The 56621-nt window shown below is 64.6% G+C and carries 59 protein-coding genes and 1 other RNA gene (1 of these 60 cut by a window edge); 24 read left to right on the top strand and 36 right to left on the bottom strand.

Annotation, left to right across the window (positions count from 1 at the left end; all coding sequences use genetic code 11):
• The 5 genes from cobC to J1M87_RS09150 form a co-directional block, all read left to right on the top strand.
• Positions 1–298 carry the 3' portion of an Rv2231c family pyridoxal phosphate-dependent protein CobC gene (gene cobC, locus J1M87_RS09170; protein WP_206489248.1) on the top strand. Its footprint begins 788 nt before the window's first position, so the window shows 298 of its 1086 coding nt (coding positions 789–1086); its start codon lies off the left edge, out of view; it ends in the stop codon at positions 296–298.
• 14 nt (positions 299–312) lie between these two features.
• Positions 313–1434: a Nif3-like dinuclear metal center hexameric protein gene (locus J1M87_RS09165; protein WP_206489247.1), complete on the top strand. Its 1122-nt coding sequence runs from the start codon at positions 313–315 to the stop codon at positions 1432–1434.
• 106 nt (positions 1435–1540) lie between these two features.
• The gene (locus J1M87_RS09160) at positions 1541–2278 is read left to right on the top strand and encodes a zinc ribbon domain-containing protein (protein WP_206489246.1); all 738 of its coding nucleotides are present in this window, start codon (positions 1541–1543) and stop codon (positions 2276–2278) included.
• 5 nt (positions 2279–2283) lie between these two features.
• Complete coding sequence (locus tag J1M87_RS09155; protein WP_206489245.1) at positions 2284–3405, top strand: bifunctional RNase H/acid phosphatase; 1122 nt, start codon at positions 2284–2286, stop codon at positions 3403–3405.
• A 164-nt stretch (positions 3406–3569) separates the two neighbouring features.
• Entirely contained in the window at positions 3570–4856 is a 1287-nt protein-coding gene (locus tag J1M87_RS09150) for a lipase family protein (RefSeq protein WP_206489244.1), read from the top strand.
• Between the two features lie 65 nt (positions 4857–4921).
• Here the strand turns inward: J1M87_RS09150 and J1M87_RS09145 are convergent, their stop codons facing one another.
• Together J1M87_RS09145 and J1M87_RS09140 are read right to left on the bottom strand one after the other, a co-directional pair.
• Positions 4922–6172, bottom strand: coding sequence for an SLC13 family permease (locus J1M87_RS09145; protein WP_206489243.1), 1251 nt, complete (start codon positions 6170–6172; stop codon positions 4922–4924).
• Complete coding sequence (locus J1M87_RS09140; protein ID WP_206489242.1) at positions 6169–6693, bottom strand: DUF1697 domain-containing protein; 525 nt, start codon at positions 6691–6693, stop codon at positions 6169–6171. The genes J1M87_RS09145 and J1M87_RS09140 overlap by 4 nt, the downstream gene beginning before the upstream one ends.
• An 89-nt stretch (positions 6694–6782) precedes the next feature.
• Between J1M87_RS09140 and J1M87_RS09135 the strand changes: the two genes are divergently transcribed.
• The 5 genes from J1M87_RS09135 (at position 6783) to J1M87_RS09115 (ending at position 10887) form a co-directional block, all read left to right on the top strand.
• Positions 6783–7343 carry a TetR/AcrR family transcriptional regulator gene (locus tag J1M87_RS09135; protein ID WP_206489241.1) on the top strand — a complete coding sequence of 187 codons (561 nt, stop codon included), beginning with the start codon at positions 6783–6785 and terminating at the stop codon, positions 7341–7343.
• Positions 7340–8752, top strand: a complete 1413-nt coding sequence (locus tag J1M87_RS09130; protein WP_206489240.1) for an MFS transporter — start codon at positions 7340–7342, stop codon at positions 8750–8752. Before J1M87_RS09135 ends, J1M87_RS09130 begins: the two co-directional genes overlap by 4 nt.
• A gap of 16 nt (positions 8753–8768) precedes the next feature.
• An RNA gene (rnpB, locus tag J1M87_RS09125) (RNase P RNA component class A) lies at positions 8769–9212 on the top strand.
• A gap of 59 nt (positions 9213–9271) precedes the next feature.
• Positions 9272–9454, top strand: a complete 183-nt coding sequence (locus J1M87_RS09120) for a hypothetical protein (RefSeq protein ID WP_206489239.1) — start codon at positions 9272–9274, stop codon at positions 9452–9454.
• A gap of 2 nt (positions 9455–9456) precedes the next feature.
• A complete protein-coding gene (locus tag J1M87_RS09115; RefSeq protein WP_206489238.1) occupies positions 9457–10887 on the top strand; it encodes an RNB domain-containing ribonuclease in 1431 nt (476 codons plus the stop codon).
• Here the strand turns inward: J1M87_RS09115 and pip are convergent.
• The 4 genes from pip to J1M87_RS09095 form a co-directional block, all read right to left on the bottom strand.
• The gene (gene pip, locus J1M87_RS09110; protein ID WP_206489237.1) at positions 10877–11833 is read right to left on the bottom strand and encodes a prolyl aminopeptidase; all 957 of its coding nucleotides are present in this window, start codon (positions 11831–11833) and stop codon (positions 10877–10879) included. The two genes, J1M87_RS09115 and pip, sit on opposite strands and share 11 nt — an antisense overlap.
• Entirely contained in the window at positions 11834–12280 is a 447-nt protein-coding gene (locus tag J1M87_RS09105) for a hypothetical protein (protein WP_206489236.1), read from the bottom strand.
• Between the two features lie 41 nt (positions 12281–12321).
• On the bottom strand, positions 12322–13173 hold the full coding sequence (panB, locus tag J1M87_RS09100) for a 3-methyl-2-oxobutanoate hydroxymethyltransferase (protein ID WP_206489235.1): 852 nt from the start codon (positions 13171–13173) through the stop codon (positions 12322–12324).
• 119 nt (positions 13174–13292) lie between these two features.
• Positions 13293–15020, bottom strand: coding sequence for an NAD+ synthase (locus tag J1M87_RS09095; RefSeq protein WP_206489234.1), 1728 nt, complete (start codon positions 15018–15020; stop codon positions 13293–13295).
• A gap of 75 nt (positions 15021–15095) precedes the next feature.
• Here J1M87_RS09095 and J1M87_RS09090 point away from each other — a divergent pair, with 75 nt between their 5' ends.
• From J1M87_RS09090 to J1M87_RS09080, 3 genes are all read left to right on the top strand, one after another.
• On the top strand, positions 15096–16652 hold the full coding sequence (locus tag J1M87_RS09090) for an alpha/beta hydrolase (protein ID WP_206489233.1): 1557 nt from the start codon (positions 15096–15098) through the stop codon (positions 16650–16652).
• A 101-nt stretch (positions 16653–16753) separates the two neighbouring features.
• Positions 16754–18094 (top strand): type I glutamate--ammonia ligase, encoded by a 1341-nt coding sequence (gene glnA / locus J1M87_RS09085; protein ID WP_206489232.1) that lies wholly within the window; start codon positions 16754–16756, stop codon positions 18092–18094.
• 126 nt (positions 18095–18220) lie between these two features.
• A complete protein-coding gene (locus J1M87_RS09080; protein WP_206489231.1) occupies positions 18221–21268 on the top strand; it encodes a bifunctional [glutamine synthetase] adenylyltransferase/[glutamine synthetase]-adenylyl-L-tyrosine phosphorylase in 3048 nt (1015 codons plus the stop codon).
• On the opposite strand, the gene J1M87_RS09075 is transcribed toward J1M87_RS09080, so the two are convergent.
• The 18 genes from J1M87_RS09075 to J1M87_RS08990 form a co-directional block, all read right to left on the bottom strand.
• Positions 21265–22248, bottom strand: coding sequence for a glycine betaine ABC transporter substrate-binding protein (locus J1M87_RS09075; protein ID WP_206489230.1), 984 nt, complete (start codon positions 22246–22248; stop codon positions 21265–21267). The genes J1M87_RS09080 and J1M87_RS09075 overlap by 4 nt on opposite strands.
• The gene (locus J1M87_RS09070; protein ID WP_341243403.1) at positions 22248–22964 is read right to left on the bottom strand and encodes an ABC transporter permease; all 717 of its coding nucleotides are present in this window, start codon (positions 22962–22964) and stop codon (positions 22248–22250) included. The genes J1M87_RS09075 and J1M87_RS09070 overlap by 1 nt, the downstream gene beginning before the upstream one ends.
• A 104-nt stretch (positions 22965–23068) precedes the next feature.
• Complete coding sequence (locus J1M87_RS09065; protein WP_206489228.1) at positions 23069–24301, bottom strand: ABC transporter ATP-binding protein; 1233 nt, start codon at positions 24299–24301, stop codon at positions 23069–23071.
• Positions 24294–24944, bottom strand: coding sequence for an ABC transporter permease (locus tag J1M87_RS09060; RefSeq protein WP_206489227.1), 651 nt, complete (start codon positions 24942–24944; stop codon positions 24294–24296). Before J1M87_RS09060 ends, J1M87_RS09065 begins: the two co-directional genes overlap by 8 nt.
• Before the next feature lie 558 nt (positions 24945–25502).
• Positions 25503–25811 (bottom strand): hypothetical protein, encoded by a 309-nt coding sequence (locus tag J1M87_RS09055; RefSeq protein ID WP_206489226.1) that lies wholly within the window; start codon positions 25809–25811, stop codon positions 25503–25505.
• 674 nt (positions 25812–26485) lie between these two features.
• Positions 26486–26932: a hypothetical protein gene (locus tag J1M87_RS09050; RefSeq protein ID WP_206489225.1), complete on the bottom strand. Its 447-nt coding sequence runs from the start codon at positions 26930–26932 to the stop codon at positions 26486–26488.
• On the bottom strand, positions 26925–27320 hold the full coding sequence (locus tag J1M87_RS09045; RefSeq protein WP_206489224.1) for a hypothetical protein: 396 nt from the start codon (positions 27318–27320) through the stop codon (positions 26925–26927). The genes J1M87_RS09050 and J1M87_RS09045 overlap by 8 nt, the downstream gene beginning before the upstream one ends.
• A 3-nt stretch (positions 27321–27323) precedes the next feature.
• Entirely contained in the window at positions 27324–28214 is an 891-nt protein-coding gene (locus J1M87_RS09040; RefSeq protein ID WP_206489223.1) for a major capsid protein, read from the bottom strand.
• A 13-nt stretch (positions 28215–28227) separates the two neighbouring features.
• Positions 28228–28593 carry a capsid cement protein gene (locus J1M87_RS09035; RefSeq protein WP_307830768.1) on the bottom strand — a complete coding sequence of 122 codons (366 nt, stop codon included), beginning with the start codon at positions 28591–28593 and terminating at the stop codon, positions 28228–28230.
• Positions 28590–29249, bottom strand: a complete 660-nt coding sequence (locus J1M87_RS09030) for a hypothetical protein (protein ID WP_206489222.1) — start codon at positions 29247–29249, stop codon at positions 28590–28592. Before J1M87_RS09030 ends, J1M87_RS09035 begins: the two co-directional genes overlap by 4 nt.
• Positions 29246–29650 carry a helix-turn-helix domain-containing protein gene (locus J1M87_RS09025; RefSeq protein ID WP_206489221.1) on the bottom strand — a complete coding sequence of 135 codons (405 nt, stop codon included), beginning with the start codon at positions 29648–29650 and terminating at the stop codon, positions 29246–29248. Before J1M87_RS09025 ends, J1M87_RS09030 begins: the two co-directional genes overlap by 4 nt.
• A complete protein-coding gene (locus J1M87_RS09020; RefSeq protein WP_206489220.1) occupies positions 29647–29991 on the bottom strand; it encodes a hypothetical protein in 345 nt (114 codons plus the stop codon). The genes J1M87_RS09025 and J1M87_RS09020 overlap by 4 nt, the downstream gene beginning before the upstream one ends.
• Positions 29988–30257, bottom strand: coding sequence for a hypothetical protein (locus J1M87_RS09015; RefSeq protein WP_206489219.1), 270 nt, complete (start codon positions 30255–30257; stop codon positions 29988–29990). The genes J1M87_RS09020 and J1M87_RS09015 overlap by 4 nt, the downstream gene beginning before the upstream one ends.
• 7 nt (positions 30258–30264) lie before the next feature.
• Positions 30265–30576 carry a hypothetical protein gene (locus J1M87_RS09010; RefSeq protein WP_206489218.1) on the bottom strand — a complete coding sequence of 104 codons (312 nt, stop codon included), beginning with the start codon at positions 30574–30576 and terminating at the stop codon, positions 30265–30267.
• 141 nt (positions 30577–30717) lie between these two features.
• Positions 30718–31635 (bottom strand): hypothetical protein, encoded by a 918-nt coding sequence (locus J1M87_RS09005; RefSeq protein WP_206489217.1) that lies wholly within the window; start codon positions 31633–31635, stop codon positions 30718–30720.
• A complete protein-coding gene (locus J1M87_RS09000; RefSeq protein ID WP_206489216.1) occupies positions 31635–32531 on the bottom strand; it encodes a tyrosine-type recombinase/integrase in 897 nt (298 codons plus the stop codon). The genes J1M87_RS09005 and J1M87_RS09000 overlap by 1 nt, the downstream gene beginning before the upstream one ends.
• Positions 32531–32788: a hypothetical protein gene (locus J1M87_RS08995; protein ID WP_206489215.1), complete on the bottom strand. Its 258-nt coding sequence runs from the start codon at positions 32786–32788 to the stop codon at positions 32531–32533. The genes J1M87_RS09000 and J1M87_RS08995 overlap by 1 nt, the downstream gene beginning before the upstream one ends.
• A 92-nt stretch (positions 32789–32880) precedes the next feature.
• Positions 32881–33084: an AlpA family transcriptional regulator gene (locus J1M87_RS08990; RefSeq protein WP_206489214.1), complete on the bottom strand. Its 204-nt coding sequence runs from the start codon at positions 33082–33084 to the stop codon at positions 32881–32883.
• Positions 33085–33201: 117 nt separating this feature from the next.
• On the opposite strand from J1M87_RS08990, the gene J1M87_RS08985 reads away from it, so the two are divergent.
• Both J1M87_RS08985 and J1M87_RS08980 read left to right on the top strand, forming a co-directional pair.
• Positions 33202–33732 (top strand): helix-turn-helix domain-containing protein, encoded by a 531-nt coding sequence (locus J1M87_RS08985; RefSeq protein ID WP_206489213.1) that lies wholly within the window; start codon positions 33202–33204, stop codon positions 33730–33732.
• On the top strand, positions 33716–34846 hold the full coding sequence (locus J1M87_RS08980) for a site-specific integrase (RefSeq protein ID WP_206489212.1): 1131 nt from the start codon (positions 33716–33718) through the stop codon (positions 34844–34846). Before J1M87_RS08985 ends, J1M87_RS08980 begins: the two co-directional genes overlap by 17 nt.
• Positions 34847–34903: 57 nt before the next feature.
• Here the strand turns inward: J1M87_RS08980 and glnA (J1M87_RS08975) are convergent, their stop codons facing one another.
• Positions 34904–36340: a type I glutamate--ammonia ligase gene (gene glnA / locus J1M87_RS08975; RefSeq protein WP_206489211.1), complete on the bottom strand. Its 1437-nt coding sequence runs from the start codon at positions 36338–36340 to the stop codon at positions 34904–34906.
• 167 nt (positions 36341–36507) lie between these two features.
• Here glnA (J1M87_RS08975) and J1M87_RS08970 point away from each other — a divergent pair, with 167 nt between their 5' ends.
• Positions 36508–36972, top strand: a complete 465-nt coding sequence (locus tag J1M87_RS08970) for an RDD family protein (RefSeq protein ID WP_206489210.1) — start codon at positions 36508–36510, stop codon at positions 36970–36972.
• A gap of 38 nt (positions 36973–37010) precedes the next feature.
• Here the strand turns inward: J1M87_RS08970 and J1M87_RS08965 are convergent, their stop codons facing one another.
• The 5 genes from J1M87_RS08965 to sucB all read right to left on the bottom strand — a co-directional run bounded on the left by J1M87_RS08965 (position 37011) and on the right by sucB (position 42450).
• Entirely contained in the window at positions 37011–37766 is a 756-nt protein-coding gene (locus J1M87_RS08965) for a DUF4191 domain-containing protein (RefSeq protein WP_206489209.1), read from the bottom strand.
• Between the two features lie 61 nt (positions 37767–37827).
• On the bottom strand, positions 37828–38841 hold the full coding sequence (lipA, locus tag J1M87_RS08960) for a lipoyl synthase (RefSeq protein WP_206489208.1): 1014 nt from the start codon (positions 38839–38841) through the stop codon (positions 37828–37830).
• 10 nt (positions 38842–38851) lie between these two features.
• Entirely contained in the window at positions 38852–39631 is a 780-nt protein-coding gene (gene lipB / locus J1M87_RS08955; RefSeq protein WP_206489207.1) for a lipoyl(octanoyl) transferase LipB, read from the bottom strand.
• A 21-nt stretch (positions 39632–39652) separates the two neighbouring features.
• The gene (locus tag J1M87_RS08950) at positions 39653–40543 is read right to left on the bottom strand and encodes a TIGR01777 family oxidoreductase (protein ID WP_206489206.1); all 891 of its coding nucleotides are present in this window, start codon (positions 40541–40543) and stop codon (positions 39653–39655) included.
• Positions 40544–40695: 152 nt separating this feature from the next.
• Positions 40696–42450: a 2-oxoglutarate dehydrogenase, E2 component, dihydrolipoamide succinyltransferase gene (sucB, locus tag J1M87_RS08945; RefSeq protein ID WP_206489205.1), complete on the bottom strand. Its 1755-nt coding sequence runs from the start codon at positions 42448–42450 to the stop codon at positions 40696–40698.
• 378 nt (positions 42451–42828) lie between these two features.
• Here sucB and J1M87_RS08940 point away from each other — a divergent pair, with 378 nt between their 5' ends.
• Complete coding sequence (locus J1M87_RS08940) at positions 42829–43170, top strand: oxidoreductase (RefSeq protein WP_206489204.1); 342 nt, start codon at positions 42829–42831, stop codon at positions 43168–43170.
• Between the two features lie 48 nt (positions 43171–43218).
• Here J1M87_RS08940 and J1M87_RS08935 read toward each other — a convergent pair whose 3' ends face one another.
• On the bottom strand, positions 43219–44742 hold the full coding sequence (locus tag J1M87_RS08935; RefSeq protein ID WP_206489203.1) for a leucyl aminopeptidase: 1524 nt from the start codon (positions 44740–44742) through the stop codon (positions 43219–43221).
• Between the two features lie 117 nt (positions 44743–44859).
• Here J1M87_RS08935 and gcvT point away from each other — a divergent pair, with 117 nt between their 5' ends.
• On the top strand, positions 44860–45960 hold the full coding sequence (gene gcvT, locus J1M87_RS08930) for a glycine cleavage system aminomethyltransferase GcvT (RefSeq protein WP_206489202.1): 1101 nt from the start codon (positions 44860–44862) through the stop codon (positions 45958–45960).
• 40 nt (positions 45961–46000) lie between these two features.
• Positions 46001–47104: a branched-chain amino acid aminotransferase gene (locus tag J1M87_RS08925; protein ID WP_206489201.1), complete on the top strand. Its 1104-nt coding sequence runs from the start codon at positions 46001–46003 to the stop codon at positions 47102–47104.
• On the opposite strand, the gene J1M87_RS08920 is transcribed toward J1M87_RS08925, so the two are convergent.
• From J1M87_RS08920 to J1M87_RS08905, 4 genes are read right to left on the bottom strand one after another with little or no spacing between them, the layout of a single operon-like run.
• Positions 47101–47862, bottom strand: a complete 762-nt coding sequence (locus J1M87_RS08920) for an adenosylcobinamide-GDP ribazoletransferase (RefSeq protein ID WP_206489200.1) — start codon at positions 47860–47862, stop codon at positions 47101–47103. The genes J1M87_RS08925 and J1M87_RS08920 overlap by 4 nt on opposite strands.
• A 2-nt stretch (positions 47863–47864) precedes the next feature.
• Positions 47865–48947: a nicotinate-nucleotide--dimethylbenzimidazole phosphoribosyltransferase gene (gene cobT / locus J1M87_RS08915; protein ID WP_206489199.1), complete on the bottom strand. Its 1083-nt coding sequence runs from the start codon at positions 48945–48947 to the stop codon at positions 47865–47867.
• Positions 48944–49513 carry a bifunctional adenosylcobinamide kinase/adenosylcobinamide-phosphate guanylyltransferase gene (cobU, locus tag J1M87_RS08910; protein ID WP_206489198.1) on the bottom strand — a complete coding sequence of 190 codons (570 nt, stop codon included), beginning with the start codon at positions 49511–49513 and terminating at the stop codon, positions 48944–48946. Before cobU ends, cobT begins: the two co-directional genes overlap by 4 nt.
• A gap of 5 nt (positions 49514–49518) precedes the next feature.
• Complete coding sequence (locus J1M87_RS08905; RefSeq protein ID WP_206489197.1) at positions 49519–50178, bottom strand: DUF3043 domain-containing protein; 660 nt, start codon at positions 50176–50178, stop codon at positions 49519–49521.
• 101 nt (positions 50179–50279) lie between these two features.
• Here J1M87_RS08905 and J1M87_RS08900 point away from each other — a divergent pair, with 101 nt between their 5' ends.
• The 3 genes from J1M87_RS08900 to J1M87_RS08890 all read left to right on the top strand — a co-directional run bounded on the left by J1M87_RS08900 (position 50280) and on the right by J1M87_RS08890 (position 52872).
• Positions 50280–51353, top strand: coding sequence for a glycerate kinase (locus J1M87_RS08900; RefSeq protein WP_206489196.1), 1074 nt, complete (start codon positions 50280–50282; stop codon positions 51351–51353).
• Positions 51354–51419: 66 nt separating this feature from the next.
• On the top strand, positions 51420–51785 hold the full coding sequence (locus tag J1M87_RS08895) for an iron-sulfur cluster assembly accessory protein (RefSeq protein ID WP_094679093.1): 366 nt from the start codon (positions 51420–51422) through the stop codon (positions 51783–51785).
• A 112-nt stretch (positions 51786–51897) separates the two neighbouring features.
• Positions 51898–52872, top strand: coding sequence for a carbohydrate kinase family protein (locus J1M87_RS08890; protein ID WP_206489195.1), 975 nt, complete (start codon positions 51898–51900; stop codon positions 52870–52872).
• 40 nt (positions 52873–52912) lie between these two features.
• Here J1M87_RS08890 and asnB read toward each other — a convergent pair whose 3' ends face one another.
• Positions 52913–54841 carry an asparagine synthase (glutamine-hydrolyzing) gene (gene asnB / locus J1M87_RS08885; protein WP_206489194.1) on the bottom strand — a complete coding sequence of 643 codons (1929 nt, stop codon included), beginning with the start codon at positions 54839–54841 and terminating at the stop codon, positions 52913–52915.
• A 236-nt stretch (positions 54842–55077) separates the two neighbouring features.
• Here asnB and J1M87_RS08880 point away from each other — a divergent pair, with 236 nt between their 5' ends.
• Both J1M87_RS08880 and J1M87_RS08875 read left to right on the top strand, forming a co-directional pair.
• Entirely contained in the window at positions 55078–56157 is a 1080-nt protein-coding gene (locus J1M87_RS08880; protein WP_206489621.1) for a cytochrome c oxidase subunit II, read from the top strand.
• 18 nt (positions 56158–56175) lie between these two features.
• The gene (locus tag J1M87_RS08875; RefSeq protein WP_206489193.1) at positions 56176–56592 is read left to right on the top strand and encodes a cytochrome c oxidase subunit 4; all 417 of its coding nucleotides are present in this window, start codon (positions 56176–56178) and stop codon (positions 56590–56592) included.
• Positions 56593–56621 lie beyond the last annotated feature (29 nt).

Below are 56621 nucleotides of genomic sequence, written 5' to 3'. Positions count from 1 at the left end.
CGAACCGTTCGCGGTGCACCAGGCGCGAGCCGAATCCGAGCGCATCGATCGCGAACGAACCTCGATGATCTCCCGACTGACCGCCATGGGTCTCGACGTCACCGGCCCAGCCAGGGCACCGTTTCTGCTGCTTCGAATCGAGGACGCCGATCTGATACGTGAACGACTGCGCACGAGGGGAATTGCGGTTCGGCGGGGCGACACGTTCCCAGGGCTGGACCGCCACTACCTGCGCGTCGCGGTACGGAACTCGGAGCAGGTCGACATACTGGTGGATGCGTTGAACACCGTTCTGTGAGGAGAGCAGCGAACATGGCAGTGACACTGGCGGAGGTCATCGAGGTTCTCGACGGCGCGTACCCACCGCGGCTCGCCGAGAGCTGGGACTCGGTGGGGCTGGTGTGCGGTGATCCGAAAGCTGTTGTGCAGCAGGTTCTCTACACCGTCGACGTCACAGCTGCGGTGGTCGACGAGGCCATCGCATGGGGTGCCGATCTGATTGTGGCGCACCATCCATTGCTGCTCAAAGGAGTCGATACGGTCGCGGCGGACACCGCCAAGGGCTCGATCGTTCACCGCCTGATCAAAGCCGACTGCGCACTGTTCACCGCCCACACCAACGCCGACTCCGCCGACCCGGGTGTCTCCGACGCACTCGCGTCCGCCCTTGGAGTGATCGACACCAGGCCCCTGGACCCCATCGACGTTCCTGCACACGACAAGTGGGTGGTCTTCGTGCCGACTACCGACACCGCAACGGTGCGGCAGGCCATGTTCGACGCCGGAGCCGGACAGATCGGCGACTACAGCGAAGCGAGCTGGCAGGGGTCGGGTCTCGGCCAGTTCCGCCCCGGAGCGGGTGCCGACCCGACGCTCGGAGTCGTCGGTGAGGTGCACACCGTGCCGGAGGACCGTGTCGAGGTTGTCGCTCCGAAAGCCCAACGTGCTCGGATACTTTCGGCGCTGCGTCACGCGCACCCCTACGAGGAGCCGGCGTTCGACATCTTCGAGACCGCGGCGGTACCGTCGTGCACCGGCTTGGGGCGGATCGGACGGCTACCGACCCCGATGTCACTCGCCGAGTTCACCGACATCGTGCGCGAGGCGTTGCCGACAACCAGTTGGGGTGTGCGAGCGGCGGGAGATCCCGCCGCCACGGTCTCGGTGGTCGCGATGTGTGGGGGAGCGGGAGACTCCTTCCTCTCCGCAGTAGCGCGCACGGATGCCGACGTCTACGTCACCTCGGATCTACGGCACCACCCCGTCGACGAGCACCTACGCGCGGGCGGACCAGCGGTGATCGACACCGCGCACTGGGCCTCGGAGTTTCCGTGGTGCGCACAGGCGCGCGGCATCCTCGACGCAGAGTTCGGAGACACCGACGGGTGGGGCGGCAAGATCACCGAGGTCCGAACCGACCCGTGGACTCTGTGACCGGTGAACCCCTCGACGCGCCTTCGAGTGGATCGGGCTCGGTCACCTCGATGCAGCCGGTAGGGTGATCGTCAATCAACTTCCATAGTCGCAGGAGTCATCAAGCGTGAATGTCGATCCCGAAGTCCAGGCCTCGCTGCTCGAATTGGCCGGTGTGGATACCGAACTCTCGCAGATCGCCCACCGCCGCAAGACCCTTCCCGAGCAGCAGGAAGTGGACAAGCTCGAGACCGAGCGGACCACCCGCAGGGACGCCGCGGTGACGGTGCAGATCTCGATGGACGACCTCGATCGTGATATCCGCAAGCTCGAGGGTGAGGTGGACGCGGTTCGCCAGCGCGAGGCCCGCGACAGGAAGATGCTCGAAAGCGGCACTATCGCACCGAAGCAGATGACCGAGCTGCAGCACGAGCTCGGCAGCCTCGAGCGACGCCAGGGGATCCTCGAGGAGGAACTGCTCGAAGTCATGGAGCAGCGCGAAGCCAGCGAACGAGACTACGAGCACGCCGGTGCGCAGCTGACCCAGATCGAGGACGAGCTCGTCGACGCCGGTCGCCGTCGCGACGACGCGGTCGCGGACCTCGACACCGCCGAGAAGCGCAGCGCCGAACGCCGCGACGCTTTGGCCGCCGGACTGCCCGCGGACCTGCTTGCGCTGTACGAGAAGCAGCGGGGGCTCACCGGCCGCGGTGCAGCATTGCTGCAGGCCCGTCGCTGTGGGGCGTGCCGAATCGAGCTCGATCGAAACGAGATCGCCGGCATTGCCAACAAGCCGGCCGATGCTCTGATTCGGTGCCCCGAGTGCAACGCAATTCTGGTGCGCACCAAGGAATCCGGAATTTGAGTCCGGTGACGAGGGTTGTCGCCGAGGCCGACGGCGGATCGCGTGGGAACCCGGGGCCCGCCGGCTACGGCGCGGTGGTGTTCTCGGCCGATCGCAGTGAGGTCCTGGCCGAGCGGCGATCGGCGCTCGGTATCGCGACCAACAACGTCGCCGAATACAAGGGCCTGATCGCGGCACTGACGGCCGCCGCCGACATCGGTGCCCGCGAGGTCGACGTTCGGATGGATTCCAAGCTCGTCGTCGAGCAGATGTCGGGACGCTGGAAAGTCAAGCACCTGGACATGATTCCGCTGCAGCGAGAGGCAGCCGAACTGGCTCGCCGATTCGATTCCGTCACCTACGAATGGATTCCGCGGGCGAAGAACTCACACGCCGATGCGCTGGCGAACGAAGCGATGGACGCCGCGGCCGAGGGTATCGACCTGGAACCGAAGCCGGATCCGGTCGCGAGTGCGTCTGCTTCCACGACGCAGACGGCGTCTCCGGGGTGGACCGGCGCGATGGGCGAGCCCACCCGCCTGCTGTTGCTGCGTCACGGCCAGACCCCCATGTCGGTCGACCGGCGCTACTCCGGGCGTGGAAATCCGGATCTGACCGAACTGGGCCGACGCCAAGCCGACTCCGCCGCAACGGCTCTCGGTTCGCGAACCGATATCGATGCCATCGTGGCCTCGCCGCTCGCGCGGGCTCAGCAGACCGCCGCAGCGACTGCACGCGCGCTCGGATTGCCCGTCACCACCGTCGATGGCCTCATCGAAACCGACTTCGGTGACTGGGAGGGTCTGACGTTCGCCGAGGCCACAGCGCGCTACCCCGAGCAGCATCAGGCCTGGATGGGTGACACGTCGGTAGTACCGCCGAACGGAGAGAGCTTCGACACCGTGCGCACGCGCATCGAAGCAACCCGCGATCAGCTGATCACCGAGTACGCCGGAAAGACCGTTCTGGTGGTCACCCACGTGACCCCGATCAAACTGCTGCTGCAACTCGCGCTCGACGTCGGCCCGTCGCTGCTGTATCGACTGCACCTCGACCTGGCGTCGCTGAGCATCGCCGAGTTCTACCCCGACGGCGGGGCATCGGTGCGACTGGTGAACGACACCGCGCACCTGGCTCGGCTGGCCTGACACTTCGGATGTGTGGAGTCGCGGCAGAGAAAACGTTCTCGGGTTCGTACGTCCTCGGTGAGATTTCGTCCCCATTCGATGATCGAGACCAGTAGTCTTCCCTTCACTGCAGATCCGTCCGACGTCGCCGAATCCGCGCGGACATCACACGAGTAGGCACATCGATGCACACAAGATCGATCAACCGCCGCATCGCCGCATTGGCTGTCCTGACAGTCCTCGGCATTGCCGCCACGTCCACCGGAACGGTGTCCGCACAGCCGGCCGGTTCTGTCCCAGCACAACCCGTTCCTTCGGCCGATCCGTTCTACGACTGGAACGAACCGCTCGACGGCACTGCACCAGGGGATGTTCTGCGGACCCGGCCCATGGCCTACGGCGCAGCGAACGTGAGCACACCCATCACCTCGACACAGGTGCTGTATCGCACGACAAACCAACAGGGTGCCGCGGTCACGACGGTGGCCACAGTGCTCCGGCCGCTCATTCCCGGCCCGACGAAACTGATCTCCTTCCACACCGCCTACGACGGTCTCGGGTCCGAGTGCGATCCGTCGTACACCCTCAGCGGCCACGGAAACAGTCAATCAGCCACCGTCGAACAAGCAGTGATCACCGGCTACATGGCTGCCGGTTACACCGTCGTCGTCCCCGACTACGAGGGCGAGGAACTGGAGTGGACCATCGGTCGCCAGTCCGCCTATGCAGCACTGGACGGGATCCGCGCCGCAGAAAGAGTGCTGGGCCTGCCATCGACGACACCGGTCGGTCTCATCGGGTACTCGGGCGGATCCGTACCCACGCAGTGGGGTGCCGAGGTGGCACCGCGATACGCGCCCGAATTGAACATCGTCGGTGCCGCCGCGGGCGGATTACCAGTCGACCTCGCACACAATCTTCCCTATGTCAGCGGGTCCACGGATTGGGCCGGGGTCATCCCCGCGTTGATCGTGGCGTATCAACGTACCTACGGTCTCGACACCGACGCATTCTTGTCGGACAAGGGCAAGCAGATCGTGAACGCCGTGCAATACGACTGCATCGCCGGCTTCGCGTCCGACTATCCGGGCTTGACCGACACCGAGATGCTGCAGCCTCCTTACACCTCCTTACTCGACATTCCCGAGGTCGTCGAAGCGATCGACGACAACATCATGGGCAGCGCAGGAACACCACGCGTGCCCGTCCTCCTCGCGGTCGGAGATCTGGACGGGATCGGGGATTCGGTCATGATCACCGCTGACGTCGAGGGGTTGGCCAGAGAGTACTGCGACCGCGGCGTCGCGGTCACCTACGCTCGATACGACGGCCTGAGTCATTCGCAGGCGTTCGTCCCGTTCCAGGCGCAAGCAGCGCAGTTTCTCGCCGAACGCTTCGCCGGGGCCGCACCCACGAACAACTGCTCAGTCGTGGGACCCGGCAACGACCTTTCCCCGACGCCGATCCCGTGATCGGTTGATCCGCCCGCGTCGACTCGATCAGCGCCGTCGTTCATCGGGGGACGGCACGACGCGGCCTAGACCTGCAACGCGAGCCACAGTCCCGCCACGGCACCGACGATGGTCAATGGAGTCGTGATCACGCCGAGAACGGTGAATGTCTTCAGGTCGGCCGGTTCGTCGTGTGCTGATGCGACGCGTCGCCACAGCATGATGGCCAGCGACCCGACGTAGGTGAGGTTGGGGCCGAGATTCACTCCGATCACCATGGCCAACAGCAGTGCCGGGGGAGCGTCGGTACCGAACGCGGCCAGTAGCAGCAGCGTTGCGGGCAGGTTGTTGACGATGTTCGACGCCACCGCCGCGATGACCGCTACTGCCAGGAGCGATGCGAAGGTGGTGTCGGACGGCAGGATTCGCGTCAGCCAGGCGCCGATCGGTCCTGTCGTTACGCCGAGGACGACGATGCCGAGCAGGAACACGAAGCCGCAGAACGGCAGATCGGCACCGCACGCGATGGCGCGAGGTGTGGTGCGCCGCGCTCGCAGTGCCGGGATCGCCAGTGCCACCGACCCCACGGCCGCGACCCAGAAGGGTTCGACGTCGAACAGTCCGGCCACTGCGAAGCCGATGAGAGTCGCGCCGAGTACTGCGAGTGTGACTGTCGGTGCCGGTACATCCTCGAAGCCCTGCTCGGCCGGTCTGTCCGATGGTGGCGCGGTGCGGCTGAGGTCCTTGCGGAAGAAGAGCAGGAACACTGCCAACTCGATCGCGACCGCGAACATCCACGGCAGTGCCATCAGGGCCGTGAAGTGCAGGAAGGTCAGGCCGGTCGCGGCGAAGGCCAGCAGATTGGTCAGGTTCGAGACCGGGAGCAGGGTCGAGGCCGAATTGGACAGGTGTGCGGTGGCGTAACTGTATGGACGCGGCGACATCCCGAGGATGCGGGCGGCACCGATGATCGCGGGTGTCAATAGAACCACGGTGGCATCGAGACTGAGCACTGCTGTGGTCGACGCTGCGGCGGCGAACACGAGGGTGAGCAGTCTGCGGGGGCTGCCCTGGGACCCACGGCGGAGCTTCGCCGCGATCCAGGTGAAGACGCCGAGAGCATCGGACAGGTGCGCCAGGATCAGGATGAACGCCAGAAACACGACCGTGGGGGCGAGTTCGAGCACCTGCGCTCGGGCATCGTCGACGCTGACGAGGCCGACGAGCAACACGACCGCCGCGGCCGGCAACGCGGCGACGATCTCGGGCAGGCCGCGCGGGCGAACTATGGCGAAGACGAGAACGGCAGCGACCAGTGTCGCGGCGAGAACGGTCACGCGAGAACCTTGGCGAGCGTGCGCAGATTGCGAGTGGTGGTGGTCGCCTTGTACTTGGCCTTCGCCGTGGCTTTGCCGAACCTGCTGTCGGTCGTGCTGCCTTTGCGCACTTCCCAGTAGATGACATTGTCTCCTTCGGCGACTCGTTCGAGCTCAGGATCGAGTTCGGCCGCGAGAGCGGACAATTCGGTCAGGTGTTCATCGTTGCTGCCGAACACCACATAGGGGTGCCAGCCTTCGCGTTCGGCATCGAAGGGATAGGCATCGACCACCTGGCGCAGCGACGGTACGTCCGACACGATCACCCAGGCCTGGTAACCGAAGGCCTCGGCCAGCACGGTTTCGACCGCCGGTATCAGTGCGTCGGAGGTCAGTGGTGATTCCAAGACGACATTGCCAGTAGCCAATATCGTCCGAACGTGTCCGAATCCGGCGTCCTGCAGGGCCGCCCGAAGATCGGCCATCTTGATGTTGATGCCGCCGACGTTGATGCCGCGCAGAAGCACGACCCATTCACTCATGACGAGAACTGTAGTTCGAGGTTTCGGCGCGAGGTCTAGAGTTAGTAGTTAGTAACTAGTAACTTCAGGGCATGGGGCAACGCGTGCGCATGACAGGACCCGATCGTCGAGAGCAGCTCTTGCGAATAGCAGCAGACGAATTCGCCTCGGCCGGACTCCACGGCGGATCGACCGAGGCGATCGCCCGCGAGGCAGGAATCACCCAGGCCTACATCTTTCGGATCTTCGGAACCAAGAAGGCTCTGTTCTGCGAGGTGGTCGTCGCGTCCTACGACCGGTTGACCGACGGGATGCGAGAAGCGGCGGGCAATGCCACCGGACAGCAGGCGCTGGCAGCAATGGGCGAGCGGTACCACGCGATGCTCGGCGACCGCACCTCGTTGCTGTTGCAACTGCAGGGGATCGCTGCCTGCGGCGATGCCGAGGTGCGTGACGCAGTGAGAGCGGCGTTCGACCGCATGTGGACCGCGATAACAGAGATCACCGGTCTGGATGCGGTGACGATCAAGGCATTTCTGGCGTTCGGGATGCTGCTCAACAGCGGCGCGGCCCTGCAGATCGACGACGTCGACGAACCCTGGGCGAGGGGAGTGGGCACACGCATCCAGGCTGGACTGTTCGATCACATCACCGGCGACACGAACCGATGACCGAGGAGACCGAGCATAGTCGGGAGCGTTCGCTGGCACCTGCGCTGGTGTTCGTCGGAGTGGTCGTGGCCGCCGTCGGCAGCCTCGGTGCGCCGTTGATCACCAGTGTCGCAACCACATTCGATGTCTCACTGTCGAGTGCGCAGTGGACGTTGACGCTGGCGTTGGCGACCGGTGCCGTGACGACACCGATTCTCGGCCGCCTCGGCTCGGGCCCGCATCGGCGGGCGGCGATACTCGGGACCCTCGGCGTCGTATCAGTGGGTGGAGTTCTGACCGCGCTCCCGTTGTCTTTCGCGTGGCTGCTCATCGGCCGGGCCGCGCAGGGAGTAGGGCTGGCACTGACCTCGATGCTGATGGGAGTTGCCCGCGAACACCTGTCGACGCCGCGGTCTGCGTCGACCATCTCGTTGTTGGCGGTCGCGTCGACGGCGGGGGTCGGCGTGGGATACCCACTGTCGGGGTTGCTGACCGAGCACGGTGGGATTCGCGCCGCATACGGTTTCGGGGCCGCGATCGCCGTTCTGGCACTGGTGGTTGCGCTGAAGGTCGTTCCCGCTGCCACACGGAATCGTGCGACCCGCATGGACATTCCCGGTGCTCTTGCACTCTCACTCGCTCTCGCGCCGGTGTTGATTCTGGTGAGTGAGACCGCGCTGTGGACGAGCCGCCCCTGGACGGCGGTCTCCCTGGCCGTTGCGGCGGGCGCTGCTGCCGTGCTCTGGGTGCGGGTCGAACTCGCCAGCTCGGCGCCACTGGTAGACCTCCGGTTGCTGCGGCACCGGACCGTGATCGGTGCGAACTGTGCGCTGTTCCTCAGCGGCATCGGAATGTACTTGCTGCTGACCATCGTCACGCGATACGCGCAGACGCCTGCCAGTGCCGGGTACGGCTTCGGACTGGACGTCTTCGCAGCCGGCCTGGTCCTCGTTCCGTTCTCCGTGTTCGGATTTCTCGCAGGCAAGCTGGTTCCTCGGGTGCTCGATCGGGTCGGACCCGGTAGCGCACTGACAGTCAGCGCTCTGATCGTGCTGGTGGCGCTTGCCGTGTTCGCCGATGCCCGCGCCGGCATCGGGGAACTCTATGCAGTGATGGCCGTTCTGGGGTTCGGAGTCGGCAGCTTCTCGGCAGCGGTGCCTGCCGTCGTGCTCGCGGTGGTGCCATCCGAGGAGACCTCGAGCGCGATGAGTATCAACCAGGTGGTGCGCAGTATCGGCTTCGCATTCGGAAGTGCGATCGGCGGTCTCGTGCTGGCTGCCGGAACGAATGCCAGCTCCACCTTTCCCGCAGAACAGAGCTACACGTCCGCGGCATGGGTCGGTATCGCCGTCAGCGCTGCTGCGGCGGTCACGAGCGCTACCGCTCTTCGTCGCCGGGCAGCGTCCGGACCCTCGACGTCAGCGGGGTAGAGTGCGCAATCGCGAACGAGTTGGCCGGACGGCTGCGGCTCGGAGGACCGGCGGACTTACGTTCCGTCGCGCTTCGGGCCGAGGAAAGTCCGGACTCCACAGAGCAGGGCGGTTGTTAACGGCAACCCGAGGTGACTCGCGGGAAAGTGCCACAGAAAACAGACCGCCTGCGGATCGGTTTCTCGAAAATCGAGTCGCAGGTCAGGGTGAAACGGTGCGGTAAGAGCGCACCAGCATCCCAGGTGACTGGGGTGGCTAGGTAAACCCCGCCCGGAGCAAGGTCGAAGGCTGCACCGCGCAAGGGGTGCAGCTGCGCAGGTGCTCGAGGGCTGCTCGCCCGAGCCTGCGGGTGGACTGCTCGAGGTACCCGGCGACGGTGTACCCAGATGGATGGCCGTCTATTCGAACCTGCGAAAGCGGTTGAGAGGGACAGGATCCGGCTTACAGGCCGACTCGTTCGCACACACATTTCTCGCGCAGTTCTCCTGCGACGGTGCCGCATGGGGCACACTGGAAGTCATGACCGAAGACGACAACTCCTGGTACTACGACATCGCCGCCAAGCAGGTCGTGCAGGGCAAGCAGACCAACGCCCTCGACCGGATGGGTCCCTACCCGGACAAGGCCACCGCCGAACAGGCCCTGAAGATCGCCGCCGCTCGCAACAAGGCCGCCGACGCCGAAGACGACTGGAACGCCTGACGGTGCCGCTCACCCGGCTGAAGGCCCCCAGTTTCGATTTCGACGCCATTCGATCCGAGTTCGGACTCTCCGACGGTTTCGACCCAGCGGTGATGCAGGAGGCGCGAGAGGTTCGAGACCGACACGCCGACAGCAGGATCGACCGCACGGATATCCCGTTAGCCACCATCGATCCGCCCGGCTCGAAGGATCTCGACCAAGCCGTTCACATCGAGAAGACCTCGAACGGATTGCTGGTGCACTACGCCATTGCCGACGTGGGTGCATTGGTGGTGCCCGGAGGGGCACTCGACACCGAAACTCGTCGGCGGGGCCAGACGTACTACCTGCCCGACGGGTCGGTGCCGCTGCATCCGAGAGTCATGTCGGAGGGCTCCGCGAGCCTGCTCGAGGGGCAGACCCGGTGCGCTGCACTGTGGACCATCGAACTCGACGATGCCGGTGAAGCGGTTGCCTGGACGGTCACCCGTGCCACCGTGCGATCGGTTGCGCGGCTCGACTACGCCGAGGTGCAAGCAGGCGTCGATGCAGGTACGCCACATCCGTCCATCGCTGCCCTCGCGGAATTCGGATCGCAGCGGGCTGCAGCTGCCATTCGACGGGGAGCGATAGACATCACCTTGCCCGAGCAGGAGGTGGTGCCCGAAGGCCGGGGCTGGCGTATCGCGCTGCAGCCGCGTACGGCCGCGGACGGTTGGAATGCCGAAGTGTCGCTTCTGACGGGCATGTGCGCCGCGAGAATCATGCTCGACGCCGGAATCGGCATCGTCCGCACGCTCCCGCCCGCATCGTCCGAGGCCCTTGAGGCGCTGAAGAGAACGGCGTCTGCGCTCGGAATCGATTGGCCGACAGGCGCATCCGCTGGGGCAGTGCTGGCCGGGCTGCCGGCGGACGCGCCGTCGACATTGGCGATGATGACCCGGGCAACCGGCTTGTTGCGCGGGGCGGATTACCTCGCCTTCGACAGCGCAGGGAATGCAGCCGCCAGCGGCGAATCGGTCGAGCATTCCGGCATCGGCGCGCCCTACGCCCACGTGACGGCACCGCTGCGCCGCCTGTCGGATCGGTTCGCCACCGAGGTGTGCCTGGCCGTCGTCGCCGGCACATCGGTACCGGAGTGGGCGGCGCAAGCCCTACCCGAGTTGCCTGCCGTGATGCGCGGATCCGATTCCGTCGCATCGAAAGTGGACCGCGCATGCGTGGATCTCACCGAAGCCCACGTATTGAGCAACCGGGTGGGGGAGAGCTTCGAAGCGGTAGTTCTCCGCGGTGCCGAAGGAAAGCGAGAGGCCGAGGTGTTGGTGTCGGAGCCGATCGTCATCGGAAAGTGCCAGGGCGAACCACCGGCGGGGGAGTCGGTGACGGTCCGGTTGACCCAGGCCGACACCGACTCGCGAAAGGTCTCGTTCGACTATTCGCCCGTCACGGCCTGAAGCGGTCGGTCGCCTCGACGAGGTGCTGCACGATGCCCGGCTCGGCCGCCGAATGCCCTGCATCGTCGACGATGACCAGATCCGCGGCGGGCCAGGCCTTGTGTAGCGCCCACGCGCTGGTCGCCGGACACACGACGTCGTAGCGGCCCTGCACGATGACACCCGCGATACCGTCGAGCAGGTGGGCGTCACGCAGCAGTTGATTTTCTTCGAGGAAGCAATTGTTCCGGAAGTAGTGATTCTCGATTCCCGCGAAAGCCCGGGCGAAACGCGGGTCGGAATTTCCTTGCACTGCATCCGGTTTCGGTAGCAGGTAGCTCGTCGCCGCCTCCCATGACGACCATGCCACCGCGGCTCGGGTTGCGACGCTCTCGTCCTCGGACATCAACTGGCGGTGATAGGCCTCGACGAGGTCACCTGCACGCTCGTCCTCCGGGATCGGCTCGAGAAACTTCTCCCACAGGTCGGGGAAGATGTGCCCGGCACCGCCGCGGTAGTACCAGTCGATCTCGGAAGGGCGGACCAGGAAAATTCCGCGTAGTACGAGCCCTCGCACGCGATCTCGGTGCGACTGCGCGTAGGCCAAGGACAACGTCGATCCCCACGAACCGCCGAAGACCAGCCACGTATCGATTTCCAGGTGCTCTCGAAGCTTCTCCATGTCCGCGATCAACCGGTCGGTGGTGTTGACCGACAAGTCGGCTCCATCGGCGATGTGTGGCGTCGACAACCCGCAGCCTCGCTGATCGAACAACACGATCCGGTAGGCCTGCGGATCGAAGTATCGCCGCTGCAACGGATTGGTGGCACCACCGGGACCGCCATGCACGAACACCACCGGTGCACCGGCCGGATTACCGGATACCTCCCAGTAGATCCGTTGCCCGTCACCGACATCCAGATGTCCGGACTCCACGGGCTCGATCTCGGGATACAGAGTTCGCATCTAGAAGCCCACCAATCCCGACGCGAGGTCCGGAATGTCGAGGGCGCGGATGGCTTCGTCACGCACGTCCGAGCAGGTGTCCTTCGTGATGTCGTCGATGATCGTCCGGTTCTGCACCACCTGCAGGTTGATGACGCCGCTCTGCGCCGCCCAGGTCTGCACCAGAATGTTCAGACCGCCGCGGCCCAGAGTGGGCCCCTGCACGCGCCAATTGGACAGCTGCGCTTCCAGATCGGTGCAGAGCTTCTGCTTCTGTGCATCGGTGATCGCTGCTTCGGCAGGCGTCGTGGTCACCGTGGTGCTCGGCGCAACTGTCGTCGTCGACGACGAACCTGTGTTGGTCGTGTCGGTACTGCAGGCGCCCACCAGTGTCACAAGCGCAGCCGCGCCGATCAGTGCGACTGCGCTTGTGCCTTTACCGAAGGTAGAACCCCGTCTGAGTGTCATGCTCCGAGTGTGCCATCTGGGATCGGCACACACGAGAACGATCAGTAGCTGTGTTCGGGCCCAGGAAAGACGCCGGAGCGGACCTCGGAGAGATACGTGGTCGCGGCCGTGCGCAGTGAATCTCCGACGTCGGCGAACTTCTTGACGAACTTCGCGGTCTTGCCGTTGGTGTAACCGGCCATGTCCTGCCATACGAGGACCTGCGCATCGCACTCGTTGCCGGCACCGATGCCGACGGTGGGAATGGTCAGCTTGCGCGTCACCTGACCGGCGATATCGGCAGGGACCATCTCCATCACCACGGCGAAGGCACCCGCCTCCTGGACGGCGATGGCGTCGGCCACCAACTGCTCGGACGCGTCGCCGCGGCCCTGCACCCGGAAGCCGCCGAGAGTGTTGACGCTCTGCGGGGTGAAGCCGACGTGGGCCATCACCGGGATACCGGCAGCAGTGATCGCGGCGATCTGGGCGGCAACGCGCTCACCGCCTTCGAGCTTGACCGCGCCTGCGAGACCTTCCTTCATGAATCGGACTGCGGTCTCGAGGGCCTGCTGAGGCGAGGCCTCGTAGGTGCCGAACGGAAGATCGGCAACGACGAGGGCGTTCGGCGCGCCCCTGACCACGCCGCGGACCAGCGGAAGAAGCTCGTCGACCGTGATCGGCACGGTGGTGTCGTATCCGTAGACCACGTTGGCAGCCGAGTCTCCGACGAGCAGGACCGGAACACCGGCCTCCTCGAAGATGCGAGCGCTCGAGTAGTCGTATGCGGTGAGCATTCCCCAGCGGTCACCGTCCGCCTTCATCTGCAGCAGGTGATGGGTGCGGGTCTTGCGGGTCAAGGCGGTGGAGGGTGCCTCGTCGGCAGCCCCGCCGTACACGGCAGTTTCGGACATCTGTGTCCCTTTCTGGTCCTCGAGGCCCGCTCGGCGGGTCCCCGGGATGGGGTGTGATGACAATGGCGAGTCTGCCACCGCAGGCGAGGTACCGGGAGGAGTCCTGGCAGTGCAATTGGTCACACCGGATAGTCCCGCCATCCGTTGGTGATCGGCATGCGGCGATCTCGCCCGAAGGCCCGGGAGGTGACCTTGCTGCCGATCGGGTACTGGCGACGCTTGTACTCCGACGCATCGACCTTGCGCAGAGTGTCCGCCACCACGGCCGCGTCGAACCCGGCAGCGACGATGTCCTCGAATCCCTGATCGTGGTCCACGTACCTGAACAGGATGGCGTCGAGTTCGTCGTAGTCGGGCAACGAGTCGGTATCGAGCTGACCGGGTCTGAGCTCGGCGGACGGCGGCTTGTCGATGCTCGATTCCGGAATCGGAGGAATGTCACCGCGGGCGGCAGCGGACGAGTTTCGCCAGCGTGCCAGCTCCCACACGAGGGACTTCGGCACGTCCTTGATCGGCGCGAAGCCTCCGACAGCATCGCCGTAGATCGTCGAATAGCCAACGGCCAGTTCGGACTTGTTCCCAGTCGCCAGAACCAGATGGCCGAAGGTGTTCGACAGTGCCATCAACACCATGCCTCGGCACCGAGCCTGGATGTTCTCCTCGGCCAAGCCGGTCAGATCCAGTTGATCGACGTAGCAGGCGACCATCGCGGCAATCGGCTCGACGCGGAAGTGAATACCGGTCCGCGAGGCGAGATCCTCGGCATCGGTGCGTGAGTGCTCCGAGGAGAACGTCGACGGCATCGATACCCCGTGGACGGCATCGCTACCGAGGGCGTCGACGGCAATGGCGGCGACCACGGCCGAATCGATACCCCCGGACAATCCGAGTGCCACCGACCGAAAGCCGTTCTTGTGCACGTAGTCCCGCAATCCGGTGACCAGCGCTCCCCACACCTGCTCTTCGTCGCAGGCGAGCTCGGCCAGAAGCGGTACCGCCCGCTGCCAGCCGCCGACGGCGAGGTCGGGCAGCGAGATCCGATCGATGCTCCAGCCGGGCACCGCGAGAGCGTCCGGTCGGGGATCGGCGGGTGCATCGACGTCGACGATGAGCAGATGTTCGACGAACTGCGGGGAACGGCCAACGGTGGAGCCGTCGCCGCCGATGAAGAAGCTCGCCCCGTCGAACACCAACTCGTCCTGGCCTCCGACGACGTTGACATAAGCGATCGGAACGCCGATCTCGGTGGCTCGGCGCTCGACGATGGAGCGCCGCACCGCGTCCTTGCCCTGTTCGAACGGACTGGCGTTGAGGCAGACCAGCATGTCCACCCCGGCACCGGCATAGCCGGCCACGGATCCGCCCGATTGCCAGATGTCCTCACAGACAACGACACCGACCCTCAACCCGTTCACGGCCATGATGGTCAAGGTCGATCCGGGAGCGAAGTATCGCGCCTCGTCGAACACCCGGTATGTGGGAAGCGAATGCTTGTCGTAGCGAGCGACCACTCGTCCATCGACGATCACCGCAGCGCTGTTGCGTGACCCCTCGGCATCGCGATCGAGATAGCCCACCACCACGATCCGGTCCCCGCACCCGGCCTTGTCCAGCGCCGAGGCCAACTCCGCCAGGGCACGGGCCGACGAGGCAGCGAACGAAGGTCGCAGCGCCAGATCCTCGACGGGATATCCCGTCAGGGCCATCTCGGGAAAGACCACCATGTTGGCGCCGTCATGGGCGGCGCGGACGGTCCACTCGACGATCGCAGCGGAATTGCCCGCGAGATCGCCGACGACGGAATTGATCTGGGCCAGGGCGAGTCGAAGGGCCTGCACTGCGTACACGCTAGTGCTCCTACGTCGTCCCCGCCGGGCAGCGAGAACAGAGGCCGCCTCGAAAGACCTGGCACGATCGTGTCCATGAAAACGCGCACCAGGAACTCGGCGATGGCACTGTCCGCAGTAGCCGTGTTGCTCGCGGGCTGCTCGAGCCCCGAGCCCACCGCCGAACCGGAGAGCACCGGGGCATCCGATACCCCGGTTGCAGGTCCCGTTCCCGCGGGACTCGAGGCGTTCTACACCCAGAGTCTGCAGTGGGAGTCCTGTGACCGGTACAACACCGACGGCAGCGAACTGGGCAGCAACGTCGAATGCGCGATGGTGACCGTGCCGCTCGACTACGCCGATCCCGCCGGCACGACCATCGAGGTCGCCATCTCGCGGACTCAGGCGACGGGCGACAAGATCGGCTCGATCCTGATGAACCCCGGCGGCCCGGGCTCCTCGGGGCTGTACCTGGCCACCCAGGCCGATGGCACCCCCATCGCCGACCGCTTCGATCGCATCGGGTTCGATCCGCGCGGGATCGGGGCATCCGAACCGCAGGTGCGCTGCCTGACACCCGAGGAGGTCGACGAGGAACGCCGAGAACCGGACGTCGACGTGAGCCCGGAGGGCATTGCCGCTACCGAGGCCGAGCATCGGGACTATGCCGCACAGTGCGTCGACCGCACCGGGGCGGACGTGCTCGAGCACGTCGGCACGAGGGAAGTGGTCCGCGACATGGACGTCATTCGGGCAGTTCTGGGTGACGAGAAACTGACGTACGTCGGTTACTCCTACGGCACGAGGATCGGCACCGCGTATGCCGAGGAGTTCCCGTCGAACGTTCGGGCGATGGTGCTCGACGGTGCGCTGGACCCGGACCAGTCACCCGTCGACGAGGCAGTTGCCCAGGGGGCGGCGTTTCAGGCTGCGTTCGACCAGTTCGCCGCTGACTGCGCACAGACCGAGACGTGCCCGCTCGGAACCGATCCCTCACGCGCCGTCGAGGAATTTCGATCCCTGGTCGATCCCCTGATCGACCAGCCCGCCGAAACGACGGATCCGCGCGGCCTCAGTTACGACGACGCCATCACCGGGACCCAGCAGGCCCTGTACTCCACACAGCTGTGGCGTCTGCTGCGGGCAGGGCTCGGTGAACTGCGCGACGGGCGAGGTGACACGTTGCTCCGCCTGGCCGATACCTACTCCGGACGGCTCGAGGACGGCAGCTACACGAATATCGACGACGCCTTCAATGCCGTTCGATGCGTCGACGGCCCGCCCACGACCGACCGAGCAGCGGCCGACGAGGCCGATGCCAGGTTCCGTGCGGCTGCGCCGTATCTGGACGACGGGCGGGCCACCGGCAACGCGCCGCTGGACCTGTGTGCATTCTGGCCGGTACCCAACACGAGCGAACCGCACATCGTCGACGTCGAGGGGCTGCCCACACTGGTGGTGGTCTCGACGACCGACGATCCGGCCACGCCGTATCAAGCAGGGGTGGAGCTGGCTGCCCAGCTGCGCGGAGACCTGGTGACCTACGAGGGCACCCAGCACACGGTGGCGTTCTCGGGCGTCGCGTGCATCGACGATGCGCTGGTCGGCTACCTCGTCGATCTGGTGCCGCCGGGCGACGGACTGCGGTGCTGACGCGTACCTCACCGGGCGAAATGTGCGCAGAGAGTTCCACGAAGTGAGACCGAATTCACGATGTAACACAGATTTAACTCCGTTTGCTTACTCTCGCGTTCATGGATCGTCAAAAGGAATTCGTGCTCCGGACTCTCGAGGAGCGCGATATTCGTTTCGTCCGCCTCTGGTTCACCGACGTCCTCGGGTATCTGAAATCGGTCGCCATCGCCCCGGCCGAACTCGAGGGAGCCTTCGACGAGGGAATCGGCTTCGACGGTAGCGCCATCGAAGGGTTCGCCCGCGTCTCCGAGGCGGACACCGTCGCCAAGCCGGATCCCTCGACATTCCAGATCCTGCCGTGGTCCACCAGCAAGGGCCACCAGCACTCGGCGCGGATGTTCTGCGATATCGCCATGCCCGACGGTTCGCCGTCCTGGGCCGATTCCCGCCACGTGCTGCGCCGTCAGTTGAGCAAGGCCGCAGACCTCGGCTTCAGCTGCTACGTGCACCCGGAGATCGAGTTCTTCCTGCTCAAGGATGCGCCGCAAGACGGCTCACCTCCCACTCCCGCAGACAACGGCGGATACTTCGATCAGGCTGTGCACGATTCGGCCCCGAACTTCCGCAGGCACGCCATCGACGCACTCGAGTCGATGGGTATCTCGGTCGAGTTCAGTCATCACGAGGCCGCACCCGGTCAGCAGGAGATCGACCTGCGGTACGCCGACGCCTTGTCGATGGCCGACAACATCATGACCTTCCGCTACGTGGTCAAGGAGGTCGCCATCGAAGAGGGCGTGCGCGCGACGTTCATGCCCAAGCCGTTCAGCGACCAGGCCGGTTCGGCGATGCACACGCACATGAGCTTGTTCGAGGGCGACGCGAACGCCTTCCACAACCCCGACGATCCGATGCAGCTCTCCGAGACCGGGAAGTCCTTCATCGCCGGAATCCTCGAGCATGCCAACGAGATCAGCGCGGTGACCAACCAGTGGGTGAACTCCTACAAGCGACTGGTCCGCGGCGGCGAAGCGCCGACCGCAGCATCGTGGGGTCCGGCGAACCGCTCGGCACTGATCCGCGTGCCGATGTACACCCCCAACAAGGCCTCCTCGCGGCGCGTCGAGATCCGCAGCCCGGACTCCGCCTGCAACCCCTACTTGTCGTTCGCGGTGCTGCTCGCAGCAGGCCTGCGCGGAATCGAGAAGGGCTACACACTGCCGCCCGAGGCCGAAGAGGACGTGTGGGCACTGACCTCCGCGGAGCGTCGTGCCATGGGATACAAGGAACTGCCGGGCAACCTCGATCAGGCGCTGAACGCGATGGAAGGCTCCGAACTCGTCGCCGAAGCACTCGGCGAACACGTCTTCGACTTCTTCCTGCGCAACAAGCGTCGCGAGTGGGAGGAATACCGCAGCCACGTCACACCGTACGAGCTGAAGGCCTACCTGGGTCTTTAACGGCATCCCGCCCTCATGGACTACGTTCTAGTCGATCGTGAAAAGTAGTTCCGATGCCGGCGTGGGCACCCTCGCGTCGCATTACCGACGACGAGGTAGAACTGTGGCACCCCGAGGTGGATTCTGATGGTGCGTCCCCCCACGTCCAGATCTGTCGTTCCCGGACCAGGCCGTCTCGGTCTGGTCGAAGAAACCGCGCCGTCCGACCTGCGGACCCTCGGTTGGACGGATGAAGAAAGCCTCGAGCTGCTCTGGTCGCTGTCCCGCGCCCCCAATGCCGATCTCGCACTGCGCACCCTCGTGCGCTTGTACGAGCTGCTCGGTGCCGGCTGGTCGGAATTCGATGCGGCGTTGCGAACGGACAAGGGATTCCGCGGTCGCCTTCTGGGACTGGTCGGCGCATCGAGCGCTCTCGCCGATCATCTCGTCGCGGACGAGAGCACCTGGCGTCTGCTGCTGACCGAGAAGGGCAAGGGCAGCGGAGTCTCCGCGAAGGTCGAGCTGCCCACGAAGGCGACGTTGGTGGCCGAACTTCTCGAGGTCGTCGGTGCCGAGCCCGAGACCGGACCCAATGCCGCGCCGGACCTGTACCGCGCCTCGCTCACCGGACCGCCGGCAGTGATCGCTCTGCGAAAGAAGTACCGCGACCAGATCATGGTGCTGGCGGCGTACGACCTGGCAGCAACCGTCGAGAACGAACCCGTACTGCCGTACACGGTGGTCGGATCTCAACTATCGGACATGGCCGACGCAGCGCTGACCGCGGCATTGGCGGTCGCTGTGGCCACCGTGTGCCCGGACGCCCCGTGTCCGACGCGCCTTGCCGTCATCGCGATGGGCAAATGCGGTGCTCGCGAACTCAACTACGTCTCGGACGTCGACGTCGTCTTCGTCGCCGAGCCCGCCGACGCGCAGGCCAGCCGCATCGCAGGTGAAATGATGCGCATCGGATCCTCGGCGTTCTTCGAGGTGGACGCGGCGCTGCGCCCCGAGGGCAAGCGCGGCGAGCTAGTTCGCACCCTGGATTCGCATGTGGCGTACTACAAGCGGTGGGCCAAGACCTGGGAGTTCCAGGCGCTGCTCAAAGCCCGTCCGATGACGGGCGACATCGCTCTCGGCACCGATTACGTCGACGCCGTCAACCCCATGGTGTGGTTGGCCAGTCAGCGCGAGGACTTCGTACCCGAGGTTCGTGCGATGCGGCGCCGCGTCGAGGAGATGGTGCCTGCCGACCTCCGCGAGCGCGAGATCAAGCTCGGACGCGGCAGTCTGCGTGACGTCGAATTCGCCGTCCAGCTGCTCCAATTGGTGCACGGTCGGACCGACGAGTCGCTGCGTGTGCTCGGCACGACAGACGCTCTGACGGCACTGACGGACGGCGGCTACGTCGGCCGCGACGACGCCGCGAACTTGACGGCATCCTACGAATTTCTTCGGTTGATCGAACACCGCCTGCAGATGCAGAGAATGCAGCGAACTCACACACTGCCGCCCCAGGACGACGAGGAAGCGCTGCGGTGGCTCGCTCGCTCGGCGCATATGCGACCGGACGGAAACAACGACGCCCTCGGTGTGCTCAACGCCGAGATCAAACGCAACGCGAAGCGTATTCGACGGCTGCACGCGAAGCTGTTCTATCGTCCGCTGTTGGATTCGGTGGTCAAGTTCGACTCCGAGACAGTGCGATTGACTCCGGATGCGGCGACGCGTCAGCTCGCCGCTCTCGGCTATGCCGCTCCCGAGAACGCGCTCGGCCACTTGCGTGCGCTCGTCGGTGCAGGCACTCGGCGCGGCCAGATTCAGGCGGTGCTGCTGCCGACCCTGCTCGAATGGCTCGCCGACACCCCCGACCCGGATGCGGGACTGCTCAACTATCGGCGACTGTCGGAGTCGGCAGGGGAGCAGACGTGGTTTCTGCGGGTACTGCGCGACGAGGGCGCGGTGGCGCAGCGACTGATGATCGTGCTCGGCTCCTCGGCGTACGTACCCGATCTGCTGATCAAGGCCCCCGAGGTCATCCGGTTGTTCGTCGACGGACCGACAGGCCCACGCCTACTCGATGTCGAACCCGAGGAGACGTACCGCGCCATCCTGTCGTCCTCGGCTCGGTACGAGGACCCGGTGCGCGCGATCAATGCGGCGAGGGCGCTGCGGCGGCACGAGCTTGCCCGCGTGGCCTCTGCGGACATTCTCGGCATGCTCGACGTGCCCCAGGTGTGCCGAGCGCTGTCGTCGGTATGGGCGGCGGTGATCAACGCGGCACTCGCGGCGGCGGTGCGCGCCAGCGAGAAAGAACGCGGCGAACCGGCACCGGCCACCCTGGCCGTCATCGGAATGGGACGGCTCGGCGGAGGTGAGCTCGGCTACGGCAGCGATGCCGACGTGTTGTTCGTCTGCGAGCCGGTGGACGGCGTCGACGAGACCGTTGCGGTCAAGTGGGCCAACACCATTGCCGATCGCATCCGCAAACTGCTCGGTGCGCCCAGCACCGATCCTCCGCTCGAGGTCGACACCGGTCTACGACCGGAAGGCCGCAACGGGCCGGTGGTGCGCACCCTGTCGTCCTACGCTGCGTACTACTCGCAGTGGGCCCAGGCATGGGAAGTTCAAGCCCTTCTTCGGGCACATCAGGTCGCCGGCGACCAGGACCTCGGCATCCGATTCCTCCTGATGGTGGACAAGGTCCGCTACCCCGAGGGCGGAGTATCCGCCGATGCGGTCCGCGAGATCAGACGGATCAAGGCGCGAATCGATTCCGAACGCCTACCCAAGGGTGCCGACCCCGCCACGCACACCAAGCTGGGCCGCGGGGGACTGGCCGACATCGAGTGGACCGTCCAACTCATCCAGCTCAGGTACGCACACAAGGTTCTCTCGCTGCACAACACCTCGACCCTGCAGTCGTTGGATGCGATAGGTGCGGCGGAACTGATGAGCGAAACCGATGTGGAGTTGCTGCGCGAGGCATGGATCCTTGCGACGAAGGCACGCAATGCGCTGGTGCTCGTGCGCGGCAAGCCGACCGACCAGCTACCTGCGCCGGGTGCCGTGCTCTCGGCAGTGGCGCAGGTAGCAGGCTGGGAAGACGGCGATGCAGGAGCGTTCCTCGACAACTACCTACGTGTCACGCGTCGCGCGAAGGCAGTGGTGGAGAGAACGTTCGGCGGCAGCTAGTCACTTCCCACGGTGACGAAGCCTTCCTTGACCATCCAGTCGCGTGCGACATCGGCCGGTTCACGGCCGTCGACGTCGACCTGCTTGTTCAGCTCGGTGATCTCGTCGTTGGTCAGCGCAGCGGAGATCGGTGCGGTGATCTCGGCGATCTGCGGGTACTTCTCGGCGATCGACGACCGGATCACGACGGTGGCGTTGTACCGGGGGAAGAAGTTCTTGTCGTCCTCGAGCACAACAAGATCGAGTCCCTTGATGCGGCCGTCGGTGGTGAACACTTCACCGAACTTGCACTGCGAACCGTCTGCGGTTGCCTGGTAGATGATTCCGGTCTGCAGAATCTGGCGGGGTACGGCATTGGGGTCGAAACCGTACGTCGCTGCCAGGCCGGGAAATCCGTCTTGTCTGGAGTTGAATTCGGTCTCCACACACAACGACGCTGCGGCCGGATCGCGCGCCACGAGAGCCGCGTAGTCCGACAGTGTCTTCACACCGGTCTGTGCGGCGGTCGCCTGGTTCATCGCGAGCGCGTACGTGTTGTCCATCGGCGCTGGATTGACCCACACGATTCCGTTCTTCTTGTCGCCGTCACGAACGGCATCGAACTGCTCGGTGGCGTCGGTGATGGGAGTCTCGTTGCCCTGGTAGTTGATCCACCCCGTACCGGTGTATTCGTAGGACACATCGACCTGCCCGGCGATCATCGCCTGGCGGGTGCTGTTGGATCCCGAAATGTTCGTCAGGTCGCGGACGTCGGCACCGGCAGCGGAGAGAGCGAATTCGAGAATGTAGCCCAACACGATCTGCTCGGTGAAGTCTTTCGATCCGACGGTCAGTTCGGCACCCTCGAGACCCGGCATGGGTTTGATGCTCCCGGGTTCGACCGACAGCGGCACCGCACTGCCGGATTGCAGTCCGCAGCCCGCCAGTGCCATCGTGCCCACTGCGCACAGAACGATGAGTTTTCTTGTCGAGCGCCACATCAGCGCAGTCCTTTCGGTCCGAGAAAGGCCTCGGCCAGCGCGCCGAGCCAATCGACGAACAACGCCAGGGCGACGGCGAGGACGGCTCCCACCACGAGGATCAACGGCTGGTACAGCTTGTACCCGGTATCGATCAGAACTCCGAGGCCGCCGGCCCCCACGAGGAAGCTCAGTGTGGCCGTACCGACCGCGAGCACCAGCGAGGTGCGCAGTCCAGCCAGCATGTACGGCACCGCCAGCGGAAACTCGATTCGCCACAGGATGCCGCTGGACGACATGCCTTGTCCGCGTGCAGCATCGATGTAGCTCGGATCGACCTGCTGGAAGCCCAGCATCGTGTTTCGGAGAACGGGGAGCAGTGAGTAGAACGCGATGGGCAGTACGCCGATCCAGAAGCCGGTCTTGCCCGTCGCGAGGAACAGCAATACCAGCAGACCCACCGCCGGGGCCGCTTGCCCGATATTGGCGATACCGATGAAGACCGGTGCCAACTTTCGGTAGCCGCTGCGTGTCAACAGGATTCCCAGTGGCACAGCGATCGCCAGCACCAGCGCGGTGACAACGAACGTGATGGCGACGTGCTCGGACAGGCGCTGGAACAGGGTGCTCGCGTTCAGCGTCTCCTTCTGAGTGGCACTGAGATCGCGGGTGAAGGTGTAGGCAAGCAGAACGACGACGACCAACAAGATGATTGCGGGTTGCACCAGAAGGCGAATACGTTCCGCACGCTTGGCCGCCTGCTGTGCCGATCGCGCGAAACCCTCGTCCGCCGAGCCGTCGTCCGCGGACGAGTCGACTGCAGAGGTCTCCGCGGAGGTCGTCACGACGCGTTCCCTGTGGTCACGTCGTTGCGAGCAACGTCCGGATCGGGATCTTCAGCAGTGTTGTCGTGGTCGTCGTCGTGGTCGTGGGCGTGCTGCGATCGAATGGTCTTGATCGTGTCGATCAGCGCCTCGATGGTGATCGTTCCGGCGTACTCGCCACGCTTGCCGGTGACCGTGGCGGTCGCGTTGCCCTCGGCGAGTAGCGCCTCGAGCGCGTCTTGCAGCGTGGACTGAGTCGACACCATTTCGCCCATCGGCACGCCGACATCGCGCAAGCTCTTCGCGTTGGTGAGGTGGCGTCGATCGGTCCACCGAATCGGTCGCCTCCGCGCGTCGAGAATGATTCCCCACGCTTCTGGGTCCCGTCCGAGTGCCGTGCTCATCGACTCGACCGACTCGTCCTCGCCCATGACCGGAACATCGGACAATTCGATGTCTCGTACACGCATCAACGTCAACTGTTTCAGCGCTGCACCGGATCCGACGAACCCTGCGACGGTGTCGTCGGCTGGATTCGCCAATACTGCTTCGGGTGTATCGAATTGAAGGATCCGGGACTGGTTGCCCAGTACTGCAATTCGATCTCCGAGCTTGACGGCCTCGTCGAAGTCGCGGGTGACGAAAACGATCGTCTTGCCCAATTCGGCTTGCAGGCGCATCAATTCGTCCTGCAGCAAACCGCGTGTGATGGGGTCGACGGCACCGAAGGGCTCGTCCATTAGCAGTACCGGGGGATCGGCAGCGAGCGCGCGTGCAACACCGACGCGTTGCTGCTGGCCACCGGACAGCTGGCGCGGATAGCGCTCGCGGTACAACGACGGATCGAGACCGACCAGGTCCAGCATTTCGTCCGTGCGATCCGATATTCTCGACTTCTTCCAGCCGATCAGACCAGGAACCATGCCGACGTTCTCGGCAATCGTCATGTGCGGGAACAACCCTGCCTGCTGAATCGAATATCCGATGGTGCGGCGCAGCTCGTTCGGGTTGATCGACAGTGCATCTTCACCACCGATGGTGATGCGTCCCGATGTCGGTTCTATCAGCCGGTTGATCATGCGCATGGTCGTGGTCTTGCCGCAGCCCGACGGCCCGACCAGCACGACGACCTCACCGGCAGGGATCGTCATGGACACGTTGTCCACGGCGGCGTCCTTTTGGCCCGGGTAGCTCTTGGTCACGTTCTCCAAGACGATTTCTACGCCGGATACGGTTGTGTTCTCACTCACGGATACCCCTCGAGGTGGTCAGTTTGCCGATCACGACGTAGATCCCATCGAGGATCAACGCCAGCAGGACGATCAGGACAGTGCCGGTGAGGGCCTGTGGGACGGCCGTGGGGCTGCCCACGCGCGCGAGCCCGGAGAACAGCAGATTGCCCAGACCAGGTCCTTTTGCATACGCGGCGATGGCCAGGATGCCCATGGCCAGCTGCGTGCTGATTCGCATCCCGGTCAGAATCGACGGCCAGGCAAGTGGAATCTCGATGCGACGCAACACGAGAATGCGGCTCATCCCGATTCCGCGCGCGGCATCGGTGACCGCCGGATTGACCGAATCCAAGCCGACCACCGTGTTTCGGATGATCGGGAGCAATGAGTACAGGACCAGAGCGGTCACCGTCGGTCGAACTCCCAGTCCCAATATCGGAATCAGCAGACCCAACAGAGCGAACGACGGAATCGTCAGCACGGTGCTGGCCAGGGCTGTCGCGATGGCGGATCCGGCCGGACTGCGGTACACGAGGATGCCGATCGCGACGCCGATGACGGTAGCGATGATCACGCATTGCACGACGGCCGAGACGTGCAGATAGGAGTCTATTGCCAACTGCCTTCGTCGTCCGACGATGAATTCCCACAGTGCGTCCATGAAGTTCGTCATCCTCTGTTCGCCCTCTAGCAGATACGAGTCTTTACCCCGCGTATCAACTATCAAACGCCGATCGGGTCGAATCTTGTTGCAATTTGCGAGAATCGGCATGAAATGGAAACAACCTGGAACGCGAAACGCCCGGCCGAAAGGTGCTTCGGCCGGGCGTTTTCGTACGTGCAGTTATCGACTCACACGTCGTAGTACAGCGAGAACTCCCTGCTGGGGGTTTGTATCGAACGGACCCGAACGGTGAGTCGGCCTGACCTGCGGCGTCAAGGTTTGCTGGGTTGGATCAACTGTGACTGAAACGGATCTCCTGCGGACGCTCTGCGGACGGAGGGCTTCAGGCAGGCGGAGAAACCTCGGTCCAGGCCCCGACGGAAGGCGCGGCGGCGGCAACGATCGATAGCTGTCCGCTCGGGCTCGTTTTGATGGCATCGCCGATCCCCACACTCACAAGCAACCGCGGGCCTCCCGCGAGCCATACGACCGGACCGTTGGAGGTGCTTTGGTGTGACCAACCCTGGTCGAGCTGCCACCACTTGCGGCTGGCCACTACGCCTGTTCCTTCTCGGCGTTGATCTTGGCGTACCGCGCTGCGGCCTTCTTGTCGTGGTAGGCGAGCAACTCCTGGCCCTCCTGGCTGAACTTGCCAGCTTGCGCTTCAGTGACCAACTGTGTGAGTCGATCGGCCAATTCCGTGGCCTCCTCGAGCGAGAAGCTCAGACGGACTGACGGTTCGTTGGCCTCGGGATCGCCGGTGAGGTTGACGACGACACTCGACGGCGTTGGTTCACCTCGGTCGTTGTCGTGCGGTGGGAGAGTCATGGCAGTCAGCTTCAGCGGGCGGTAGAGACTCATCATGGTGTGCATGGTCAGGAGTAAAGCAGACTTACCGGTTCGTCGCCTTATGCCCTACGAAGGTTCTGGGTCCAGGTGATGGTTCGGGCAACTGATCCGCGTCTCGCGGATCGTGGGTGGACGGTTGCGGGGCATCGCCACGGTGAACTTGGTGACTTCGACTTCAAGCTGGCTGCCGCACTCTTGGCAGCGGCGTCCTCGCGGATATGTCAGCTCAACGGTTTTTCCCATCCGCCGATCGTAGGGCAGATAGGACCTCTTGGGCCGTTACCGTCCTGTTACTTTGAAAGATCGAGCGGGGGAAGGCGATGGCCAGCCTGATTGCTGCCTGCGCTGCTCAGGCCTGCTTGCTGGGAGCATTTGGGGCTCCGTAAAAAAAGACGCATGACTACCCGGAGTCAGGAGCGCACCCCGGGGGGTCTAACAATTTCGAGGGGGATAGCGGAAGGCCCCACGGTCCCTGTGTCGGGTCGTGAGGCCTTCGGTGTGGCGCTGGCCGGGTCATTGCCAGGAAGAAGGAGTAGCGCGGCCCTGGGGCTGCAGCACTCTGTGGCCTGGCTATCCGACCATGCATTCCTCTGCACCGCCGATGAGCTGATCGGTCGAGGTGAGTTTGACGCCACGGGATCCATCCCGGGGGCTACCCCTGGGGGGAGGGGTGCTAGGTCGTGAGGCTTCTACCTGAACCACTCCGCTTCTTCAGCCACTGCACGTTCGCCGCCGACGCCGTGGCCGATCGCGTTGATCGGGACCGCAAACTCGTCGGGTATCGATGCGAGAGTGTCGGCCATCGTCGGGTCGGCTTCGATCATTGTCACCCAGTGCGACACCCGAGCAGGCGTGATCTTGCCCTTGCCGAGAGCTGCGTGCACCACCTCGGTGACCTTGCGCTTGGTTTCGGCTGCGGCGAGGATGCGGCCCTGTTCGGCATCATGACGGAGCTGCGTCAGCACCGTGGGTGTGAGGCCGGCTGCAGCGGCGATCTCCTCGGGCTTTGGTTCCGGCTTGGTCACCAGATCTTCGACGGTGGATACGACAGTCTCGGCATCGGCGTCCTCGGGAAGTCCGAGAGCTTCGGTGAGCCGATTCCAGAGTTCGTTGGTCAGTGCGGGACGGTCAGCCATTGGTCTTGTTCTCCTGTTCGGTGAATGCGGCGATGATCTCGTCTTTGGTCATGCCGTCGGGGTCGAGGCCTCGCTCACGGGCGTAGTCCTGCCAGACCGACTCTGGCGCGACATTCCTGGGTCGCTCCGCTGTGACAACGGCAGGTGCAGCGAGGTCAGCTTGCTCCTGCTTCTCCTCGGGCCGATCGAGACTCGGGGGTGTGGCGGCAGCGGCTTCGGTGCTGTCGGGTTCCGGGGAGTCCGCCTCCTCGGCCTCGAAGACACCGAAGCGCTCGTACGTGGCGATCACGTCATCGTCGATGTCGACGGTCTGGCCGTGTGTCGCCATGCGGGCGGTGCCGTTCTCGGTCCACGAAAAGAGCGCGTGCGCAATGGTTTTCAGTGCCATTGTTCAGCCTGCCAGTCCGGTGATCTTCTTGATGGCGTAGGGCTTCTCGACGGCCATCGAAGGCACGCAGTAGCCCTGGACCCACTTCGAGCGGGTCGAGCGATCGTCGTAGCTCTCGACCTTGAGGGGCTCCTCGAATCCGACGACGCCGGCCTGTCCCTTGGCGACGGCGTATCCGGTTCCCGCTGCGATGCGGGGGCTGGAGAACATGCCGTTGGTGAACCCGTTCGATTCGAGTACGGCGGCGAGGTCTTCGCCGTAGGCGACCTTCAGTGCTCGAGCCTGATTCGGGTGCAGCACGAGCAGGTCGTGCGCGATGCCGAGCTCCTGCAGGTCTGCGGCGAGCTGCGCGTCGGCGAAGTCGGCGGCCGGGCGGCCAGCGTTCGGCGTCAGATTCGCTTCGGGGCCCGTGGTGATCACGGTCGTCCAGTTGTGGCCGACGAGAGTGTTCTCGGCTCCGAGGCTCGCCTCGACCGCGGTGATTGCGGCGTCGTTGAGCTTGCGGACGATGGTGTTCGTCAGCTGTGTCGTCTGCTGGTCGACGTAGGACACGTCGTTGCGGCGGATTTGCTCGTCGAGGACCTGGAATTTTCCACCCCAGTCGATGACGGGGGCGAGTCGGGGTTCTGGGTTGACTCCCTCGACGACCGTGTATTCGCTACCGGGAGTGCGTCTTTCGATGTCGGCCGCAGTGTAGAAGTCGGAGGCCTTGATGACGGAGTAGAGGATGCCACCGCCCTCGACTCTCAGCCCGGAAGAGGTGAAGAACTTGTCGAGAACCAGCTGCGGATCGGCAAGTGCCGCGATCCGATTGCGCAGGACGCTCGGCTGATTGAGGGCAACATCAACGGTGAGTCTGCGTCCGTTGAGCTCGGGGATCAGTGCGTTGGGCATCGGTGAAAGCCTTTCAGTAGAGGGAGATTTGGGCGTCGGTACCGGATGTGGCACCGGTGACGGCGTAGCCGACGGCGATGCCGGAGGCCTTGGTGACGACCTGCCCGGCTGTGCCTACCTCCACCTCGGCGTTCGCGGCGATGGTTCCTGAAGCTCGGACGAGGACGACGCGCCCTGCGCTACGAGCGATCGAGACGAGCTCGCCGACGGCGGCGTCGTCCTTGGCCACTCCGAACGCGCGCCCCGCTGCCGGGCAGGGGGCGACTGCGATGTTGCCGCCGGAGCGGTTGCCGGAGATCCCGACGAGTCGCTTCGCGAGGACTGCGGTGGTGGCAATGGCGGTGACGTCGGCACCGGGTGCGTACACGTTCACGTTCACGGGTTGTTCCTTTCGATGATGTCGAGCGCGGCTTGTGCTCGGCGGTGTCGGCGGCGCGATGCAGCGGCCCGGATGAGCACGCGCTGTCGTGGGGTGAGGGTCGAGCTCGGGCCCGACGCGGCGGAGAATCGGAGGGTGACGGGGGTTCCTGCCGATGCGGCGACGGAGGTGAGCCAGTCGGTGTTCTGGGCGACCGACTCGGCTACTCCGTAGAGCGAGGCAATGTCCCCGATGGTGGCAAGGGTGCCGATGCCGGGCCGGGTGACTCCCAAGAGCGCGACAGCGGTCAGCGCGAGGGGGTGCACGGTGCCGTCGGGGAGGGTGAGTCCGTGAACGGCTTCGACGGATCGGTTGGGGTAGGCCGATGCTGCGATGTCGGCGAGCCAGGCGGGGCAGCCGACGAAGTCGCCGACCAGCGTGTTTCCGCCGTCGGTGGTGCGGAGGTTGTCGACCCATCCGAGCGCCGGCTCTCCGTCGAATCGAGCGTCGACGTGTCCGAGCTTGAGGATCGGTTTGGGTAGTGCGCCGGAATTGTGGGCGGCGACGGCTGCTGCGATGAGCTCGGTGGTGACGATCCACTGTCCGGTTGAGATGTCCCAGGTGCCGGTCTTGACGAGTTCGACACCTGGGATCGTGCGGAGGTCAACCACGGTCACCCCTGGGCGGCACGCTCCCGAACCGAGTCGGCCTCGAAGAGCCACCTTCCCGCGACGCAGCGAGCGCGGAGGGTCCCGCGTTGTGCGAGCGCTCGAGCGTTGCCCGGTGTGCAGCCGAGGATGTCGGCGACTGCGTCGGAGGTGAGGAGGTCATGGAACGGATCATGCCCGACAATCGGTAGCGTAGCTAAGGACATGTCGTCCGCGTCATGCATCGCGTCACTTGCTGGGGTGCGGGCGGCAGCGCGTAGCCGGACGCGGAGTTCGATCAGCCACTCCGTGGGCCGAGATCCGTTTCGTCGTAGAACCGCCTCGAAGTGGTCAAGTGCTTTCGCGATACCGTCGGCGTCGGCTGCGGTGATCAGGACTGCGTTCGTGACCCGCAGCGGCGGTGAGTTCACTGCTCGGGCTCGTCTCGGTCCAGCTCCCACGGGCCGACGTCGTCGGGGCCGATGTGGTCGTCGGCTCGGGGGTCGTCTTCCGCAGTCAGCGATTCGTCCACCTCGGCGTAGGCGAGGGGGAGTAGCCGATCTCGGATCTCCGATGCCTTGCCGATCAGCTCGGGGCAGACGTCGAGGACGAGATTCAAGAGCGCCATGATCAGGAAGGGTGTTCGGTTCGCGTCGTCGGCCTCGATGATGATCTGCTTCTGCCCGGGCTCGTTCCCGTCGAGCCAGTGGGCGAGAAGTGCCGCGGCGCGTCGGCTGTCTGCGAACGGTAGGTCTGCAATGGGGTTGCTCATGGTGTGTCGAGTCCTTCGATTGTGTCGATGATGTTGTCTGCCAGTCGAATTGCTTCGCCGACTGTGAGGTTGAGGGTGGTAGCGAGGTGGGGCATTGCGAAGTGGACGCGCGGGGGTTCGGTGCCGTTCCGGCTGCCCAGGTGCACGCAGATTTGCTCGCGGTGATCGGGGCATTTGCCTGTCGAGGATCGATGCAGGTTGGCGCAACCGTCGGCGTCGCAGACGGACTGTTCGTTCTTCCGTTTGCGGCCCTGGCTGCTGGTCATTGGTGGGTTAGATTCGATCAGCTGCATCAGCGAGCACTGTGAGCGAGGCGGCCAGTACGCGTGCGTCGTGCGGTGTCATCGACCACGGACCGAGCTCGATGGAAACGCCCGGTCCCTGCTCGAATACCGCTGCAGCTCTGATGGTTTCGAACTCCTGGCTTCGGTCGTTGGTGAAGGTGTGCCAGTGGCGGTCGACGTGAAGGCGGGTGCCGTCGGTGCCGGGGTGGTCCGGGTCGTGCGGTAGCTCGGACCACGGCGCGAGGACGGGCTCGATCGGTGGTGTCGGGTGCTGGTGGTTGTTCCATGCGCTGGTGGTCATCGTGCGCCTTTCGGGGTTCTGGTCAGGTGTGGGCGGCAGGTCAGGCACGGGATCGGACGGCCGTCGAGGTCCAGCCTCGGCGGCACCGCGGGTTGTGGGGATCTGCGACGTCGTCGTCGACGAGTTCGCCGGTTCGGTCTCTCATGCGCCTGCCTCGATTGCCCATTGCGGTTCCTGCGGTTCAGACGTCATCTGGGCGGCGATTGCTCCCCAGCCGGCGACCTTCTCGGACGCGCTCATTGGGCCGTTGCGATCGGGTGTCCTCGACGGCAGAGCGTCGTCGAGCCAGCGATCCTGGTTCAGCCACGTCGTCGGGTGTGCGGTGAACTGGTCCTCGCGATTTGGATCAGTGGCGTACCGGTGCGCCGCCGCGAGGATCTCCTCGACGTCCGCTCGGCGTAGAGCTTTCTCGTAGGCCTTGATCGCCGCGCCCTTGCCCTGCCGTCTCGGGTAGGTCTGCCAGAACTCATCGAAGCCATCGGGATCGGCGGGCTTCACCGCTCGCGGTGAAGGAGTCTTTTGTAGTTCTGGTGAAGAGGGTCTGGTGTAAAGGGACTGGTGGTCGGCAGTCTGGATTGCCGGTCTAAGTGGCTCAGATTGCCGGTCTAACTCGTCCAGATTGCCGGTGTAACTGTCAGTTTGAGTGGCAGCCTGGACTGCCGGTGCAACCTCGGCAGTTACGACGGCAGTCTGGACTACCGGTGTAAGTGGCATTTCACCGGCAGTCTGAACTGCCGCTGCAAACTCGTCGGGAATAGTGAGCCGGTAGACCGTCGACTGCTTGTTGCCGCGTCGTCGCGGTGCCTTCGCTGTGAGTTCCAGGAACCCTCGACTGCACCCGATGTCGAGGGCCGTGCGGACGGTGCGGTCGGACATGTGCCCGACCGTTCCGCCGACCGTGGCGAGGCTCTCGGCAATCCGCTGGATACCCGGGTGCGCGTTCGTACCATCCGCATCTGTGTAGGACTCGAGCTCAAGCAGGACGCGGCGCGTGGCCTCGGTTAGGTGGGCGTCGCGCACCACCACCCGACGCCAGGCGTACCGCATCGAGTCGGCCATCAGGCAACCCCACCGTCCAGCTCATCAGCGAGGCGGTCGATCGAGGCGGCAGCGCGGCGACTGTTTGAAGCGAGGTAGAGCGTCGTGGTGCTGAGGCTTTCGTGCCCCAAGCTGGTCTGTACGTCTCGCACGTCCGTTCCCAGATCGGCCAGCCTGGTGGCGAAACGGTGACGCAGTTTGTGCAGCGTGCAGTCGATCCCGAGGCCGTGAAGGAACCTCGACGCCACCTTCGTGACGTCGTGGGGTTGGGGGTGTGTCCCGAGCGCGTTGGGCAGCAGGGGCCCACTCGTACGTCCGAGCAGTGCCACCTCTTTGAGCACAGCAGGTGGTACTCGGACGATGCGATCTTTGCTCCCCTTCCCGTGAACGGTCAGGTATGCGCCGCCATCGTCGTCGGGCCGGAAGTCCTCGGCTCTGCATGCGGCGACCTCGGCCGCGCGGAGCCCGCAGTATCCGGCCAGGAGGAGGGTCACGTGGAGTCGCTGATCGAACTTCGACGCCGACAGTGCGACCCGTAGCTCCGGCTCCGAGATCGGCCGTGAGAGCCGTTTCGGCACTTTCGGCACCACCATGCGGCGAGCCGGGTCCGCGGCGACCAGGCCCTGATCTTCGGCCCATCGATAGAAGGCTCGTACGTGGATCGTGTAGGTCGAGATCGCGCTCACTGAGACGCGGAGGGAGTCCTGCCAATCTTCGAGCATGGTGAGGGTGACAAGCAGTAGCGGCGTGCCGTCGAGCCACTCGACGAGCCGTCTCAGTGTGCCTTCGCGGGATGACATGGTGGCCGGTGATTGGTTGCGGCGTTTGAGCGTTCGGAGGTGCTTGCCGATGAGATCGGAATTGGACGGCATCGTGGAATCGGTTTCGACGACGCGGAGATGAGCCGGTGCGGTCATCACAGATCACCGGCCACGCGGAGTAGATCCTGTCGTGCTGACGTGAGGGCCTCGAGCAGTCGGTCGATACCGTCGACGTTGAGCATGGTCTCGGGGTCGGTGCGTACGGCGACGAACGGGATCGTTCCGTCACCGTCGACACGCGCCTCGACGGTCACGGAAAGGTTGCCGCATCCGAACAGGCCCTCGATGTGGCGATCCTGCTCGTCGTCGAACGACAGCCAGTCGATCTCGGTGAATGGGTCTACGATGTTCATGAATGGGCCTTCCTGGTGGGAGTTCGGTTCGTTGCCTTCGACGCCATGGCCGGCGTCGGGGGCTTTCTCGTTTGGGTCGGGGGTAGTCGGCACTACGCCACGCCACCGCGTGTCGATGCCGCTTCCTGCGCGCTGATCCACTCTTCGACGGCTGAGCGGCGGTAGCAGACGCGGCGTCCAAGGCGGAATGACGCCGGTCCAATTCCCTTGTGCCGGTAGTAGCGCAGAGTTGCCTCGAAGAGGCCGTACCGCTCGTGTACCTGTTTCGTGGTCAGTAGCTCATCTTCGGCATCCATGTTGTCTCCATTCACTGAGGGCTTGAAAGCTAAGCGTTATGAGAATGTACCCCGAGAGGTCGAGTTTGCCAACCACTGACGCTTTGAATTCAACCTTGTGTCGCATAGCCTCATTGCATGGCTGACGAACCCGACGCGACCGAACCTGAGTACTGGGCCGAGATTGCTCGACTGAGACTGCCGAGCTCTGAAGATGACCAGCATGCCGCTTCTATGCGTCAGATCTTCGAGTCCTGGGAGCAGCGGTTCGGGCAACGCATTAGAGAGTGGCGCGTCGCTCGCAGTTGGTCTCAAGATGAACTCGCGGCAAGGCTGCGGAGGGTCGGCATCGAGATGCATCAGACGACCGTTGCGAAGATCGAGCGCGGATCTCGGCCTTTGCGGGTTGCCGAAGCGGTTGCGCTCGCGGAGGTGATGGGGATGCCGGTTCTATCGGTGTTTCACGGATCCGGGCCGGAAGATGTGCCGATGGGGGTCGACATGATGCGTGATCGTCTAGAGCTGATAGAGGAACGAATTGAGTTCACGCAGAACGCAATTCAGGAACAGTATCGTCTACTGGCCAGTTATGAGACCGACAGAATTCTGGTATCTGACGCAATCAATAGGGCTGCGCTGAAGGTAGATACCGATGGCGCTGACTCGTAATCGTCGCTCGGGGGTCGAAGATCGTTGGCTGAAGGCCGACAAGTCCCACTCGGCGCAGTACGGGAACGGGAAGCGTTGGCGTGCAAGGTATGTCGACGACTTCGGGAAAGAGCACGCGCGGTCGTTCGATCGCAAGGTCGACGCTCAGGGGTGGCTCGACGACACCGTATCCACCCTGGTTCAGGGCACTCACGTTGCACCCCGCGACGCGAAACTGACAGTGCAGCAGTGGTGCGATCAGTGGATCGTCGGCTACGGCGTGAAGCGGGACAGCACGGTACGGCAGGCGCGCACTCACATCGCGCAGATCACTGCCGAATTCGGGACGTTGCCGCTCGCGGGAATCCGGCCGTCGATGGTGAAGGCGTGGACCGCGAAGCTGAGCAAGACGGGGATGGCCGACTCGTACGTCCACGCTCTGCATCAGCGTCTCTCGCAGATCCTCAGTGATGCGGTTCATGACAACCTGCTCGGCCGCAACCCTTGCTCGAGGCGTACATCGCCGCCGATGGGCAAGGCGAAAATCTACCTGATCACGACCGAGCAGCTGTGGGCGCTGTACGAGGCGATGGCGGACCATCTGAAGCCCGCCATCCTTCTCGGCGCGTTCGCTGGTCTCCGTGTCGCTGAGGCGTCGGCGCTACGTGTCGCCGACGTCGACTTCATCAGGGGAGTGGTTCACCCGAAGCTGCAGTGGCCGGCCAAGCCGCTGAAGACGGAGGGGAGTGAGGCACCGATCCCGATCCCGCAGGAGATGACCCTGCTGCTGTCGTCGTTCGTGAAGCTGTGGCCGAACGAGAATGTGGTCACGAACGGTCGCGGGGGAGCGGCGGGGCCATGGGTGATCGATCGTGAAATTCGGCGCGTCCGGCCCAGCATCGAGGGGTTGCCCGAAGAGTTCACGTTCCACGATCTACGGCACTATCTCGCGTCGCTGCTGATCCATTCTGGCGCCGATATCAAGACCGTCCAGGCCCGGGTACGGCACGCGAGCGCGAAGACCACGCTCGACATCTACGGGCACCTGTGGCCGGACGCAGACGAGTCCACCCGTGCCGCGGTTGGTGCTGTGATTGCGGCTCGGATGGACTCGTTGAAAGCTACTGCGGACTGACTGCGGACGGAGGGGCTGTGTGCTCACACCGTCCGCAGGTCAGGGCCTACAGGTCGATTACACGTCGTAGTACAGCGAGAACTCGTACGGGTGCGGACGAAGGTTGACCGGAGCGATCTCCTGCTCGCGCTTGAGCGAGATCCAGGTCTCGATCAGGTCGGTCGTGAACACGCCGCCCTCGGTGAGGTAGTCGTGATCGGCCTCGAGGCGGTCGATGACCGCGTTCAACGAGGTGGGTGCCTGAGGAATGTTCCGTGCTTCCTCGGGCGGCAACTCGTAGAGGTCCTTGTCGACCGGTGCCATCGGCTCGATCTTGTTCTTGATGCCGTCCAGGCCTGCCATCATCTGAGCGGCGAAGTTCAGGTACGGGTTGCCCGAGGAGTCCGGTGCGCGGAACTCGAGGCGCTTGGCCTTCGGGTTGTTGCCGGTGATGGGGATACGAACCGCGGCCGAGCGGTTGCGCTGGCTGTAGACCAGGTTGATGGGGGCCTCGTAGCCCGGCACCAAACGGTGGTACGAGTTGATCGTCGGGTTGGTGAACGCCAGCAGCGAAGGAGCGTGGTGCAGGATGCCGCCGATGTAGTGGCGCGCGAGATCCGACAGTCCGGCGTATCCGGCCTCGTCGTGGAAGAGAGGCTTGCCGTCCTTCCACAGCGACTGGTGCACGTGCATGCCCGAGCCGTTGTCGCCGAACAGCGGCTTGGGCATGAAGGTCGCCGACTTGCCGTTCTGCCAAGCGGTGTTCTTGACGATGTACTTGAACAGCTGCAGGTCGTCGGCCGCGCGGAGCAGCGTGTTGAACTTGTAGTTGATTTCCTGCTGACCGCCCGTGCCGACCTCGTGGTGTGCACGCTCGAGCTCGAAGCCTGCGTTCTGCAGGTTGGTCGAGATCTGGTCACGCAGATCGACGTAGTGGTCGTACGGCGCGACGGGGAAGTAGCCGCCCTTGAAGCGAACCTTGTAGCCGAGGTTCGGGCTGCCGTCCGCCTCGGTCTCGGCACCGGTGTTCCACCAACCCGCGGACGAATCGACCTCGTAGAAGGCACCGTTGGCCTGCGAGTCGAAGCGGACCGAATCGAAGATGTAGAACTCGGCCTCGGCACCGAAGTACGCGGTGTCGGCGATGCCGGTGCTGGCCAGGTACTCCTCGGCCTTACGGGCAACATTGCGCGGGTCGCGGCTGTACGCCTCACGGGTGAACGGATCGTGGACGAAGAAGTCGATGTTCAGCGTCTTGGCGTTGCGGAACGGATCGACCTGGGCGGTGGCGTAGTCCGGAAGCAGGATCATGTCGGACTCGTGGATGGACTGGAAGCCGCGGACGGACGAGCCGTCGAACGCAAGGCCGTCTTCGAGAGTGTCCGCCGTGAACGCCTTCGCGGCGATCGAGAAGTGCTGCTGTGCACCCGGCAGGTCCGTGAACCGGATGTCGACGTATTCGATTCCTTCATCTGCGATGAACTTGATGACCTCTTGGGCCGTGGAAAACGCCACGCTTTTGCTCCTTTGTTGAGTCCGTCGAACTGACGTTATGGACTTGGTGTTGCCCGCCCGTCAAGCTCGTGTTTCGCCCGTGTTACGCGTCCTGGTTCACGAGCGGCACGAACAACAGTACGTCCGCATTTTTCTCCATGAGCCCGGCCGCGCCTATCCTGGAAATCATGGCACGAATGACAGGGTCTTGGTTGTCCGGACCGGCGGCCGCGAATCCCCGCGAACCACAGAACTTTCGCGGGGAAGAACTCGGCCTGCCCCAACAGGGGGTCGGCGCACTTGCAGGTGCCGGGCGCAGAATCCTGGCGTTGCTGTTGGATTGGACGATGGCCACCGGCGTGGCCTCGCTCATTCTGGGTGGCTACACCACCAGCGGGCTGATCTCGACGATCGTGCTCGTGGTGTGGTTCGTCGTCGGACTGGTGAGCGTCTCGTTGTTCTCGTTCACCCCTGGCCAGTTCATCGTCGGTATCCAGGTGGGTCGCATCGACGCTCATGCCCGGGTCGGCTTCGTGCGCGCACTGGTTCGCCAACTGATTCTGCTGTTCGTGGTTCCGGCTGTGATCACCGACATGGACGGCCGCGGGATGCACGACCGCGCAACGGGAACAGCCCTGCTGCGGACCCGCTGACGGGTCGCACCAGGGCTGCTACGGGCAGAGATCGGGCGTCAGCGACGCTTCATCGTCCGCTGCACACCCTTCATCTTGGCACCGCCTGGAATGGGCCCTTTGGGCATCGCCGGGCCACCTTTGGTGCCCAGTGCCGCCAGGCGTGACTCGATGGTGTCCATGCGCTTGCCGTCGATGTTCTTCGGCAGCTTCGACAGGTACTTCTGTAGGCCCGACAACGGAATCTGGTTTTCCTCGTTGCCGACGATGACGTCGTAGATCGGGGTATCGCCCACCAGTCGGGCGGTCTTCTTCTTCTCTTGAGCCAGTAGTGCTTTCACACGCTGCGGTGCTCCCTCGGCAACGAGAATGACACCGGGCTTGCCGATCACGCGGTGCACGGCGTCGAGGTGGGTGGTGCCCGCGATCGCATTGGTGACCCGCCACGAACCCTGCAGGTTGTCCAATGCCCACGCAGCAGCACCGGCCTGACCGTCGGCCTTCTTGTACACCGTCTTCTGCACCCGACGACCGAAGATGATGAAGGCGACCAGAACGCCGAGCAACAGGCCGATGGGGAGAAGGAACCACTGGAAGTCGAAAGCCAGACCGATCAAGAAGCCGACGAGCCCGAGCCCGAGCACCGCTCCGATCATCAGCGGAAGGAGAACCTTGTCGTCCTTGCGCTGCATCTGGAAGGCCTGCCACAGCTGACTGCGCCGTTCCTTCGATGCCTTTCGCCGAGCCGCCTTCGCGGCGGCCTTTGCTTCCTTGCTGGGCTTGCCTGCTTTGCCAGCCTTACTGCCGTTCGCCATAACTCACAGGATACGTCCTGTGCCGACGCTCACGTGCACCACTCCGGGTTGGGAACGAGTGTCAGCGACCAGCCAGTCGCGCCATCAAGGAACTGGCCTCCTGAGAGGCCTCACCGCCGTCGGACAGGTGGCTCATGCTCTCGGGTAGTTCCCGACCGTGATGCGCCATCGCCTGTGCATACAGGCGTCCGGCGCGGTAGGAGGAGCGAACCAATGGTCCGGCCAACACACCGGCGAAGCCGACTTCGGTGGCGTAGTCGGAGTGCTCGACGAACTCCTCCGGCTTGACCCACCGCTCGACTGGATGGTGGCGGGGCGACGGCCGCAGGTACTGAGTGATCGTCAGGATGTCGCAGCCGGCCTCGTGCAGGTCGCGAATGGCTTCCTGCACCTCCTCGGGCGTCTCGCCCATACCGAGGATGAGATTGGACTTGGTGACCAGACCGTCGTCACGGGCCGCGGTGATGACGTCCATCGACCGCTGGTACCGGAAGGCCGGACGGATGCGCTTGAAGATGCGCGGCACGGTCTCGACGTTGTGCGCCAGAACCTCGGGACGGGACGAGAAGACCTCGGCCAGCTGATCGGGCTTGGCGTTGAAGTCGGGGATCAGCAGCTCGACGCCGGTGTTGGGGTTCAGCTTCTTGATGAACCGCACGGTCTCGGCGTACAGCCACGCGCCACCGTCGGCCAGATCGTCACGAGCGACTCCGGTGATGGTGGAGTAGCGCAGACCCATGGCCTGGACGCTCTCGGCCACCCGGCGCGGCTCGTCGCGATCGAGATCCTCCGGCTTGCCGGTGTCGATCTGGCAGAAATCGCATCGGCGGGTGCATTGCTCTCCGCCGATGAGGAAGGTCGCTTCGCGATCTTCCCAGCATTCGTAGATATTGGGGCAGCCGGCTTCCTCGCACACCGTGTGCAGACCTTCACGCTTCACAAGACCCTTGAGCTCGGAGTATTCCGGGCCCATCTTGGCTTTCGTCTTGATCCAGTTGGGTTTGCGTTCGATGGGGGTCTCCGCGTTTCGGATCTCGAGGCGGAGCAGCTTGCGTCCTTCTGGGGCCACAGTCACAGAAACGATGCTACGCGCCGAAGCGGACGGTGGTGAACTGCGGGTTGATCATCGCGCCTGCCGTCGACCGATGCTCGATGTCGTGGTCTCGCACCTGCAGGGAACCGTCCAGGGCCGCAAGAACGGCCTCCGTGACCGCCGCGGTGACGTCCGCGATCGTGACCTCTCGGCCGAGCTCGAGCGACAGAGATGTCACCCCTGCGTCGGCGATGCCGCACGGGACGATCGCATCGAAGCCGGTCATGGCGGCATTGCAATTCAACGAGAACCCGTGCAGGGTCACCCCGCGTTGAACGCGGACCCCGATCGCGGCGATCTTGCGCTCGGGGAGCAGGACACCGTCACGAGTCTCGGCGGCGAGCCACACCCCGGACCTGCCGTCGACACGCCCGCACGTGATGCCGTACCCGGACACCACCGAGATCAACGCCTCCTCGATGCGGCGCACGTACTTGACGACGTCGATGGGCTGCGCGAGCTTGACGATGGGGTAGCCCACCAGTTGGCCGGGACCGTGCCAGGTGATCTTGCCGCCGCGGTCGACCTCGACGACGGGTGTGCCGTCCCTCGGCATATCTTCCTCGGCAGTGCGCCGCCCAGCGGTGTAGACGGACGGGTGCTCGAGCAGCAGCAGGGTATCGGGGCCGGCATCGTCGGCCCTGGCATCGGCCAGCTCGCGCTGCAGAGCCCACGCCTCGGAGTACTCGACGCTGCCCAGTTCACGCACCACGACAGGTTCTGTGCTCGCGCGTGCCGATACTCGGGTCGACGAAGAGTTCGAGTCACTCATGATGCGGAACGGTACGCCGCGTCAACTACCCACAGCCACTCGCAGTGCCTCACCGACGGTGTTGTGCTCGAAGGAGTAACCCGCGTCCTCCAGGGCCTTGGGAATCGCGCGCGGGCCGGTGAGGATGGCCTCCTCGGCGAACTCGCCGATGACTGCCTTCAGAGCGAAACCGGGGACCACCCACGGTGCAGGTCGGTGCACTGCACGCGACATCGCACTGTTGAACTGAGCATTGGTCACCGGGGTCGGGCCGACCATGTTGACCGGTCCCCGCAGAGTGTCGTTCTCGATGCCGTGGACGATGGCACCGATCTCGTCCGCCAACGAAATCCACGGGAAGTACTGGCGACCACTGCCGAGCCTGCCGCCGAGAGCAAACAGGTAGAGCGGGCGAAGCTTGCCCAGCATCCCCCCTCGTTGCGAGAGCACCACACCGCTACGCAGCATGATCGTTCTCACCCCCGCCGTCGACGCTGCAGAGGTGGCGTCCTCCCAATCGCGACAGACCTCGGCCAGAAATCCGTCGCCGACGGGTGCGGTCTCGTCGACGACCCGATCGCCGGTGTCGCCGTAGAAGTTGACCCCGCTGGCATTGATCAGCGTCGGAACACCGGCGTCGGCGGCAGCCCCGGCGAGTACCTCGGTCGGGGCGATGCGGCTGTCGCGAATCAACTGTTTGTACGCGCCGGACCATCGCTTGTCGCCGATGCCGACACCACAGAGATTGACGACCGCGTCGGCACCGTGCAGCGTGGCCGAGTCGATGCTGCCGCGTGCCGGATCCCACTGCGACTCGTCGGGTCCGGCGGGCGATCGCCGAACGAGTCGAGTGACATCGTGGCTTCGGCCCCGCAGGGCCGCGACCAGAGCTGTGCCGATCAATCCGGATGAACCTGCAATGACTACGCGCATGTGAACGAAAGCCTCCTTGACGCAAACCGGGGCATCATTCGCGAACGAATGATGCCCCGGGTCTGCACGGTTCGTGCCTCACTGGTCGAGACTCCGATGCGAATGTGTCGCGCTACCACGAGGCTACTCGAGACGCGCGATTCGCCGGTGGTCTACAGGCCGAGATCGGCCTCGAACGATGCCACTTCGAGACGCTGCTTGATCGTGGTCAGGAAGCGTCCCGCATCGGCTCCGTCCACAAGTCGGTGGTCGTAGGTGAGCGGCAGGTAGCACATCGAGCGAACACCGATGGACTCGTTGCCCGAGTCGTCCTTGACGACCACAGGACGCTTGACGATCGCGCCCGTGCCGAGCATGGCCGCCTGCGGCGGAACCAGGATCGGGGTGTCGAACAACGCACCCTGGCTACCGATGTTGGTGATCGTGAACGTGCCACCGGACAACTCGTCGGGCTTCAGGCCGCCCGAACGTGCGCGGGTCGCGATGTCGTTGATCGCCCGTGCCAACCCGGCCAGCGAGAGATCACCCGCATTGTGGATCACGGGGGAGAGCAGACCCTGCTCGGTGTCCACGGCAATGCCGAGGTGCACGTCAGCGTGGTACGTGATCTCTTTCGCGTCCTCGTTGATGCTCGCATTGACGTTCGGGTGAGCCTTGAGGGCCTCCACGACCGCCTTCGCGAAGAACGGCAGATACGTCAGGTTGACGCCCTCGTTTTCGGCGAACTTCGCCTTGGCCTTGGTGCGCAGACCGGCGATCTTCGTCACGTCGACCTCGAACGTCTGCGTCAACTGAGCAGAGGTCTGCAGCGACTCGCGTGTCTTCTTCGCGGTGATCTGGCGAATCCGGTTGATCTTCTGCGTGGTTCCGCGAAGATGCGCCAGCTCCGGGCGTACACCGGCTGTGGCCGGTGCGGCCGGCTTCGACGCAGCCGCAGGTGCAGCATCGGCGGCGGGTGCTGCCGGAGCCTTCTTGGCCTCGGCTGCAGCGAGCACATCCTGCTTGCGGATGCGTCCACCGACACCGGTGCCCTTGACGCTCGACAGGTCGACGTCGTTGTCCGATGCCAGCTTGCGCACCAGGGGAGTGACGTACGGGGTGGATTCACCCGACGATGCCGACTCCTTGGCGGGAGCGGCCTTGGGAGCTTCCTGCTTGGGCTCCGGCTTCGGCTCGGCCTTCGGAGCTTCCTGCTTGGGAGCCTCCTTCTTCGGCTCCTCCTTCTTCGGCTCCTCGGCCTTCGGCTCCGGGGTGGGCTCGGGCTCGGGGGACTTCTCGGCCGGCGATCCCGATCCGATGACGGCGAGCTGGCCACCGACGGCGACGGTGTCATCTTCCTCGGCGGAGATCTCGAGCAGAGTTCCGGCCACCGGGGACGGGATCTCGGTGTCGACCTTGTCGGTGGACACTTCGAGCAGAGGCTCGTCGACGGCAACCTCGTCACCGATCGCCTTGAGCCACCGAGTCACGGTGCCTTCGGTGACGGACTCGCCCAGTTCGGGCATCGTCACCGGCGTGCCGGATCCGGACGAGTCGGACGACGCACTCGACGCGGGCGCTTCCTGCTCGGCCTGCGGCTCGGGCTCGGCTGCGGGCGTGGGCTCCTCGGATGCCGACTCCTCGGCAGCGGGGGCTTCCTCGGCCGGTGCGTCGGACGAGGAAGCCTCGTCTGCGTCACCGATCTGAGCGAGCTCACCACCGATCTCGACGGTGTCGTCTTCCTGAGCGACGATCTTGGTCAGAACACCGGCAGCAGGCGACGGGATCTCGGTATCGACCTTGTCCGTGGAGACTTCGAGCAATGGCTCGTCGACTTCGACGGTGTCGCCTTCTTGTTTGAGCCACCTCGTGACAGTTCCCTCGGTGACGCTCTCACCAAGAGCTGGCATCTGGACGGAGAAGGCCATGTCTGTTGACTCCTCGACAGTTGTATGCGGGTGATGTAGTTCTTACGACTTGTGGTCGTAGACCATTGTGCTGGCGGAACAGGGTTCATGGACGAGAGTTGCGTGATTCCGTCCGACGGAGGCACCGGTGCACACGGCACCGGTCGAGCGTGCTCTGCTCGACACAGCGCCCACGCAGACACTCCCTCTCGGCAATTCACTTACTCACTTCACGAGCCTTGGTTCACTATCAAGAGAGCTGAACCCTCTAATGTCATCCTTCCATTGTTGTCGCCCCGCCGTTCCCCTAGGGCGTGCAACACGCCTGGCAAACTGGTGAGTAACAACATTCGGACACCAGAACCGGTGGTCCATCGGCCGCTAGAAAAGGACGTTCTCGTGGGATTGTTCGATCGACTCAAGCGAAGCGGCGGAGGCGCGAAACGGGCCCCGGAGGGGTCGGTTGCCCAGTACCTGGCCGATTGGAGCGCCACCCGAATCGGTGTGGAGGCCTACGTCGAACCCAAGACGACGGTCACTCCACTGACCGTCGTGCTGATCGCGAACGACGGCGAATGGACGCGTCGGCCACTCGATGAAAAATATGTACGAAAGGTCGGATCCGACCTGAAGATCCCGGTGTACGACGTTCGCAAGACCGGCTACCCCCAGCGCATGCGCGATCACGACGCCCGCCAGAAGGTCATCAAGAAGCGCGAACAGCAGCAGCGAGATCTCTGATCTCGCCCGTGCGTGCGGACACCTTTCCGCACGCACGAACCGAGACGATCAGCCGTTCTGGGCGATGTCCTCGAGGACCGCGAACATCGTCCGTACCGGAACTCCGGTGCCGCCCTTGCCGGTGTACCCGAATGGCCCACCGGTGTTGTACGCCGGGCCGGCGACATCGATATGAGCCCATTCGACTCCGTCGGCGACGAATTCCTTCAGGAACAGTGCCGCCGCCAGCATTCCCCCGGCTCTGCCGTTGGTGACATTCGCCAGATCGGCCACCTTGGAATCGAGCTCACCTCGAATCTCCTTCGGCAACGGCATAGCCCAGCCGTTCTCGCCGATCGCCCGAGAAATCGCCGCGACCCGGTCGCGGAAATCGTCGGTACCCATGACCCCCGGCGTTCGATTACCGAGCGCGACCACCTGAGCTCCGGTCAGTGTCGCGGTGTCGATGAGGTAATCCGGATCGTCCTCGCAGGCACGCACGATCGCGTCGGCCAACACCAAACGGCCTTCGGCGTCGGTGTTGATGACCTCGACGGTGATGCCGCCGTACTGTGTGAGTACATCGCCCGGACGCTGAGCGGTGCCCGAGGGCATGTTCTCGGCCATCGGGACGGTCGCGATCACATCGAGTGGCAGACCGACCTTCGCGGCCAGGATCACCGTCGCGACGACCGCAGCGGCACCTCCCATATCCGAGGTCATGTTCTCCATGCCCGCAGCGGGCTTGATGGAGATGCCGCCGGTGTCGAACGTGATTCCCTTGCCCACCAGAGCGACCTTCTTCGCGCCTCGCTTACCGCCCGAGTGCGTCAGCCGAACCAGTCGCGGCAGGCGTGAGGAACCCTTGCCCACGCCGTGAATGCCGCCGTAGCCGTCCTTCTCCAGCGTCTTGTCGTCCAGGATCTCGACCTTCAAGCCTGCAGCGGTACCCAGCGCCTTGGCCTGCGCCGCGAACTCCTCCGGATAGAGATGGCTCGGCGGGGTGTTGACGAAATCTCGTGCCACAGCCACGGATTCGGCGATGGCGAGCGACCTTGCCAGGTCGTTCTTGGCTTCCTTGGAGCGGGTGTCGGGGACGAGCAGCTCGACGCGAGCAAGCGGAAGTGCGTCGGACTTCGGTGCCGACAATGCCGATTTGAACTCGGTGAATTGATACGCGCCGAGAAAGAAGCCCTCCGCGGCCGCACCGAGATCGAGAGCCGACAACGTCGTCGCGGCCGTGTCGACGCCCTTGAGCGCCCGGGCTGCGGTTCCGGCCGACTGGCGGATCCGCTCGCTGTCGATGTCGCCTGCACTACCGAGGCCGACGGCCAGCACGCTGTCCACGGACAGGCCCGATGGTGCCGGAATGCGCACCAGTTCGTCGGCCTTGCCGGTGGCACCGACGGACTCGAAAGCGTCGAGTAGCGCAGTGGCAACGGCATCGTCGGCGATGTCGTCGGTGATGGCGAGTTCGAGATCGCCATCACTGGTACTCAGCGCGACGACGAGAACGTCGACTTTCTTACCGAGCTTGCCCGCGAGGACCAGGTCGGGTCCGAGGGTGCGGGAAGGCGTCGAGGGGGAAGGCACGTGGCTGCTCCTGTAGGGGTTGACGTGTACGTACCTCGATCCTAGTGACGACTCGTCGAGGGGTGCAGTCGGTCTGCCGGGCCCGCAACGGCCGCGATGTGAGCTAGCGTGACCGCCATGACCGACACCGAGCTGATCGAGGGACCACTTCACGCCGTGCACACCGAATTGGGCGCGACATTCGCGCCTTTCGGCGGTTGGACCATGCCGGTGTCGTATGCCGGAGTCGTCGTCGAGCACACGGCAGTACGAGAGGCCGTCGGCCTCTTCGACGTCGGGCATCTGGGCAAGGCCTCGGTGACCGGACCCGGCGCTGCCGCGTTCGTGAACTCGGTGCTGACCAACGACCTGAATCGGATCGGGCCGGGTAAGGCGCAGTACACCTTGTGCTGCACCGAATCCGGTGGCGTCGTCGACGACCTGATCGCGTACTACGTCTCCGAGAACGAGGTTTTCCTGGTCCCGAACGCCGCCAACACCGCCGATGTCGTCGCGGCGATGGCGGCGCAGGCACCAGCCGGGGTGTCGGTGGTGAACCAGCACCGCGACTTCGGGGTCCTCGCGGTACAGGGACCGGTATCGGCAGATGTACTGCAGGAGTTGGGTCTGCCGACCGACATGGACTACATGGCGTTCGAGGATGCGACGTGGAACTCGGTGCCGGTACGGGTGTGCCGAACCGGCTACACCGGCGAGCACGGATACGAACTGATCCCACCGGCGGCAGAGGTCGAGCCGTTGTTCCGCGCGCTCATGGCTGCTGTGCGATCCCGCGGCGGGCAGGTGTGCGGGCTCGGAGCACGAGACACACTGCGCACCGAGATGGGATACCCGCTGCACGGACACGAACTCGCACTGGACATTTCGCCCCTGCAAGCACGATGCGGCTGGGCGATCGGCTGGAAGAAGGACGCGTTCTGGGGCAAGGAGGCGCTCGCTGCGGAGAAAGCGAGCGGACCGACGCGAGTGCTGCGCGGGCTCGTTGCTCTCGACCGCGGTGTGCTCCGGCCGGGCCTCGAAGTACGGGTGTCGGGGCAGCGGATCGGAACGACGACGTCCGGTACTTTCTCGCCGTCGCTCAAGGTGGGGATCGCCCTTGCCCTACTCGAGTCCGAGGCTGCGCCCGAGGTGGGATCGGAGGTCGAGGTGGACGTCCGGGGCCGAGCGTTGCGATGCGAGGTGGTCGCGCCGCCATTCGTCGCTGCGAAGACCAGGTGACTGCGCGAGCGCCTGTGACCACCACGATAGGATCTCGGGCATGACAGGTGTTTCCGAATTCAGGTACGTACAGCATCCCTCGCCCGCCACACCGGCCGAGCGCGACGCGGTGCTCGCTGCACCCGGATTCGGAAAGCACTTCACCGACCACATGGTGTACATCGACTACACCCGCGACCGCGGCTGGCACGACGCGACCGTCGCTCCCTACGGTCCGATCGAGCTGGACCCCGCTGCGATGGTGCTGCATTACGGCCAGGCCATTTTCGAAGGCCTCAAGATCTACCGTCAGCCCAACGACGACCTCGCGACGTTTCGGGTGCAATCCAACGCCGAACGCTTCCGATCCTCGGCCCGACGGCTCGCCATGCCGGAACTGCCGGACGAGCTCTTCGTCGGATCGATCGAGAAGCTCCTCGAGCTCGATCACCACTGGGTGCCCGCGGCCGGCGGCGAAGACGCGCTGTACATCCGGCCGTACATGTTCTCCACCGAGGCGGGCCTCGGCGTCCGCCCCGCCGACTCCTACCGCTATATGCTGATCGCCTCGCCCGCAGGTGCGTACTTCCCGAGGGGGGTCAAGCCCGTCAGCGTCTGGCTCTCGACCGAGTACGTGCGAGCAGCACCGGGTGGCACAGGCGATGCCAAGTTCGCGGGCAACTACGCGGCATCGCTCCTCGCGCAGGCCCAGGCCAGCGACGAGGGGTGCGATCAGGTGGTCTGGCTCGATGCCATCGAGCGCCGCTACGTCGAGGAGATGGGCGGAATGAACCTGTTCTTCGTCCTCGGCTCGGGATCCGATGCTCGGTTGGTGACACCGTCGCTGTCCGGATCACTCCTACCCGGCATCACCCGAGACTCCTTGCTGGCGTTGGCAACGGACGCGGGCATTCCCGTCGAGGAGCGCCGCATCTCCACCGAGGAGTGGCGCAAGGGTGCCGACTCGGGTGAGATCACCGAGGTGTTCGCCTGCGGGACAGCGGCCGTCATCACCCCCGTCGGAAGTGTGAAGTCCACCGAGGGAACATTCGAGATCGCAGGCGGCGAACCAGGGGAGATCACCCTCGCCCTGCGCGACACGCTCACCGGAATCCAGCGCGGTACGTTCGCCGATACCCACGGCTGGATGACCACGCTCCGCTAACTGCCCACCAACAACCCGATCGCGGTGAGCGCGGTGGTGGTTTCGATTCCGGCTCCCAGCACATCGCCGGACAGCCCCCCGAAGCGTCGGACGCAGTGGCGAGCGACGACGACCGCAGCAACCATCGCGACGACCACGACCAACGGTCCCTGCCAGGGGCGTTCGGGTCGGGCGAAGATCGACACGGCCGCCGCCGCGGCCAGCCACAGTCCCACCGCGACTGCCGACTGGGTTCCTGCCACGAGCGCGCCGAAGCCGTTCGGTGCCGCTGCATCGATTCCTCGTCGGCAACCGAGGACGACCCACACGCGGCCGACCACCGGGATGATCGCGATGGCCCACCACAGGTGCTGCTGGGCAAGCTGGCCCAGTGCGGCAGCCTGGATTCCGAGCGTCAGCGCAACCGCGGCAACGCCGAACGGGCCTGCGCTGCCGGACTTCATGATCTCGCGCGCCCGTTCTTCAGGTCCGTAACAGCCGAGCCCGTCGGCGGTATCGGCCAACCCGTCGAGATGCATGCCTCTGGTCAGCAGCGCCGCGACGGCGACGCAGATCAAGCCCCCGAGCATCGGCGACAGACCGGAGGCAACCGTCACCCACAGAACTGCGGACGCGACACCGCCCAGGAACAGGCCGACGAGCGGAGAGTGTGCCATCGCTCGCCCGGCCACGCCGCGATCGATCTCCTCCGGCCCCCGTATCGGCAGCACCGTCAGCCAGGAGAACGCGAGCAACAGCCCGTCGGCTCGCCTGCGCACTGTCAGAGAATTTCGCTGTCGCCGGTGCTGACCCCGGAATCGACGAAGGTCGCCATGGAGTTCAAGGTGCCGACGCCCGCCTGAACGAGGGGGAGCGCCGCGAGGGCGCCAGAGCCCTCACCGAGTCGCATGTTCAACTCCACGATCGGTTCCAGACGCAAGTGCCGCAACGCAAGCGAGTGGGCCGGTTCCGCCGAGCGATGCCCGGCAATCCACCATTTCCGCGCCCCGGCCGCGCCGTCCTCGGCCACCAAGGCAGCCGCGGTCACCACGAGGCCATCCAGGATCACCGGCGTGCGTCGGTGAGCGGCTTGCGCGAGAAACCCGGCCAGCGCTGCGATGTCGGCACCGCCGGCCACCCGCAACAGATCTGTCGGGTTCTTGGCGACAGGTCGTGCTCGACGCATCGCGTCGCGGATCGCCGCGGTCTTCCTGATCCATCCCGCATCGTCGATTCCAGTGCCGCGTCCGACCGCGGCAACCGGCTCGGTGTCGGTCAGGGTGGCGATCAATACCGTTGCAGGAGTGGTGTTTCCGATACCCATATCTCCTGCGATGAGAAGATCTGCGCCGCCGTCCACTTCCTCGTCGGCGATGGCGGCTCCGGCGGCAATCGCGGCTCGAACCTCGTCCTCGGTCAGCGCATCCTCACGGTCGATGGATCCGCTGGACCGTCGAATCTTGAACGCGGACACCGAAGGATCCATATCCGAGTCGACCGCGATGTCGACAACCCGAACCGTGGCACCGGCGATATCGGCGAGTACGTTGACAGCCGCACCGCCCGCGCGGATGTTCTCCACCATCTGGCCCGTCACCTCGGCGGGGTAGGCGGAGACTCCGTGCGCCGCCACGCCATGATCGCCGGCGAACACCACGACCCGCACTCGTTCGAGCGACCGCGGCGGGCAGCGGTCCTGGCAGGACGCGATCCACTCACCGAACTCTTCGAGTCGGCCGAGACTCCCAGCAGGCTTGGTCAACTGACGTTGGCGGTCCGCAGCGGCAGATCGAGCCGAGTCGGACGGTGCGGTGACCGGACGAAACGGTGACGACGCCGAGTTCACGTCCGAAGAAGTTGTCACACTGTGCCTTTCGCGGTGGTGAGGTCCGCCGGGGGTTCTTTGAGGTTCAGCGCGAGTCCTGCGACGACGAGCAGAACTCTGTCACATACCGCCGCCAGTCGAGAATTGAGCAGTCCGAGCTCATCTCGAAAGAGGCGTCCGGAACTCGATTCCGGTACCACCGACAGGCCCACTTCGGGGCTGACGAGCACGAGGGTGGACGGGCAGTTCGCCACCACGGTGACCAGGTCTTCGACGGCCGGTGCGATCGTGCCGCGCGGGAGCTCCCACGCCCCGGCATCGTCCAACATGCCCGTCAGCCAGGTTCCGAGATCGTCGACGACGGTGGTGCCGTTCCACGGTTGCGAGACGACCGTTGCCAGTGAGGTGACCGTCTCCACGGTTGTCCAGTCGGTCGGTCTCGACGCCCGATGGCGGTCGATGCGACGCTGCCAATCCTCATCGGAGGCGTCACGCCTGCCGGTGGCGAGGTAGCGGACCGGCCCGGCGGTGGCGAGGGACTCCGCGTGAGCGGACTTACCCGACCTGGCACCGCCGAGCACGAGGGTTCGAGTCGGCTCACCCACCGACGTCAGACAGCCGCGCCGGCGCTGACTCGCGGTTTGGGCGCGCGCATCTTCCGGATCTGAGATGCCCGAACGAAGGCGTACCACCCGATCTTGAAGCCGCCGTCCGGAGTGTCGGGGAAGCGTGCGCGAACCTTGTTGTTGATCATCTTGCCGAGGTAAATTCCCTCGCCGACCATGAAGAGCATCATCACGAACATGCCGAGGGTGACGTAGGCCTGCACCGCGGGCTCGAGGAAAAGCGCGAAGATCAGGATCAGTGCGAGCGGCATGAACAGGCCGACGAGATTGCGCCTGGCGTCGACGATGTCGCGAACGTATGCACGCACCGGGCCCTTGTCTCGGGGCAGTAGATACTTGTCTTCGCCGGCAAGCATGCGAGCGCGACGTTCTGCGGCAGCTGCGCGACGCTCGTTCGAGGCGGCTTTGCGATCTTCCTTGCTGCCCTTGTTCGCCTTGCGGCGCTCGCGCGCCTCTTTGCTCGTCAGCGGAGCCGGAGCAACCGGACCGCGTCGTCGGGACTCGGCATCGCGGCGCTTGGGCGTGGGCCGTCCCTTGCCGAGAGACACCGGAGATGCGGGCTCGGCCCCGGACACAGTCGACTCGGATCCGTTCGAGTTCTCTTCGTCCGAATTATCGGAGTTTCCACGGCGTAGCAGCTTCACACAACCAGAGTATGGGATGAGGTTTCGATTTCGAACACCGGCCAGGTCAGCTTGCCGATCACCGGATGCCGTCCGTGTGCTGCGGCCCTAGACTTTCCACGATGCGAGTGATGATTGCGCCGGATTCCTTCGGAGACACCCTGACTTCGGCGCACGCCGCCGAGGCCATTGCCAGGGGTTGGGCATCGGTTCGGCCCGAGGACGAACTCGAACTGGCCCCGCAGTCGGATGGCGGTCCCGGCTTCGTCGAGGTCCTCGCCACGCGGATCGGCACCGTGCAGTTCGCCGACGTCGACGGACCGATGGGGACATCGGTGCGAGCTCGGTGGCTGCTCGACGACACGACCGCCTACATCGAATCGGCGCAGGCATGCGGTCTGCACCTGCTCGACGGGCCGCCGAGCCCACTGTCGGCGCTCAAAGCCAGCAGCTACGGCGTGGGGCAACTCCTCGACGCAGCTCTCGGCAGCGGAGCGCGGACGATCTTCGTCGGACTCGGCGGCAGCAGTACCACCGACGGCGGCCGCGGACTGATTCGCGCACTGGGTGGCCTGGGATCTGCCGTCGCCCGGATGTCCGGAATCGACCTCGTCGCCGCGTCGGACGTGGAGAATCTGCTGTTGGGCACCGCGGGGGCGGCGCGGGTGTTCGGCCCACAGAAGGGTGCCGACGGCGAGACGGCCGATCGACTCGAAGAGCTGAACGCAGACTGGGCGGCCGTGCTCTCCGCCGCGGGTCACGACGTCGCGGACCGGCCCGGAGCGGGGGCCGCCGGCGGTATCGGCGCCGCCCTGTTCGCGCTCGGCGGCAGGCAGCAACCCGGGGCCGTCGTCGTCGCAGAGCGAACCGGGCAGCAGGAACTGCTCGACAGCGTCGACCTGGTGTTGACGGGTGAGGGAAAGTTCGACTCGCAGTCGCTGCGAGGCAAGCTGGTGACCAGGATCGCGGCCGCAGGTGGTGCCACCGGCGTCGACACCATCGTGCTCGCAGGCCAGGTCACATTGACCGAGGACGAACTGGTCGCGGCGGGGATCGCGGCCGCACATTCGATCAGCGAGTTCGCGGGCTCGGTGGAGGTGGCGATGTCCGATGCGGCGAACCAGCTCGAGCAGCTGGCCGCGCGCGTCGCAACCGAGGTAGCCGATTCTCACGTCGATCCGAGGCGGCGGGCGTGAGGAATAGAGCCACCGGGAGTACGGTTGTGTAGTTCACGGGTTTTGTACGACTGATAGGGAGAGCCCATGACCGTTTCGAATGAGACCACAACGACCGAGACCACGGCGCACAAGGTCACCATGACCGAGACCGCATCGGCGAAGGCCAAGGCGTTGCTGGATCAAGAAGGCCGCGACGACCTCGCACTGCGTATCGCTGTGCAGCCAGGTGGATGCGCGGGACTGCGCTACCAGCTCTTCTTCGACGACCGAAGCCTCGACGGCGACCTCGCGGTCGACTTCAACGGCGTCACCCTCGCAGTCGACCGGATGAGCGCCCCCTATGTCGAGGGTGCATCCATCGACTTCGTGGACACGATCGAGAAGCAGGGGTTCACGATCGACAACCCGAACGCCACCGGATCCTGCGCGTGCGGCGACTCGTTCAACTGAGCTGACTCGTAAACGACTGTGACCGATACACGCATGCGTGTATCGGTCACAGTCGTGTCTGCTCGTCTGACTGTTCGATAATTCAGCAACCCGAATCGAAAGGCCCTCCTTCGTGACTCTCGCGGTATCCGGCTCGATAGCGACCGACCATCTGATGCGATTCCCCGGACGGTTCGCCGAGCAGATCGTCGCCGACCAGCTCGCGAACATCTCGTTGAGCTTTCTGGTGGACGATCTGGTGATCCGCAGAGGGGGAGTCGGCGGAAACATTGCGTACGCACTCGGAGTCCTCGGTGGAGAGCCACTGCTCGTCGGAGCTGTGGGACCTGACTTCTCCGAATACCGTGCCTGGCTCGAAGAACACGGAGTCGACTGCAGCGGCGTGAGCGTGTCCGCAACCGCTCACACCGCGCGCTTCGTCTGCACCACCGACCAGGACATGGCGCAGATCGCATCCTTCTACCCCGGAGCAATGAGCGAGGCTCGCGATATCTCGATCCAGTCGTTGGCGAACCAGCACGAGTTGGATTTGGTTCTCATCGGTGCAAACGACCCCGATGCAATGACGGCGCACACCGCGCAGTGCCGCGCAGCCGGCATCCCGTTCGCGGCCGACCCGTCCCAACAGCTCGCCCGACTCGACGCCGCGCAGGCAGCCGAGTTGATCGACGGCGCGGAGTATCTGTTCACCAACGAATACGAATGGGCGCTGCTCAAGCAGAAGACCGGCATGTCCGACGCCGACATCGCCGAGAAGGTGGAACTTCGGATCACCACACTGGGCAAGCGCGGCGTCGACATCGTGGCCAAGGGCGGGCAGCACACCCACATCGGCGTCGTCCCGGAGACGAGCAAGGTCGACCCGACGGGTGTCGGCGACGGATTCCGGGCCGGTTTCCTCACTGCACACCGTGCCGGAGCGAGCATCGAACGTGCGGCGCAACTCGGTTCACTGGTCGCAGTTCTGATTCTCGAAACCACCGGGACCCAGGAATGGAGCCTGAACCGCGACGACGCAGTCAAGCGGCTCAGTGCGGCGTACGGCACCGAGGCGGGCGAGGACATCGGAGCCCTGCTACCTGCCTGAACGATCCGGTCGTCCCGCCCGATGGGCGGGACGACCGAGCTCAGATCGTGACCGGGTACTCCGGCTCGGCAATCTGCGGCACAATGCGCTTCTCGACGAAGATCCCGTGCCAGACCATGAAGATGATCAGGGTCCACAGTCGTCGGCTGTGGTCGGACTTTCCGGCGCGGTGATCGTCGAGCATGGCGATGATCGCCTGCTTGTTCAGCAGGTGATCGGTCTGTGAATCGGCGATCTGCTGATGAGCCCAGTCGAACAGCTCCGGACCCCGCAGCCAGTGACGTAGCGGCACCGGGAATCCCAACTTCGCGCGGTGCAGCACGTGGCCGGGAACGATTCCTTCCAATGCCTGCCGAAGCGCATATTTGGTGGTGTCCTTGGTGATCTTCTGATCGAGCGGCAACTTTTCGGCAACCTTGTAGACCTCCGAGTCCAGGAACGGAACTCGGAGCTCGAGCGAATTCGCCATGGTGATCTTGTCGGCCTTGACCAGAATGTCTCCACGCAGCCAGGTGAACAGATCCAGGTGCTGCATGCGTGCCACCGGATCCCATCCTTGCGACTGCGCGTAGATCGGTGCGGTGACGTCCTGGTGAGTCCACTCGGATCGGAACTCGCGCAGCACCGATCGCAACTGGGCGTCGTTGAAACTGCGCGCGTTGCCGTAGTAGCGCTCTTCCAGTGTCATCGAGCCCCGATGCAACAGGCTCTTACCCCGCGTGCCCTCCGGAATTCTCTCGCTCAGCGTGCCGGCCGCGCGCCGCAGGAATGCCGGAAGCGACTCGAACGGCTTCAACGACAACGGTTCGCGGTAGATGGTGTAGCCACCGAACAACTCGTCCGCGCCCTCGCCGGACAGCACGACCTTGACGTGCTTGCGGGCTTCCTTTGCGACGAAGTACAGCGGTACGAGCGCGGGATCGGCCACGGGATCGTCCAGATACCAGACGATCTCGGGGATCGATGCCGCGAACTCCTCCGGCCCGACGACCTTCACGATGTGGCGAGCCCCGATGGCGGCCGCCGACTCCGCTGCGACATCGACCTCGGAGTAGCCCTCACGCTCGAACCCGGTGGTGAAGGTGATCAGATCGGGATTGTGCCGAATCGCAAGAGCCGCGATGGCCGTCGAATCGATGCCGCCCGAGAGGAACGAGCCGACCGTGACGTCGGCGCGCATGTGTTTGGCCACCGAATCTTCCAGCGCCTCTGCGATTTCCTGGTAGCGAGCCTTGGCGCTGCCTGGTGCGAACGGCTGCACCGGAAATTTCGGAGTGAAGTAGCGGGTGAACTTCGGCGGGGTGCCGGGGGACAGGGTGGCATAGCAACCGGATTCGAGGCGCCGGATGCCTGCGTGCAGAGTTTCGGGCTCGGGAACGTACTGCAGCACCGTGTAGTGCTCGGTGGCGCGGGCATCGAGATCGGCATCGACTCCGATCCGTTCCATCAGCTCGAGCACGCTCTTCTTCTCGCTACCGAACGCGGTGCCGCCAGGACCGGTGGCCAGGAACAGCGGTTTGATGCCGAACGGATCGCGCGCGAGAAACATCTCTCTGGTCTCTGTATCCCAGACGGCGAAGGCGAACATGCCGCGCAACCGCTCGACGGCACCGGCACCCCAGTAGTGGAACGCAGCGATGATCGACTCGCTGTCTCCCTCGGTGGCGAATTGTGCACCGTGATCGCGTGTGAGTTCGGCCCGCAACTCGAGGTAGTTGTAGATCTCACCGTTGAAGACCAGCGCATATCGGTCCGGCGACTCGGGTGGCCCCCACCGCATCGGCTGGTGCGAGTGCTCGATGTCGATGAAGGCCAGGCGATTGAACCCGAAGACGACGTCGTCGTCGTGCCACGTGCCACCGGGCTCGTCCGGACCCCGATGGCGCATGCAATGGGTGGCCGAACTCACGAGTTCGACCTCGGTGGCGGTCGTTCCGTGAGACGTGAGTACTCCGAGCAGTCCACACACAGCGTCTGCTACCTCTTCTCGCAGTTGGGGACAATCCAGTCTGGGGTGGCACCGGTCCGGTCTCCGCGAAGGTCGTCAGCGGGACAGAAGGTCAGGAACCGAGTATGCCGCAGACACGCCCCGACGTAGGTAACGACCCAAGGGTGGTCTCCGGCCGGCTTTGGTCTACGCTGCGTAGTACTAGGGCGTCTCCATGTGGAAACCCTTATTCTTCAGTGGTGGGCAATCAGGAAGGCGTGAACGTGGCGCAGAGTCGGATCCTTCGGCGAGCGGGGCTGACAGCATTTCTCGGTGTAGCCGCGTTGATGCTGTCGGGCTGTTCCATCAGCAGCGACAACGTACTCAATTTCGGTTTCGCTTCGGGCGTCACCCCGCAGGGGCGACGCATCGGCGACCTATGGACGTGGTCGGTCATTGCGGCCCTGGTCATGGGTATTGTCGTGTGGGTCCTGATCTTCTGGGTGGTGCTCTTCCACCGTAAGAAGAAGAACTCACCGGAGTTCCCACGGCAGACCGCGTACAACGTTCCGCTCGAGCTGTTCTACACGGCGGTTCCGTTCGTGATCATCGCCGTCTTGTTCTACTTCACCGTCGTGGTGCAGAACTACGTCGACGAGAAGCAGCCCAACCCCGATGTGCAGGTGGACGTCACCGCGTTCCAGTGGAACTGGAAGTTCGGCTACCGGACCATCGACCTCAAGGACGGTACGGCCAAGTACGAGGGCACCGACGAGGAAGAGCAGGCGGCAGCAGAGGCCGCGGCTACCCCTGGTGAAGGTGCCGAGGGAAGCGCGGACGGCGAGTTCGTTCCTGGAGCAATCCACGGAGCAAGCCCGCAGGACCTGTCCTACCTGCACTACAACAAGATCGAAACCGTCGGCACCAGTGAAGAGGTCCCGGTTCTGGTTCTTCCGACCGGCAAGCGGATCGAGTTCGTGCTTGCGTCCTCGGATGTCATCCACGGCTTCTGGGTGCCGGAGTTCCTCTTCAAGCGCGACGTTCTCCCGAACCCCGAGGAGAACCATTCCGACAACATTTTCCAGATCAGCGAGATCGAGCGCGAAGGATCCTTCGTCGGTAGGTGCACCGAGATGTGTGGCACATTCCACTCGATGATGAACTTCGAGGTGCGTGCGGTCTCTCCTGACAAGTTCGAGCAGTACATCGAGCTTCGCAAGCCGCTGTCCGATGGGGGAGAAGCTCTGACCAACGCGCAGGCCCTCGCAGCCATCGGCGAGAACCCGCTCGCAACGAGCACGTCGCCATTCGCGACCGACCGAACCGCCCGCGCCGCCACTGTCGCCGAAGGCAACTGACCAAGGAAGCATGCTGATATGAAAATCGAAGCCAAGATCTTCGAGATCCTCACTGTCTTCTTTCTCCTGGTCGGCATCGTGTACGCGTTGTTCACGGGACTGAGCCGTACCGGAGTGGAATGGGCCGGAGTCACCGCCATCTTCTTGTCGGTGGGTCTGACTCTGATCGTCGGCACCTACTTCAGGTTCGTCGCACGTCGCCTCGATACTCGTCCGGAGGACTTCGACGACGCCGAAGTCAGTGACGGCGCAGGCGACTTGGGCTTCTTCAGCCCGGGCAGCTTCTGGCCGATCGTGCTGGCAGGCGCCGCATCCATCACGGCCATCGGATTCGCGTTCTTCCAGCCGTGGCTGATCGCCGTCGGTGTCTTCTGCGTGATCGCAGCGGCCGCGGGATTGGTGTTCGAGTACCACGTCGGTGCCGAGCGTCACTGACCCGGATTCACCCTGAAAGGGGCCTCGAT

This window comes from Rhodococcus sp. KRD162 (assembly GCF_017168335.1).
In the GTDB taxonomy this organism is placed as follows: domain Bacteria; phylum Actinomycetota; class Actinomycetes; order Mycobacteriales; family Mycobacteriaceae; genus Rhodococcoides.
Note: the sequence above shows the minus strand (reverse complement) of the source record. Positions and strands in the feature narration are given on the sequence as shown.

Bases quoted from the DNA above. Each gene is read 5' to 3' on its own strand.
- J1M87_RS09040 (WP_206489223.1), bottom strand. From the start codon at position 28,214: ATGCCCAACGCACTGATCCCCGAGCTCAACGGACGCAGACTCACCGTT.
- J1M87_RS08895 (WP_094679093.1), top strand. From the start codon at position 51,420: ATGACCGTTTCGAATGAGACCACAACGACCGAGACCACGGCGCACAAG.
- J1M87_RS09135 (WP_206489241.1), top strand. From the start codon at position 6,783: ATGACAGGACCCGATCGTCGAGAGCAGCTCTTGCGAATAGCAGCAGAC.
- pip (WP_206489237.1), bottom strand. From the start codon at position 11,833: ATGCGAACTCTGTATCCCGAGATCGAGCCCGTGGAGTCCGGACATCTG.
- J1M87_RS09140 (WP_206489242.1), bottom strand. From the start codon at position 6,693: ATGAGTGAATGGGTCGTGCTTCTGCGCGGCATCAACGTCGGCGGCATC.
- sucB (WP_206489205.1), bottom strand. From the start codon at position 42,450: ATGGCCTTCTCCGTCCAGATGCCAGCTCTTGGTGAGAGCGTCACCGAG.
- J1M87_RS09020 (WP_206489220.1), bottom strand. From the start codon at position 29,991: ATGAGCAACCCCATTGCAGACCTACCGTTCGCAGACAGCCGACGCGCC.
- J1M87_RS09150 (WP_206489244.1), top strand. From the start codon at position 3,570: ATGCACACAAGATCGATCAACCGCCGCATCGCCGCATTGGCTGTCCTG.
- J1M87_RS08950 (WP_206489206.1), bottom strand. From the start codon at position 40,543: ATGCGCGTAGTCATTGCAGGTTCATCCGGATTGATCGGCACAGCTCTG.
- J1M87_RS08965 (WP_206489209.1), bottom strand. From the start codon at position 37,766: ATGGCGAACGGCAGTAAGGCTGGCAAAGCAGGCAAGCCCAGCAAGGAA.
- J1M87_RS08990 (WP_206489214.1), bottom strand. From the start codon at position 33,084: ATGGATGCCGAAGATGAGCTACTGACCACGAAACAGGTACACGAGCGG.
- J1M87_RS08980 (WP_206489212.1), top strand. From the start codon at position 33,716: ATGGCGCTGACTCGTAATCGTCGCTCGGGGGTCGAAGATCGTTGGCTG.
- J1M87_RS08970 (WP_206489210.1), top strand. From the start codon at position 36,508: ATGGCACGAATGACAGGGTCTTGGTTGTCCGGACCGGCGGCCGCGAAT.
- J1M87_RS08900 (WP_206489196.1), top strand. From the start codon at position 50,280: ATGCGAGTGATGATTGCGCCGGATTCCTTCGGAGACACCCTGACTTCG.
- J1M87_RS09010 (WP_206489218.1), bottom strand. From the start codon at position 30,576: ATGACCACCAGCGCATGGAACAACCACCAGCACCCGACACCACCGATC.
- J1M87_RS09060 (WP_206489227.1), bottom strand. From the start codon at position 24,944: ATGGACGCACTGTGGGAATTCATCGTCGGACGACGAAGGCAGTTGGCA.
- J1M87_RS09075 (WP_206489230.1), bottom strand. From the start codon at position 22,248: ATGTGGCGCTCGACAAGAAAACTCATCGTTCTGTGCGCAGTGGGCACG.
- J1M87_RS09130 (WP_206489240.1), top strand. From the start codon at position 7,340: ATGACCGAGGAGACCGAGCATAGTCGGGAGCGTTCGCTGGCACCTGCG.
- glnA (WP_206489232.1), top strand. From the start codon at position 16,754: ATGGATCGTCAAAAGGAATTCGTGCTCCGGACTCTCGAGGAGCGCGAT.
- panB (WP_206489235.1), bottom strand. From the start codon at position 13,173: ATGTCCGAAACTGCCGTGTACGGCGGGGCTGCCGACGAGGCACCCTCC.
- J1M87_RS09090 (WP_206489233.1), top strand. From the start codon at position 15,096: ATGAAAACGCGCACCAGGAACTCGGCGATGGCACTGTCCGCAGTAGCC.
- J1M87_RS09050 (WP_206489225.1), bottom strand. From the start codon at position 26,932: ATGGCTGACCGTCCCGCACTGACCAACGAACTCTGGAATCGGCTCACC.
- J1M87_RS08985 (WP_206489213.1), top strand. From the start codon at position 33,202: ATGGCTGACGAACCCGACGCGACCGAACCTGAGTACTGGGCCGAGATT.
- J1M87_RS09015 (WP_206489219.1), bottom strand. From the start codon at position 30,257: ATGACCAGCAGCCAGGGCCGCAAACGGAAGAACGAACAGTCCGTCTGC.
- J1M87_RS08875 (WP_206489193.1), top strand. From the start codon at position 56,176: ATGAAAATCGAAGCCAAGATCTTCGAGATCCTCACTGTCTTCTTTCTC.
- J1M87_RS08925 (WP_206489201.1), top strand. From the start codon at position 46,001: ATGACAGGTGTTTCCGAATTCAGGTACGTACAGCATCCCTCGCCCGCC.
- J1M87_RS09045 (WP_206489224.1), bottom strand. From the start codon at position 27,320: ATGGCACTGAAAACCATTGCGCACGCGCTCTTTTCGTGGACCGAGAAC.
- gcvT (WP_206489202.1), top strand. From the start codon at position 44,860: ATGACCGACACCGAGCTGATCGAGGGACCACTTCACGCCGTGCACACC.
- J1M87_RS09055 (WP_206489226.1), bottom strand. From the start codon at position 25,811: ATGATGAGTCTCTACCGCCCGCTGAAGCTGACTGCCATGACTCTCCCA.
- J1M87_RS09120 (WP_206489239.1), top strand. From the start codon at position 9,272: ATGACCGAAGACGACAACTCCTGGTACTACGACATCGCCGCCAAGCAG.
- J1M87_RS09000 (WP_206489216.1), bottom strand. From the start codon at position 32,531: ATGACCGCACCGGCTCATCTCCGCGTCGTCGAAACCGATTCCACGATG.
- lipB (WP_206489207.1), bottom strand. From the start codon at position 39,631: ATGAGTGACTCGAACTCTTCGTCGACCCGAGTATCGGCACGCGCGAGC.
- J1M87_RS09005 (WP_206489217.1), bottom strand. From the start codon at position 31,635: ATGGCCGACTCGATGCGGTACGCCTGGCGTCGGGTGGTGGTGCGCGAC.
- J1M87_RS09165 (WP_206489247.1), top strand. From the start codon at position 313: ATGGCAGTGACACTGGCGGAGGTCATCGAGGTTCTCGACGGCGCGTAC.
- J1M87_RS08995 (WP_206489215.1), bottom strand. From the start codon at position 32,788: ATGAACATCGTAGACCCATTCACCGAGATCGACTGGCTGTCGTTCGAC.
- J1M87_RS09105 (WP_206489236.1), bottom strand. From the start codon at position 12,280: ATGACACTCAGACGGGGTTCTACCTTCGGTAAAGGCACAAGCGCAGTC.
- J1M87_RS09080 (WP_206489231.1), top strand. From the start codon at position 18,221: ATGGTGCGTCCCCCCACGTCCAGATCTGTCGTTCCCGGACCAGGCCGT.